Consider the following 55,176-nt stretch of genomic DNA (forward strand, 5'->3'; position numbering starts at 1 on the left):
ACGCTGGACCCGGCCATCGCGCGCACCCTGGAGCCGCGCGCGGCCGCCCCGGCGCGGCGCCTGCGCACCATCCGCACCCTGACGGAGGCGGGTATTCCCGTGGGTGTGAGCATCGCGCCCATCATCCCTTTCGTGACGGAGCCGGAAATCGAGCAGCTGCTCGAAGCCGTGCGCGACGCGGGCGCCATCCACGCCCATTACGTGGTGCTGCGCCTGCCGTGGGAAGTGAGCCCCTTGTTCCAGCAATGGCTGGAAGCGCACTTTCCGGAGCGTGCCCAGCGCGTGATGAACCGGGTGCGCGAAATGCGTGGCGGCAAGGATTACGACAGCGCGTTCGGCGCGCGCATGCGCGGCGAGGGCGTGTGGGCTGACCTCATCCGCCAGCGCTTTGAAAAGGCCGTGCACCGGCTGGGGCTGCACGGCAAGGGCGGCCGCTTCAAGCAGCTCGATTGCACGCAATTCCGCCGGCCGCTGGTGGTGCCGCCGCTGGGTGCAAAAGTAAAAAAAGGCAATGCGGGGCAGCTGGATTTGTTTTAAGTTAAACCGGCGTCACCGCTGATGCCGCAGGGCTGCGCTCATGGGCAGCAATGCGGGCGAGGCAGGCCTGCGGCTGGGAGGAGTGCCGTCGCTTGCCAGAAGTGGCGCGCCGCCGTCCGGAAACGCGGAGGCAGAGGCTAGACTCAGGCTACCTCAGGCTACCTCAGGCGCCGGAGGGCGCCGGAGGGCGTTGCGGCGCTATCGTGGGCATTATCCTGTGCTTGCATCTGCGCCAGATGTTGCTCAATGGAAAAGACATGCGGATCGCTCTTGCCCAGTTCGCGCAGGGCGCTGGCCAGGTGCAGCAGGTACTCGCTGTTCGGACCGCTGGGGCCATTTGATCGGGCGATCTGGCGCGCGATATCGAGTTCCGATGCGGCGCCGAGGAAGGCGGCGTTTTCCTCGTTGGCGATGTACACCAGGCCTTCGACCTTGCTGCCATCGTCGAAGGTGATGTCGGTGGCCAGGCGCAGGTAGCCGTTTTTTTCGCGGTGGTCGAGGTGGGCGAAGACTTCGGGCGTGATCAGATACGCCATGCCGTCGCACACGGCGCCCGCCTGCGGCACGATGGTGGCGACCCGGCCCGGCGCCATGGGCGTGCCCCGGTGGTCGTGCGAACCTTGCCAGAAGCGCCGCGTCCAGCCTTCGATGCTGGCGGGGCGCCGTTCGATATAGGGGAAGTCCGCCTTGTAGATCAGCGAGCCATAGCCGAACAGCCAGACCTGCTCATGGCCGTCGAATTTGTTCATGCGCTGGTTGATGGCGATGATGGCGGCGTCGGTGGCAGACAGGGCGTGCTGGTCAGGCTGGGTCATGGTGCAAGTGGATAAGGGGCGATGCGCCATTATAAAGGGGCGCCGGCCGGGCCGCCGGCCGACAGCGCCTCGCGGGCCGTGCCGCCGCCCGCTCCCACGTTCCACTCGTGCGTCTCGACAAAGCGGAACAGGAATGCCATGAAGCTTTCGGCGGCCGGCGACAGCGAACGCCCCGTCTTCGTGTAGACGAAAAAGCGCCGCGTCAGTTCCGGCTCGTGCAGGGTGCGCATGTGCAATTTGTAGAGTTTGACCATCGGCTCCGCGTACGGCAGGCAGACCGTGATGCCGAGGTTGGCGCTGACCATGGCCAGCGCCGTCGTCATGAAGGTCACTTCGTTATAGGGATTGAGCGACAGTTCGCGGAACGCGCCGTGCATGTCGCGCAGCAAACGCTCTGTGAACTGGCCCTGCAGCGAAATGAACGGGTAGTCGCCCACGTCGGCCCAGGTCACGCGCTCTTTCTGCTGCAGCGGATGCTGCTCGGGGAAGACCAGTACGAAGGGCATCTCGAACAGCACTTGCGCGGCGATTTCCGCCGTCGGATCGCGCTCGGGGCCGATGCCGAAATCGACTTCGCCGCTGAAGACGCGCGCCGACACGTTTTCCACGGGGCAGTCGACGAGGCGCAGCTGCACGTCCGGGTGCGCCTGGCGGTAGGCGGCGATCACTTCCGGCAGCAGGGTGCACGCCATCATCTGCGGCGCGGCGATGCGCACCAGGCCCGTCTTCAGGGCCTTGCGCTGGGCGATGCCGGCCATGGCGCCGTCGAGGTCCTCGATCATCTTTTCAAACAGCGGATACAGTTCGCGGCCGATTTCCGACAGCTGCGTCTTGCGCGTGCTGCGCTCGACCACGCGCACGCCCAGCACGCTTTCCAGTTCCTTGATCAAGCCGCTCAAGGCCGATTGCGTCACGTGCAGATATTCGGCGGCCAGGGTAAAGCTGCCGGTCTTGGCCAGCGCCACGAAGGCGCGCATCTGTCGCAGGCTGGGACTCATAAGATAATCCGATAAATCGATGGTTAAAAATTGTTTGTATGATAGCTGTAACTCGATTCTAATGGTGAAAAGCTGAAAAACCCGCCATCCATCGGAGACAGACATTATGAAGATCAAGCAAATCCACCACGTCGCCTACCGCTGCATCGACGCGAAGAAAACCGTCGAGTGGTACGTCAAGCATTTGAACATGAATTTCGTCCTCGCCATCGCCGAAGACCTGGTGCCGTCGACCAAGGCGCCGGACCCGTACATGCACGTCTTCCTCGACGCGGGCCAGGGCAATGTGCTGGCCTTTTTTGAACTGCCGACGCAGCCGCCGATGGACCGCGACCGCAATACCCCGGCCTGGGTGCAGCACCTGGCGCTGGAAGTGGGCAGCATGGAGGAACTGCTGGCCGCCAAGGAGCGCCTGGTAGCCGCCGGCATCGAGGTGCTGGGCCCGGTGAACCACGCCATCTTCCAGTCGATCTATTTCTTCGACCCCAACGGCCACCGCCTGGAACTGGCGGCCAACGTGGGCACGCCCGAGATGATGGCCAAACTGGACGCCGTCAAATGGGAAATGCTGGAAGAATGGTCGCAGACGCGCCGCGCGCCGAAGCACGCCGCCTGGATGCACGCGCCGGCCGAAGCCTGAGCGCCGCCCACGGCATCCATCTGAACACTACGCCTAACAAGGAACACACTCCATGAAACTCGCAACCCTGAAAAACGGCAGCCGCGACGGCGCCCTGATCCTCGTCAGCCGCGACCTGCGCCAGTACCAGCGCGTGGCCGCCATCGCTCCCACCCTGCAGGCGGCGCTCGACAACTGGGACGCTGTGGCGCCCAAGCTCGAAACCGCCTACGCGGCCCTGAACGCGGGCCAGGCGCCGGACGCGCAGCCGTTTGATGCCAATCTGTGCCACTCGCCGCTGCCGCGCGCCTACCAGTGGGCCGACGGTTCGGCCTACATCAACCACGTGGAACTGGTGCGCAAGGCGCGCAACGCGGAAGTGCCGGCCTCGTTCTACACGGACCCGCTGATGTACCAGGGCGGCTCCGACAGCTTTATCGGCCCGCGCGACCCCATCTTCGCCCTGTCGGAAGAGTGGGGCATCGACCTGGAAGCGGAAGTGGCGGTGATCACGGGCGATGTGGCCATGGGCGCCGGCGTGGACGACGCGGCGAAAGCGATCCGGCTGGTGATGCTGGTCAACGACGTCTCCTTGCGCAACCTGATCCCGGGCGAACTGGCCAAGGGCTTCGGTTTCTTCCAGTCGAAGGCGGCCAGCGCGTTTTCGCCCGTCGCCGTCACGCCCGACGAACTGGGTGCCGACTGGGCGGACAGCAAATTGCACCTGCCGCTGCTGGTGGACTTGAACGACAAACCGTTCGGTAAACCAAATGCGGGCGAAGACATGACCTTCAATTTTGCGCAGCTCGTCGCCCATGCGGCGAAGACACGCGAACTGGGCGCCGGCAGCATCGTCGGCTCGGGCACCGTGTCGAACAAGCAGGGCAACCTGTTCGGCTCCAGCATCGAAAACGGCGGCGTCGGTTACTGCTGCCTGGCCGAAGTGCGCATGTATGAAACCATCGAACACGGCGCGCCCAAGACGGCGTACCTGAAGTTCGGCGACACGGTGCGCATCGAGATGCGCGACGCGGCGGGCGCCAGCATCTTCGGCAGCATCGAGCAAACCGTGGCCCTGTACGCCGGCCGCGCCTGAGGGGAGGGCGCCCCATGAAGCTGTACACCTATTTCCGCAGTTCGGCCGCCTACCGCGTGCGCATTGCCTTGAATTTGAAGGGTATCGCCTACGACAGCATCCCCGTGCACCTGCTGCAGGACGGCGGCCAGCAGCTGCTGCCGGCCTACCGCGCCGTCAACCCGTCGGCCCTGGTGCCGGCGCTCGACGACGAGGGCGCCATCCTGACGCAGTCGCTGGCCATGCTCGCATACCTCGACGAGACGCGGCCAGCGGTGCCGCTGCTGCCGGCGGATGCGCTGGGACGCGCCCGCGTGCGCGCGCTGGCGCTGGCGATTGCCTGCGACGCCCATCCGTTGACGAATCTGCGCGTCCTGAAATACCTGAAAAACACGCTGGGGCTGTCGGACGAGGCCAAGCAGGAATGGTACCGCCACTGGATGGCCGAGGGATTGGCAGCCGTGGAAGCGCTGCTGGCGCAGGGCGACCCGGCCGGAGCTGGCCTGTTCTGTCATGGCGACAGCCCGACGATGGCCGATTGCTGCCTGGTGCCGCAAGTGTTCAATGCGCAGCGCTTTGCCATCGACCTGGCGCCGTACCCGCGCGTGGCGCGCATCCATGCGCATTGCGCCGGCTTGCCGGCGTTTGCCGCCGCACATCCGTCGCAGCAGCCTGACGCCGAGTAAGTTTGAGCCGCATCAAACGTAAGCCGCCCCGGCCAGCATGCAGGCCGGGGCTTTTTTATGCGGAATTGATTTTGCGCAGTCAATGCCTGCTTGCCGGTAGGCTACAATTTGCGTTTGCCCAAATATTTTACTGACGCGCCATGACCGCAACAACCGTTCCTGCCAGCATCGCCGATGCCCTGTCCCTGGCGCATGCTTCCTGGCGTCCCGTCCTGCTGCGCGGCTTGCACGCCGTGATGGCGGCCGATCCCGCCTACCTGCCGGCGCTGGCCGCCGACGATTACCTGCCCACGCAGGGCCGGCTGTTCGCCGCCTTTGCCCTGCCGCTGGCGCAGGTGCGCTACGTGCTGGTGGGCGAGGGGCCGTATCCGCGTGCCGACAGCGCCACGGGCGTGTGCTTCATGGATGGCGCCGTCGGCAGCCTGTGGTCGGCGACGGGCCTGTCGAAACCCGTCAACCGCGCCACCTCCTTGCGCAATTTCATGAAGATGCTGCTGGTGGCCGATGGCCAGCTGCAGGCTGGCGACACCTCGGGCGTCGCCATGGCGCCCGTGGCGGCCGCCGCGCTGCAAACCGGCAGCGGCGTGATCCAGACCCTGCCCGACTTGCAGCGCAAGATGACGGAGCAGGGTTTCTTGCTGCTCAACGCGGCGCTGGTATTCCGTGCCCACGTGCCGCCCGTGCAGGATGCGCGCGGCTGGCTGCCTTTCCTGCAGGTGGTGCTGGAAGCGCTGGCGCAACAGGGCGGGGCGGCCTTGCCGCAACTGGTGCTGTGGGGCAAGATTGCCGAGCTCATCAAACGCTTGCCGGTGGCCGCAGCCTTGCCGCAGGTGACGGCGGAACATCCGTATAATCTGTCCTTTATCGGCAACAGCGACATGCAGGCCCTGTTTGGCCCGATGCAGCTGTTGCGTGCTTGAGCTTGAATCATCGCCTGTCTGGCGGAAGTGCGGGGAATATGCAAATCAGTAACGTGGAAGAATTGAAGGCGTGGATCGCGGCGGGCGGCGAGCCCGACTATCTGTATTTCTGGGGCCACACGCCGGCGCAGCCGCAGGTGCCCGACAAAAGCTGCTTCAGTCAGTGGTTTCCGTCGCCGTTCAGCCTGGCTGGCGTGACGTATGCCACGGCCGAGCACTACATGATGGCGCAAAAGGCGGCCCTGTTCGGCGACACGGCCGTGCAGGCGCGCATCGTGGCGGCCGAACGGCCGTCGGAAGTGAAGAAGCTGGGGCGCGAAGTGGCCAATTTTGACGCCAGGGTATGGGAGGCGGCGCGCGCGGGCATCGTCTTCGATGGCAACTTCGCCAAGTTCTCGCAAAAAGCCGCGCTGCGCAAGTTCTTGCTGGGCACGGGCGAGCGCGTCATCGTCGAAGCCAGTCCCGTCGACCGCATCTGGGGCGTGGGCCTGGCGTCGGACAATCCACGCATCGGCGATCCGGCCCGCTGGGACGGCTTGAACCTGCTGGGGTTTGAGTTAATGAAAGTACGTAGCGCTCTGCGTGCCTGAGCAGTATTGTTGTTTTCCTGATGCCGCCGCGCCTGGCGCGGCCGGCCATGCCCCTTCCCGCCCTGTGGTCATCGAGGGGCGCTCTGACAAACCCCGCCGAATTTGTTATACTTGACTAAATCATTCAACTACTCGGGGTTTGAGGAGTTGAAAAACCGCAATATTTTAAACCAGTTGACCAGAGGATGTATGCGTCTGACTACAAAAGGCCGTTTTGCCGTGACAGCGATGATCGATCTTGCCCTGCGCCAGGGCAAGGGACCGGTCACCTTGTCCGGCATCAGCCAGCGCCAGTCGATTTCCCTGTCCTACCTGGAGCAGCTGTTCGGCAAGCTGCGCCGGCATGAGATCGTCGAATCGATCCGCGGTCCGGGCGGCGGCTACAGCCTGGCGCGCCGTGCCGACAAGGTGACGGTGGCCGACATCATCATCGCCGTCGACGAGCCGCTCGATGCCACGCAGTGCGGCGGCAAGGAACATTGCCACGGCGCCGACGCGGCCACGGGCGCGCGCTGCATGACGCATGAATTGTGGTCCACGCTCAATGAAAAAATGGTCGATTATCTGGATTCTGTGTCCTTGCAGGACCTGGTCGACCAGCAGAGACAAAAGATTGCCGAACAAAGCGTGATGGTGATGCACCGTAACCACGCCGCCCTCGGTTGAACATAACAAAATACCAAGTTGCTGATTGCAGGAGTTATTGATGAACGCCCCAGAAAAAAACGTAGGCCAAGTGCACTTTGAAACCGCACCGCATTTCCCGATCTACATGGATTACTCGGCCACCACGCCGATCGATCCACGCGTCGCCGACAAGATGATTCCCTACCTGCGCGAGCAGTTCGGCAATCCGGCATCGCGCAGCCACATGTATGGCTGGACGGCGGAAAAAGCCGTGGAAGAGGCACGCGGCCACGTGGCGGCCCTGGTGAACGCCGATCCGCGCGAAATCATCTGGACGTCCGGCGCGACGGAAAGCAACAACCTGGCCATCAAGGGCGCGGCACAGTTCTACAAGACCAAGGGCAAGCACATCATCACCGTCAAGACCGAGCACAAATCGGTGCTCGACACGGTGCGCGAACTGGAACGCATCGGCTTCGAAGCGACCTACCTGGAACCGCAGGACAACGGCCTGATCACCGTCGAGCAGCTGGCCGCGGCTGTGCGCCCGGATACCATCCTCGTGTCGGTGATGCTGGTGAACAACGAAATCGGCGTGATCCAGCCGATCGACGAGATCGGCGTGTTCTGCCGTTCGAAAGGCATCATCTTCCATTGCGACGCCGCGCAAGCGACGGGCAAGGTTGTCATCGACCTGCAAAAGACCAAGGTCGACCTGATGACCTTCACGGCACATAAAACCTACGGCCCGAAAGGCGTGGGCGCCCTGTACGTCTGCCGCAAGCCGCGCGTGCGCCTGGAAGCGCAGATGCACGGCGGCGGCCATGAGCGCGGCCTGCGCTCGGGCACCTTGCCGACGCACCAGATCGTCGGCATGGGCGAAAGCTTCCGCATCGCCAAGGAAGAGATGGACAGCGAAATCGGCCGCATCAAGGCCTTGCGCGACCGCCTGGCCAAGGGCCTGCAAGAGATCGAAGAAGTCTACATCAACGGCGACATGGACCACCGCGTGCCGCACAACCTGAACGTCAGCTTCAACTACGTCGAAGGCGAGTCGCTGATCATGGCGATCAAGGATATCGCCGTGTCGTCCGGTTCGGCCTGCACCTCGGCCAGCCTGGAGCCATCGTACGTGCTGCGCGCCCTGGGCCGCAGCGACGAACTGGCGCACAGCTCGATCCGCTTCACCATCGGCCGTTTCTCGACCGAGGAAGACATCGACTTCGCCGTGAACCTGCTGAAATCGAAAGTACACAAGCTGCGCGAACTGTCGCCGCTGTGGGACATGTTTAAAGATGGCATTGACATCAATTCCATCCAATGGGCAGCCCACTAACCAACACCGTGGCCCCTGTTGACGGGGCCGGCAAGAATATTAAAGGAGCATCAAAATGGCTTACTCGGACAAAGTACTCGATCACTACGAAAACCCGCGCAACGTGGGCGCTTTCGACAAGGGTGATGAAACCATCGGCACCGGCATGGTGGGCGCGCCCGCCTGCGGCGACGTGATGAAACTGCAGATCAAGGTCGGCGCCGATGGCCTGATCGAAGACGCGAAATTCAAGACCTATGGCTGCGGTTCGGCCATCGCGTCGAGCTCGCTGGTAACGGAATGGGTCAAGGGCAAGACCCTGGACCAGGCGCTGGCCATCAAGAACACGCAGATCGCCGAAGAACTGGCCCTGCCGCCAGTGAAGATCCACTGCTCCATCCTGGCGGAAGACGCCATCAAGGCGGCGGTATTGGATTATCAAACGCGTCACCCGGCAGCAGCTTAATCGTTGGTAGCCCGCCCCAGCCGCAAGGCCGGGGCAGTTACGGAGAAATACATGATCACACTGACCGAAAAAGCGGCGAAACACATCAACCGTTATATCGAACGGCGCGGCAAGGGCATGGGCCTGCGCTTCGGCGTGCGCACCACGGGCTGCTCGGGCCTGGCCTACAAGCTCGAATATGTCGATGAGGCGGCGGCCGAAGACAGCGTCTTCGAATCGCACGGCGTGAAAGTCTTCGTCGACCCGAAAAGCTTGCCTTACATCGACGGCACGGAACTCGATTTCGCGCGCGAAGGCTTGAACGAAGGCTTCAAGTTCCACAATCCGAACGAAAAAGACGCCTGCGGCTGCGGCGAGTCCTTCAGGATTTAAACAGCTGGCAAGACCCCGGTCGGTGCGCTGTACCCATCGATTGCGGTACAGCGACCACTGACAATTATGCAAAACCACTTCGAATTATTCCAGTTGCCGGCGCAGTTCGGGCTCGACATGAGCGCGCTGGACGCGGCCTACCGCGACGTGCAGGGCAAGGTCCACCCGGACCGTTTCATCAACGCCAGCAGCGCTGAAAAGCGCGTGGCGATGCAATGGGCCACGCGCGCCAATGAAGCCTACCAAACCCTGAAAAGCCCGCAAAAGCGCGCGCAATACCTGTGCGAACTCAATGGCGTCGATCTGCAGACGGAATCGAACACGGCCATGCCCGTCAGCTTCCTGATGCAGCAGATGGAATGGCGCGAGGAACTGGGCGATGCGCGCGCGGGCAAGGATGCCGACGCGCTCGACTCCCTGGACCGCCAGCTGCGCGGCGAACGCAAGGCACTGCTGGCCCAGGTGGCCGCCCAGCTGGACGCCGCCGACTACGTGAATGCGGCGCAAAGCGTGCGCGCCCTGATGTTCCTCGACAAATTCGGCGAGGAAGTGCGTTTTGCATACGAGGCGCTGGAAGCCTGACTGACCAAGCGCCAGTCCGGCGCGCGTCTTATAATGCGCGACAGGCATCAGCTGCATCACGCAAAAAATTAATCGAGGCACGAATACAATGGCACTTCTGCAAATTTCCGAACCAGGCATGTCGACCGCGCCGCACCAGCACCGCCTGGCCGTCGGCATCGATCTTGGCACCACCAATTCCCTGGTCGCGACCGTGCGCAACAGCATTCCCGAGGTGCTCAACGACGAAGAAGGGCACTCCCTGCTGCCCTCCGTCGTGCGCTACCTGCCGAACGGCCACGCCAACATCGGCTACAAGGCCCTGTCCGCGCAAACCACCGACCCGAAGAACACCATCGTCTCCGTCAAGCGCTTCATGGGCCGCGGCCTGGCCGACATCGCCTACGCGGAAAACCTGCCGTACGATTTCCAGGATACGCCTGGCATGGTGCAGCTGAAAACCGTGGCCGGCGTGAAAAGCCCCGTCGAAGTGTCGGCGCAAATCCTCGCCACCTTGCGCCAGCGCGCGGAAGACTCGCTGGGCGACGACCTGGTGGGCGCCGTGATCACCGTGCCCGCCTACTTTGACGATGCGCAGCGCCAGGCGACGAAAGATGCGGCGCAATTGGCCGGCATCAATGTGCTTCGCCTGCTGAGCGAGCCGACGGCTGCCGCCATCGCGTATGGCCTCGACAACGCCTCCGAAGGCGTGTACGCCGTGTACGACCTGGGCGGCGGCACTTTCGATATCTCGATCCTGAAGCTGAGCAAGGGTGTGTTTGAAGTGCTGTCCACGGGCGGCGACTCGGCCCTGGGCGGCGACGATTTCGACCGCCGCCTGTTCTGCTGGATCAGCGAGCAGGCCAAGCTGGCGCCGCTGTCGGACGAAGACACGGCCATCCTGATGGTGAAAGCGCGCGAAATCAAGGAAATGCTGTCGACCAAGCCGGAAACGATGATCGACGCGGCCCTGAACTCGGGCGAAGAGATCCACCTGCGCATCACGGCCGCGGACTTTGCCGCCATGACGCAGCACCTGGTGGCCAAGACCATGAACGCCATCAAGAAAGCCCTGCGCGACGCGAACGTGGATGCGGACGACGTCGACGGCGTGGTGATGGTGGGCGGCGCCACGCGCATGCCGCACGTGCAGCGCGCCGTCAGCGAATTCTTCCACACGACGCCGCACGCAAATATCGACCCCGATAAAGTGGTGGCGCTGGGCGCGGCCATCCAGGCGAACTTGCTGGCCGGCAACCGTGCCGCCGGCGACGACTGGCTGTTGCTGGACGTCATTCCGCTGTCGCTCGGTATCGAAACCATGGGCGGTCTGGTGGAAAAGATCATCCCGCGCAATTCGACGATCCCGTGCGCCAGAGCCCAGGAATTCACGACATTTAAAGATGGCCAGACGGCGCTGGCCGTGCACGTGCTGCAGGGCGAGCGCGAACTGGTCAGCGATTGCCGTTCCCTGGCGCGTTTTGAATTGCGCGGCATTCCGCCGATGGTGGCGGGCGCCGCGCGCATCCGCATCACCTATCAGGTCGATGCGGACGGCTTGCTGTCCGTCTCGGCGCGCGAATTGCGCTCGGGCGTGGAAGCGTCGATCAGCGTCAAGCCGGCCTACGGCCTGGGCGACGACGACATCGCCCGCATGCTGCAGGATTCGTACACGTCGGCCGACACCGACATGGTGGCGCGCGCGCTGCGCGAAGAGCAGGTGGAAGCGGAACGCATCCTGCTGGCCACGCAGTCGGCGCTGGACGAGGACGGCGGCTTGCTGGACGACACCGAGCGCGTGGCTGTCGATGGCTTGATGACCAAGGTGCGCGACGCCATCGTGCAGTCGCAAAGCGGCGCCATCGACCACCAGGCCTTGAAGCTGGCGATCGAAGCACTGGCCGACGGCACCGAGGATTTCGCCTCGCGCCGCATGGACCGCAGCGTGCGCACGGCATTGACCGGCAAAACGCTGGACCAGGTCGTATAAAACCAATTGAACAGCGTGCCGCCGATATGGCGGCCGCGCTCCGAATGACAGACTGAAAGAAGAAACCATGCCACAAATCGTTATCCTGCCGCACGCCAAGCTTTGCCCGGACGGCGCCGTCATCGAAGCACCAAGCGGCAAGTCCATTTGCGACATCCTGCTGGAAAACGACATCGACATCGAGCATGCCTGCGAAAAATCGTGCGCCTGCACCACCTGCCACGTGCTGGTGCGCGAAGGCATCGAATCGCTGAACGAAGCGACGGAACTGGAAGAAGATATGCTGGACAAGGCCTGGGGCCTGGAAGCCGTGTCGCGCCTGTCGTGCCAGTCCATCGTGGCCGAGGCCGACCTCGTCGTCGAAATCCCGAAATACACGATCAACCAGGTCAGCGAAGGCAGTCACTAACATGAAATGGTCCGACATACACGCGATCGCCGAGGCTTTGTTCGACGAGCATCCGGACATCGATCCGCTGACCGTGCGTTTCACCGACCTGCACAACTGGGTGGTGGAACTGGACGGCTTCGACGATGACCACACGCGCGGCGGCGAAAAAGTGCTCGAAGCGATACAGATGGCGTGGATCGATGAAGCGCGCTAAGGGCGCGGCACCCGCCGCCACCGCAGCCGCCGCGCCGAAAGACGTCATCACGGCCGCCAGCAACATGCCCGAGATCAAGGATGGCCAGTCGGTCGCCTTGCTGCAGGAATTGCACATCCTGACGCGCGACGGCAAGATGAACCAGGACAGCCGCCGCAAGCTCAAGCAGGTGTACCACCTGACGCAGTTCATCGAGCCGCTGCTGCGCGAAGTGCAGCTCGACCACCCCGGCGTGTCCTTGGTCGACCACGGCGCCGGCAAGTCGTATCTGGGTTTCATCCTGTACGATCTGTTCTTCAAGAACGGCAACGACGGTTCGCATATCTACGGCATCGAGACGCGCGAAGAGCTGGTGCAGCGCTCGCAAGAGCTGGCGAAGAAATTCAAGTTTCCCGGCATGTCGTTTCTGCCCCTGTCCGTGGCCGAATCGACGGAGTCGAACTTGCTGCCGCAGCAGATCGACATCGTCACGGCCTTGCACGCGTGCAACACGGCCACCGATGACGCTATCCACTTCGCCCTGAAGAAAAAGGCGAAGTTCATGGTGCTGGTGCCGTGCTGCCAGGCCGAAGTCGCTTCCGTCCTGAAGAAGAACAAGGGCAAGAGCCTGGGCAAGAACGTCTTGACGGAATTGTGGCGCCACCCGCTGCACACGCGCGAGTTCGGCAGCCAGATCACCAACGTGCTGCGCTGTTTGCAGCTGGAAGCGCATGGCTACCAGGTCAGCGTGACGGAACTGGTGGGCTGGGAGCATTCGATGAAGAATGAACTGATCATCGCCAGCTACAAAAACCTGCCGCGCCAGCGCCCCACCGAGCGCCTGCAGGAAGTGCTGCAGACCCTGGGCCTGGAAGAGATGGGTCACCGCTTCTTTGCCGAGGAATTGGCCAAGGCGCAAGCCTGATTGTTGGCTTACGCGGCAAGCCGCTAAGCCAACCTACCAAATCAGTCACGGCCGCGCAGCCCGGGTAGGTCGGGTAGGTCGGATTAGCGCAGCGTAATCCGACAATCACCAGCGTAATCCGACAATCACCAGCGTAATCCGGCAATCACCAGCGCAATCAGCAAAAAGGGGGAGGAGCGGGTCGGTTACAATACCGGCTTTCTCCTCCTCTTGCTTTTTGCGCCTCCCCATGACCACACCTATTGAAATGCCCACCGTCCGCCTGGCCAAGCGCCTGTCCGAAGACGTGCCCTGTTCGCGCCGCGAGGCCGAGCTGTATATCGAGGGCGGCTGGGTGACGGTCGATGGCGTGCTGGTGGAAGAGTCGGGCGCGCGCGTGGCCGACAACCAGACCGTGGTGCTGCTGCCGAACGCCACGCTGGAAGAAATGCCGCCCGTGACGATCCTGCTGCACAAGCCGGCCGGCATCAATGGCGGCGTCGGCAGCGAAGGCAAGCCTGCCCTGAGCTGTTTGCGTCCCGAAGAGATTTTTACGCCGGAAAACGTGGCGCCCAGCTCCATCACGCGTTTCCTCAAGCGCCATTTGATCGGCCTGACCATCACCAATCCGCTCGACACCATGGCGTCCGGCCTGCTGGTGTTCACGCAGGATTTCCGCGTCGCCCGCAAGCTGGTCGATGAAGCGAAAACGGTGGAGCAGGAATTCATCGTGGAAGTGTCGGGCACTATCGCTGAGAATGGCCTGGCGCTGCTCAATCACGGCTTGCCCTTCAATGGCAAGCCTTTGCCGCCGATCAAGGTCAGCTGGCAGAACGAGACGCGCCTGCGCTTCGCCCTGAAAAACGTGCAGCCGGGCCAGATCGCCCACATGTGCAAGATGGTGGGACTGGACGTCGTCGCCATGAAGCGCTTGCGCATCGGCCGCATCCCGATGGGCGCCATGCCGTCAGGTCAGTGGCGCTATCTGCAGGGTTACGAGAGGTTCTAAAGCTGCGGTGCCACGATGGCGTGGTTTTCCGCAAAGCTTTTCCATAGCCGTTCGGCAATATTCAAGGCGATGGTATCGGCCTTTTCCTGCAGGGCCGGGTTGCCCATGCTCTCGGTCGTGGCGAAGAACAGGGTCAGCCAGCGGCGGAACATGCACGGCGTCAGGTTTTCCATATTCGCGTGCTGGGCCAGCGGCTTGCCGTGGTAGCGCATGGTGCCGCGCAGCAAGCCTGACCAGAAATCGACCAATGTTGCCAAGTGGGCATCCCAATCCTTGACCTCGGCGGCAAAGATGGGGCCCAGCATGGCGTCGTCGCGCGCGGCCGCATAAAAGGTGTGGACGAGATGCTTGACGTCGTCTTCGCTGCAGACTTCCTCGCGATAGGGGGCGAAGCGTGTGTGGGGGAGGGGGGCGGTATTCTTCATGGCATGCCATGATCGCAGAGCCCCCGTGGCGCTTCAATGACCCAGGTCAAGCCGCATAAAACTCAGGCGGCGACTTTCTTCGACTTTTTCGCGGGTGCCGGCAATTGCACGATCTGCGTGCCCGCCAGCTTGTCGTGCAGGAATTGCCCGTTGCCGGTGAACAGGGCCGTGGCCGACCAGGCCAGGATGCCCACGCCGATGGCGCCCAGCGCTGTCCAGTGCTGCAGGTCGAAGGCATACGCCGCCACGAGCGCTGGCAGCAGCCACATCCATGACAGGATGTAGCGGTACGCGGCCACGCGCAGCGGCACGTGGGCGTGGCCCGGCAGCACGACTTTCAGGCGCCACGTCTTCATGGCCAGGGTTTGCCCTTCGCGGCTCCATTGATGGATGAAATACGCGCCCATGACGAGGAAGGCCAGGCATTGGCGCATGTGTTCCGTCATGGGCGTATGCGCGCCCTGCACGGCCAGTTCAAACAGCAGGAAGGGCAAAAACAGCACGGCCAGGGCCAGCAGCGACTCGTACACCATGGAAATCAGGCGGCGCTTGATCGTGGGATGGGAAGTGATGCTGGCGGCGGGCGTGCTATTTGACATTGGTCGGCAGTGGGGCAGGCGTAACAGGTGGCGTGACAGGCACGGCGGCGGGAGCCGTGGCAGGATCCGTGAGCGGCACGGCCGCCGCTGGCGCAGCGGCTGGCGGCAGGACGGGCGCGGCGGCAGGCGCTGCCGGCGTGGCGGGCGGCACGATCACGGGCGGCTTGCTCGTGGTCGAATTGATCGCTGGCACCTTGCCCAGCGGTTTTTTCGGCACGAGTTCCGTCGCCAGCTTTTTCTTTTGATCTTCCGGCAATTGCTGGTATTGCTCCCATTGCGCGGTTTTTTGACCCGGATCAATCTTCTTCGTGCGCGTGTAGTTTTCGCGCACGAGGCGGCGCTGTTCCGGCGTCAGCTTGATCCATTCGCGCATGCGTTCATGCACGCGGATTTGCTCGTCCGCCGTCATCGAGGCAAAACGGCTGGCGATATCGAGCCATTTCTGCTTGCGCAGCGGTTCCAGCTTGTTCCATTCGCCCGCCAGCGGCTGCAGGGCTTCCTGCTGCGCGCGCGACAGCTTGTTCCACGATGGATTCTCGCTGGCCTTGGGCGGCGTGCCGCCCTTGCCGGCTGTGCGGGGCGAACCGGGCTTGATGGCTGAGGCCGGGGCCACCACGGGCGCTGGCGCCACGGGAGGCGCGGCGGGCACGGGATGTTGCTGCGCGCCTACCCAGGCGGCGCCCGCCAGGGCGCAGGCGCCCAGGCCGATGCCGCCGGCCAGCCAGCCTTTGCGTACGCTCGTGCCTGCCATTTATTGCTCGCGTTTCGTCAGGTAGGCGTTGAAGCCATGGTCCATGTACGCAGACAGCGGCAATTCGTCCGACAGAACGGCGGCATCGATTTCTGCCAGTTCGGCAATATGTTGTTCCTGCTCAAACTGATAGATGCCCACCAGGCCGCCGACGAGCAGCAGCAGGGGGATGATGACGCTCATGCGGCCCAGCCACGACAGCGGCTCGACGAACAGGCTGCTGGCGACGCCGGCGAACACGTTCTGGCGCACGGCAACGGCGGCGGGCGCGTCCGCCTTCTTGCGCGACAGGGCCAGCTTGCGTGCCGCTGCCAGGCGATCGGTGGTCGATGCGGGCAGGTCGTCGAGTTTTTCGTTCAGTGCATGGCGCACTTTGTAAGCGAAATTGAGATCGTCGGTGTTCATAATTTAATTCCCTTGGCTTTCAGCGATTCGGCGAGCGTGTGGGTAGCTCTAGAGCAATGTGTTTTCACGCTACCTTCGGAGCAACCCATCGCTTCCGCTGTTTCAGCCACATCCATGTCCTGCCAATAACGCATGAGGAAGGCTTCGCGTTGACGTGAGGGCAGTTTTTGTACCTCTGCATCAATCAAATCAAGGATTTGCGCGCGTTCGACCTGGTCGGCCGACGATTCGGCGGCGCTGGAGCCCTGTTCCGATTCATAGGTGTCAAGTATATCAAAATCTTCATGTTCGTCGCCCGAGGGCTTCATGCCGGAAAACAGGCTGACCCAGGTGTTGCGAACTTTTTCACGGCGGAAATAATCAAGGATGGTGTTCTGCAAGATGCGCTGGAACAGCATCGGCAGCTCGGCGGCCGGCTTGTCGCCGTATTTCTCGGCCAGCTTGATCATGGCGTCCTGCACGATGTCGAGGGCCGATTCTTCCTTGCGGACCGCGTAGGCGGCCTGCTTGAAAGCGCGCCGCTCGACATTTTCTAGAAAGTCGGATAATTCTTTGTCTGTTGCCATGCGGTATGGGATCTTAGCGGCTGCGGGGTGCGGTGGGCGAAATGGGGGCGGGTATGCTTTTTGCAACCCCGTGCATGCTAGCAAAAAATGTGCGTTTCCGCAGGGTTTTTGCACGTTGTGCGAGCAAAAATGCAGCGAGGCCGACATTTTCCTTGACCATCATGGTGCAACGCGATAACGTATGGGACGCTTTGAACACCCCAAAGCCCTATGGTCAGGTCGCGACCGGCACACAAGGCCAGCAGCGGCAAGACGCGCTTTCATTTGTAGGCAGTTTGTTCTAACCCGCGCCACAAGCGCGAGCGGTTCGTACAGGCGCCACAGAAACTCCGGCCAAACGAGTTGCGTTAAGCGTTGTTTTGTAAGGTATCTATGGGTGCCCAAAGAAATTGCGTGACCGCATGAAAAGGGAAGCAGGAGCACTGTTGCGTTAGGCGTACCTCGTCAGGAAAGAACATCCGATCAATCTCCAATGGACCTTGAAAGGAATGTTTCATGAATACCGAAGCAGCAGCAGGACCAATTACGGGCGCAGAAATTGTCGTGCGCTGTCTGGCTGAAGAGGGCGTCGAGCACGTCTTTGGATATCCGGGCGGAGCCGTACTCTACATCTACGACGCCATCTTCCAGCAAAACAAATTCCAGCATATCCTGGTACGCCACGAGCAGGCCGCGATCCACGCCGCCGATGCCTATTCGCGCAGCTCGAACAAAGTCGGTGTCGCCATCGTCACGTCCGGTCCGGGCGTCACGAATGCCGTCACGGGCCTGTCGACCGCGTACATGGACTCGATTCCCATGGTGGTGATCTCCGGCCAGGTGCCGAGCCACGCCATCGGCCAGGATGCGTTCCAGGAATGCGACACGGTCGGCATCACGCGCCCCGTCGTCAAGCACAACTTCCTCGTCAAGGACGTCAAGGACCTGGCAGCGACGATCAAGAAAGCCTTCTTTATCGCCCGTACCGGCCGTCCGGGACCCGTGCTGGTCGATATCCCCAAGGATATCAGCATGCACAAATGCCATTTCGACTATCCGAAGGAAGTCGAGATGCGTTCCTACCGTCCCGTCGACAAGGGCCACTCGGGTCAGATCCGCAAGGCCGTGCAGCTGTTGCTGCAAGCCGAACGCCCGATGATCTACACGGGCGGCGGCGTCATCCTGGCAAATGCCTCGGCCGAGCTGAACAAGCTGGTCGACCGCCTGGGTTTCCCGTGCACCAACACCTTGATGGGCCTGGGCGGCTACCGCGCCTCGAGCGAGCAGTATGTCGGCATGCCCGGCATGCACGGCACCTATGAAGCGAACATGGCGATGCAGAACTGCGACGTGCTGATCGCCATCGGCGCCCGTTTCGATGACCGCGTGATCGGCAACCCGAAACATTTCGCCTCGCATCCGCGCAAGATCATCCACGTGGACATCGATCCATCGTCGATTTCCAAGCGCGTCAAGGTCGATATCCCCATCGTCGGCAACGTCAAGGACGTGCTGATCGAGTTCCTCGCGCAACTCGACGCGGCCGAAGCCAAGCCGAACGTCAATGCCTTGAGCAACTGGTGGAAGCAGATCGCCGAATGGCGTGGCCGCGAATGCCTGAAATACCCGACTTCCGACCTGGTCATCAAGCCGCAATCGGTGGTGGAAAAAGTGTTCCAGATCACCAAGGGCGACGCCTTCATCACGTCCGACGTGGGCCAGCACCAGATGTGGGCCGCGCAATACTATGGCTTCGACAAGCCGCGCCGCTGGATCAATTCCGGCGGCCTGGGCACCATGGGTGTCGGCTTGCCGTACGCCATGGGCGTGCAGATGGCCAATCCGGACGCCACCGTTGCTTGTATTACCGGCGAAGGTTCGATCCAGATGTGCATCCAGGAACTTGCCACGTGCAAGCAGTATCACCTGACGCCGAAGATCATCATGCTCAACAACCGTTTCCTCGGCATGGTGCGCCAGTGGCAGGAAATCGATTACGGTTCGCGCTATTCCGAGTCGTACATGGATTCGCTGCCCGACTTCGAAAGGCTGGCGGAAGCGTATGGCCACGTGGGCATGAAAATTGAAAAACCGGGCGACGTCGATGGCGCGCTGAAAGAGGCGTTTGGCATGAAAGACAGGCTGGTATTCATGAACTTCATTACCGACCAGTCCGAAAACGTGTGGCCCATGGTGAAAGCCGGCAAAGGCCTGTCCGAAATGATGCTCGGTTCGGAGGATCTCTAATATGCGCCACATTATTTCTGTCTTGCTGGAAAACGAAGCGGGCGCCCTGTCGCGCGTGGTGGGCCTGTTCTCGGCACGCGGCTACAACATCGAAACACTGACCGTGGCGCCGACGGAAGACTCGACCCTGTCGCGCATGACCATCGTCACCAGCGGTTCGGACGACATCATCGAGCAGATCACCAAGCACCTGAATCGTCTGATTGAAGTGGTGAAGGTGGTGGACCTGACCGAAGGCCAGCATATCGAACGCGAGCTGATGCTGATCAAGGTTCGTGCCGTGGGCAAGGAGCGCGAGGAAATGAAGCGCACCGCCGATATCTTCCGTGGCCGCATCATCGATGTCACCGAAAAGACGTACACGATCGAACTGACCGGCAACAAGGTCAAGCTCGACGCGTTCATCGATTCGATCGACCGCGCCGCCATTCTGGAAACCGTCCGTACGGGTGGTTCCGGCATCGGCCGCGGCGAACGCATCCTCAAAGTATAAAAATATAAGCAGCACTACGCGGCCCTGGGGCCGCATTTAAAACAACAACGCATCATCAAATGATAGGAAATACCATGAAAGTTTTTTACGACAAAGACGCTGACCTCTCCTTGATCAAAGGCAAAAACGTTGCCATCATCGGCTACGGTTCGCAAGGCCATGCACACGCGCAAAACCTGAACGATTCGGGCGTCAATGTCACCGTCGGCCTGCGCAAGGGCGGCGCTTCGTGGACCAAGGTCGAACAAGCTGGCTTGAAAGTAGCGGAAGTCAACGACGCCGTGAAAGCGGCCGACGTCATCATGATCCTGTTGCCAGATGAAAACATCGCCCAGGTCTACAACGAAAACATCGCGCCATTCGCCAAGCAGGGCGCCGTGCTGGCCTTCGCCCACGGCTTCAACGTGCATTACGGCCAGGTCGTGCCACGCGCCGACCTGGACGTGATCATGGTCGCGCCGAAAGCGCCGGGCCACACCGTGCGCGCCACCTACACCCAGGGTGGCGGCGTGCCCCACCTGATCGCCGTGTACCAGGACAAATCGGGCATCGCCCGCGATATCGCCCTGTCGTACGCCTCGGCCAACGGCGGCGGCCGTGCCGGCATCATCGAAACGAACTTCCGCGAAGAAACCGAAACGGATCTGTTCGGTGAACAGGCCGTGCTGTGCGGCGGCGCCGTGGAACTGATCAAGGCCGGTTTCGAAACCTTGACGGAAGCGGGTTACGCGCCTGAAATGGCGTACTTCGAGTGCTTGCACGAACTGAAGCTGATCGTCGACCTGATCTATGAAGGCGGCATCGCCAACATGAATTACTCGATCTCGAATAACGCCGAATACGGCGAATACGTGACCGGCCCTAAAGTCGTCACCTCGGCCACCAAGGATGCGATGCGTCAATGCCTGAAAGATATTCAAACGGGCGAATACGCGAAGAGCTTCATCCTGGAAAACAAGGCAGGCGCACCGACCCTGATCTCGCGCCGCCGCCTGACGTCCGAGCACCAGATCGAAGAAGTGGGCGCGAAACTGCGCGCCATGATGCCTTGGATCGCCAAGAACAAGATGGTTGACCAGTCGAAGAACTAAGCAGCAATCGTTCCTCACACGAAGCCGGCGCAAGCCGGCTTTTTTTTGCGCGGGCGTTTGGCCGCCAACATCCGTTACAATCAGGCCCATTCAACCATAGCGTCAGCACCATGCTCGTTTTTTCTAAAGTTTTTGTCGGGAATCTTCATGTGGTCAAGCGCCCCGTCTCGGTTGCCATCAGCTGCTGGTTTCTGGTCCTCGGCTCGCTGTCAGCGCTGGTGTCTGCTTACCTTGGCCGCAACGATCCCGCCATGCAGGCGTGGATGACGGACGGCGTGATTCCCGCGGAAGTGCAATACGCGATTTTGCTCCTCAGTCAGGGCCTTACCCTGGTGACAGCGCTGGCCATGCTGCAAAGGCAGCGTGGCGCGCGCACCGTGTATCTGGTATGGGGCGTGATCGACATTGCGTTCTGTCTGGCGACCTTGCCGCTGAAGATGAACGTCTTGCCTGGCGCGCTCACGTTCGCCGTCATCTGCGCCTTCCTGTACAGTCCGAAATCGAATGCCTGGTTTTCGCCGCGCAAGGCGGCCAATGATGCCTGCATGACGCCAGCCTGAGCACGGTTGATTTCGTGCACACGCTGTTGGCGCGTTTGCTTTACAATCCCGCCCTTCCTTTGCAGTTTCACATGGACTGCATCTGTTTCGGTATCTGCCGACCGCAACGCGCATCACCGCTTTTGTAGCACGCCAGGCGCTAGTTTTTTAGCCGCTTGCGCAACCAGAAAGACCTCCATGACTGACCGTATCACCGCCACGGGGCCCTCGCAGGCTGCTGTTGACTCTTCCATTCCCATCCTGGCCTTGCTGGCCCTGGCCATGACGGCGTTTCTCGCCCTCCTGTCGGAAACCTTGCCGGCCGGCTTGCTGCCGCAGATTGCCCGCGACCTGAATATTTCCGAAGTCATGACGGGCCAGCTTGTGACCGTGTACGCCATCGGTTCCATCCTGACGGCGATCCCCCTGACGGCGCTGACCAGCACCTGGCGCCGGCGCAATGTCCTGTTGCTGGCCATCATCGGCTTCCTGATCTTCAATACGGCGACGGCCCTGGCGCCCAGCTACATCGTCGCCCTGGTCGCGCGCTTCGTCACGGGCATGGCCGCCGGCCTGGCCTGGGGCTTGATGGCCGGCTACGCGCGCCGCATGGTGTCCGTCGAGCAGCAGGGCAGGGCGATGGCCATCGCCATGATCGGCACGCCGCTGGCCCTGTCGCTGGGCGTGCCGCTGGGCACCCTGATGGGTGGCGTGCTGGGCTGGCGCAGCATCTTCGGCATCATGTCCGGCCTGGCCGTGGTGCTGGTCGCGTGGGTGTTGCTGGTCGTGCCCGATTATCCGGGGCAAAAGAACGGCGAACGTCTGTCGATCCGCCAGGTGTTCATGACGCCGGGCGTGCGGCCGATTCTGGCGGTGATCGTCGCCTGGATGCTGGCGCATAACATTCTCTATACCTATATCGCGCCGTTCCTGGCGCCGTCCGGCTTGCGCCCCCGCGTCGACCTGGTGCTGCTCGTGTATGGCGTGGGCTCCTTGGCCGGCATCTGGCTGGTCAGCCAGCTGATCGACCGCTGGCTGCGCCCGCTCGTGCTGGGCTGCATCGCCGCCTTTGCCCTCGTGATGGTGGCGCTGGGCCTGGCGATGGACTCGCCCGCCGTGATCTATGTCAGCATGGCCATCTGGGGCATCACCTTTGGCGGCGCCGGCACCCTGCTGCAGACGGCGTCGGCCGACGCGGCCGGCGACGGCATGGATGTGGCGCAAGCGATGGTGGCGACCATCTGGAACGTGGCCATCGCGGGCGGCGGCCTGGCGGGCGGCATGCTGCTCGACGGCTATGGCGCGGCATCGTTCCCGTGGGCCATGCTGGCCTTGCTGCTGGTGGCCTTGACCATCGCCTGGTGCGCGCACCGCCACAGTTTCAAGCCGGGCCGGCGCAGCGGCGGCGCGGTGCTGGGTCACTAACACATTGTTATTTTGAATAACAGTGTGTTGAGATGTGAGCAGATGTGACTGGCAGACGCATTTTGTGACGATTTGTTAATTTGCGCCACGGGAATGAATGAGGCGTTAGAATCTACACAGTTTGACAAGTTTCTCAAGAGAAATGGGGTAGCGCAGAGCGCGCCCCATCGCTCCTTGTCAGCCACATTAACTACCTAGGAGTACCCCATGACCGTGATGAAATCCGTCCTTGTTGCCGCCGCAGCCACCGTTGCCCTGAGCGCGCAAGCCCAATCTTTGCCGACTTCCGGCACCCTGGTGGTCGTACCCGCATTTGGCGAAGTCAAGCATGTCAATGACCAGGTGGTCGCTACCCTGGCCGTCGAAGAACAGGACAAGGACAAGGCTGCCGCTGCGTCGAGAGTCAACCAGAAGATGAACAAGGGTATCGCCATCGTCAAGCAGGCCGACCCGTCGGCGGCACTGAAATCGTACGGCTACTACACCTACCCCGTGTATCCGGAAGAGCGTCCATTGCCGGCTGGCGCCGTGGCCAAGCCGCGCCTGCCAACGGCCTGGCGCGTGGGCCAATACCTGGAAGTGACGACGGCCAATCTGGCGTCCCTGCCAAAAACCGTGTCGGCGGCGCAAGGCGTGCTGACCCTGAACGGCTTGAATTTCGGCCTGAAGCCGGAAACCATCCGCTTGCTGGACGACCAGCGTATCGCCGCCACCTATAAAAACCTGAACGAGCGCGTGGCTGCCATCGCCAAGGCCATGGGCCGCAACGTCTCGGACGCCGTGCTCGATACGGTCGACTTCGAAGGTTCGGGCAACTACGCCACGGAAAGCCGTCCTGCCGCCGCGCCGATGATGATGCGCAGCGCCAAGATGGCCGAAGACAGCACCGTCGCCGAACCGAGCTTCGAGCCGGGCGAAACGACGCTCGACATGCGCGTCGTCGGCAAGGTCAAGTTCAAGTAAGCTGAAGTAAGCTGAAGTAAGCTGATCAATGCGGCGGGAAAATTTCCGCGTCAGCATGTTTTAAAAATCATGGGGCTGTTGGCCCCATGGTCGTTTTTGCCCCATTATTTTCCTGGAGAAACACCATGACCGTCATGAAATCGCTGCTGGCCGCAGCCGCCGCTACCGTTGCTCTGGGCGCCCAAGCCCAGGCCTTGCCCACTTCCGGCACCCTCGTGGTGGTGCCCGCCAATGGCGAAGTGGTGCACGCGAACGACCAGGTGACCGTCACCCTGGCCATCGAAGAGCAGGACAAGGACAAGGCCGCCGCCGCCTCGCGCGTGAACCAGAAGATGAACCAGGGCACGGCCATCGTCAAGAAAGCCGATCCGCAAGCCGTGCTGAAGACCCAGGGCTATTACACGTATGCCGTGTACCCGGAAACGGCGCCCTTGCCGCCGGGCGTCGCCGCCAAGCCTAGAGTACCAACGGGCTGGAGAGTGGGGCAATACCTGCAGGTGACGACGACCAACCTGGCCGCCTTGCCGAAAACCGTTTCCGCAGCGCAAGGTGTGTTGACCCTGAACCGCCTGAACTTCGGCCTGGCGCCCGCCACCGTGCGCAAGCTCGACGACCAGCGCATCGCCGCCGCCTACAAGAACCTCAACGAGCGCGTGGCCGCCATCGCCGGCGCCATGGGCCGCAACGTCAATGACGCCGTGATCGACACCATCGATTTCGAAGGTTCGGGCAACTATACGCAGCGCGCGAACGTGGCAGGCGCGCGCGCCATGAGCGCCGATTCCATGGGCTACGGCGGCAGCCAGGTGGCCGAACCGAGCTTTGAACCGGGCGAAACGACCCTCAACATGGGCCTGGTGGCCAAGGTCAAGTTCAAATAAGGCTAGTATTGGTGTCAATATAGCCGGCTTGACGCCGCCGCGCTTTTCTTTGGCGGCGGCTCCTCTATAATGACAACATCGGCAGGCGCATGCCCTGACAGTCATGCGCCTGCCATCTGGCACCGATTCCCCCGCAGTACACAAGATATGGAACAACATGGCAAACTTCCCCCGTCGTAGAGGCAAGAACGGCACCCCCGCAGCATCCAAAGCGTCCCGCTTCAGCAAATTCGTGCGCCAGCCGGTGACCGATGGCACTGGCAAGAAAACCCTGCGCCGCCGCGGCATCTATCTGTTGCCGAACGCCTTCACGACGGCAGCCCTGTTTTGCGGCTTCTACGCCATCGTCATGGCCATGAACCAGAAATTCGAACACGCGGCCTGGGCCATCTTCATCGCCATGATCCTCGACGGCCTCGATGGCCGCATCGCGCGCCTGACGAATACGCAGAGCGAATTCGGCGCCCAGTACGACAGCCTGTCCGACATGGTGTCGTTCGGCGCCGCGCCGGCGCTGGTGATCTACGAATGGTCGCTGCGCGGCATGGGTAAACTGGGCTGGCTGGCCGCATTCGTGTATTGCGCCGGCGCCGCCCTGCGCCTGGCCCGCTTCAACACGAACATCGCCGTGGTCGACAAGCGCTTCTTCCAGGGCTTGCCCAGCCCGGCGGCCGCGGCCATGGTGGCCGGTTTCATCCTGCTGATGAACGACCTGGAATTTGCCGGCAACCAGCTGGCCTGGGTGTCGTGGACGATCGCCCTGTTTTCCGGACTGACCATGGTCACCAACGTGCCGTTCTACAGTTTCAAGGATGTGAATTTCCGCAAGTCCGTGCCCTTCATCGTGGTATTCCTGCTGGCATTGTTCTTCGCGCTCATTTCCATCGATCCGCCGAAAGTGCTGTTCCCGATTTTCGTCGTCTATGGCCTGTCCGGCTACGCCGTGTTTTTCTGGCGCATGGCGAAGGGCAAGCCCGTCAGCATCATCCAGACCGACCCCGAGCATTAATACGGCGAGTCGGTAGCGTCGCCAGTCTTCAGCCAGCCAGGAGCAGCCATGAACACCAGCAACCGACTCATCATTTTTGACACCACCTTGCGCGACGGCGAGCAATCGCCGGGCGCCTCCATGACGCGCGAGGAAAAGCTGCGCATCGCCAAGCAGCTCGAGCGCATGAAGGTCGACGTGATCGAAGCGGGCTTCGCCGCCGCCTCGCAGGGCGACTTCGAGTCGATACGGGCGATTGCCGGCGCCGTGCGCGAATCGACCATCTGTTCGCTGTCGCGCGCCAACGACCGCGACATCGCCCGCGCCGCCGAAGCGCTGGCGCCCGCCGAGCGCAAGCGCATCCACACGTTTATCGCCACATCGCCCCTGCACATGCAGATGAAGCTGCGCATGACGCCCGAGGAAGTCCTGCTGCAGGCGCAGAACGCCGTGCGCTACGCGCGCCAGTTCACGGACGACATCGAATTCAGCCCCGAAGACGGCAGCCGCTCGGACGAGGATTTCCTCTGCCGCGTGCTCGAAGCCGTGATCGCCGAGGGCGCCACCACCATCAATTTCCCCGATACGGTGGGCTACGCCGTGCCTGAAATCTTCGGCAATACCATCAAGCGCTTGCGCGAACGCATACCGAACTCCGATAAAGCCATCTGGTCCGTCCATTGCCATAACGACCTGGGCCTGGCTGTGGCCAATTCGCTGGCCGGCGTCATGATCGGCGGCGCGCGGCAGATCGAATGCACGGTCAATGGCCTCGGTGAGCGGGCCGGCAATACGGCGCTGGAAGAAGTGGTGATGGCGCTGCGCACGCGCGCCGCCTATTACAACCTGACGGTGGGCATCGATACGACGCAAATCGTGGCCGCCTCGAAAATGGTGTCGCAAATTACGGGCTTTGCCGTGCAGCCGAACAAGGCCGTCGTCGGCGCGAACGCCTTTGCGCACGCGTCCGGCATCCACCAGGATGGCATTTTAAAGGCGCGCGAGACGTATGAAATCATGCGCGCCGAAGACGTGGGCTGGACGGCCAACAAGATCGTCCTCGGCAAACTGTCGGGCCGCAATGCCTTCAAGCAGCGCCTGCACGAGCTGGGCATCGCGCTCGAATCCGAGGCGGAAGTCAACGCCGCCTTCCTGCGCTTCAAGGAGCTGGCCGACCGCAAATCCGAGATTTTCGACGAAGACATCATGGCCCTCGTCAGCGAGGAGCAGCAGGCGCAGGAGAGTGAGCACTACCGTTTCATCTCCCTGGCCCAGCAGTCGACCACGGGCGCCGTGCCCCATGCGCGCGTGGAATTTCTCGTCGGCGGCGAACAGCGCAGCTGCGAGGGCAAGGGCGACGGCCCTGTCGACGCGACCGTCAACGCCATCGAAAGCGCGGCCGCCAGCGGTGCCGAACTGGTCTTGTTCTCCGTCAATGCCATCAGCACGGGCACGCAGTCGCAGGGCGAAGTCACGATGCGCCTGTCGCGCGACGGGCGCATCGTCAACGGCGTGGGTGCCGACCCCGACATCATCGTCGCGTCGGCCAAGGCGTATTTGTCGGCGCTGAATAAATTACACGCGAAAGACGAGCGCATCGACCCGCAGCCGTAAGCCGGGGTCAGACCCGCCGGGTCTGACCCCAGAATTTGCATTTGGGATAGGCGCTAGTCTTGGTGCAAGACGCTCGTCACCAGAAAAAGCGCCGCTCTTCCTTGGCCGGATCGGGCCCGTTCATCATCATGCGCACGATGCCGTCGTGGTCGAAGTGCACGTGCATCATGGAATCCCACACGCCCGATTCCTTGTAGCGGTAGGACCAGACGTAGAGCTTGGGCAGCGGCAGATACGATGTTTCCGTCGGGCGGCCCAGGGTGTGCAGCACGTCTTGCTGCGTCGACACGCCTACCTTGATGCGGGCAAAGCCCGGCGTGTCGAGCACCTGTTCGTAGGAAATCAACTTGTCGTCGGGGCCGAAGCGGGCCATATACGTGTACTGGCCGTACGGCCCCGTCGCGTATTCGAGTTCGGGCCCCGTGGACAACTGGTAGATATTCGTCGGACGGCCGAGGCGTGCTTCCACGGCGGTGCGCGGCTCGCCCGGCTGCGGTGGCGGGGCGTTCCAGCTGGCGCAGCCGGCCAGCACGGCAAACAGCAGTGGTGTTGCTAATTTGAGCAGTTTTTTCATGTTGGACCTCCTGAAATGCAGGAAAATCCTATCATGCACCGAGAAAAGCCCGCACGGCAGGATACAGGCGGGCATTTTTCCGATATACTTGCGCGTCTGGTTGGAAGCCTAGGCCAGTATTTTAATAATCGTAGTTCACGGTGGATAGGGTTCAGACTCTGTGCACCGCATGTGAAAGGTTTATCATGACAGTAGAAAACATCAACAAAGCCGCTATCATCGCGGACAACGCACGTGGTCAAAACGACACCGGCTCCCCTGAAGTGCAAGTTGCACTGCTGACAGCTCGCATCAACGAACTGAACGGCCACTTCAAAGCCCACTCGAAAGATCACCACTCCCGCCGCGGCCTGATCATGATGGTCAACCGTCGTAAGAGCCTGTTGTCCTACCTGAAGGCTAAAGACGCTACCCGTTATCGCGACCTGATCGCTAAACTTGGTCTGCGCAAGTAATTTTTGCCGTACAAGGTTTATACAGAAATGCCTGCGCCAGTTCGCTGACGCGGGCATTTTGTCATTTGAATTCCGGATTTATGTCGAGAAGTACAGTATTCTCTACCGATATCATGTTTTAAAAGTAAAGTAGCAAAGGTGGTAACAAGTAAAGGCAGCATTTTTACGCCGCCTGTGGTGAGGTGAACGACAGCCCCTGAAAATCTGTCGGCAATTAGAAAAGGGATACCCCATGTTTAACAAAGTTACGAAAACCTTCCAGTACGGTCAACATCAAGTGACCCTGGAAACCGGCGAAATCGCGCGTCAGGCATCCGGCGCAGTGCTGGTGTCGATCGAAGATACCGTCGTTCTGGCAACGGTGGTGGCACGCAAAGATGCCAAGCCAGGCCAGGATTTCTTCCCTTTGACGGTTGATTATGTCGAAAAAACCTATGCTGCCGGTAAAATTCCGGGTGGTTTTTTCAAGCGCGAAGGCCGTCCTTCCGAAAAAGAAACACTGACATCGCGTCTGATCGACCGTCCTATCCGTCCGCTGTTCCCGGAAGGCTACCTGAATGAAGTGCAAGTCATCATTCACGTGCTGTCGGTCAACCCTGAAATCGATCCGGACATCGCCGCCATGATCGGCGCATCGGCCGCCCTGTGCGTGTCTGGCGTGCCTTTCAACGGTCCTATCGGCGCCGCGCGCGTCGGTTACGCCAACGGCCAGTACATCCTGAACCCGACCGTCCAGCAACTGAAAACGTCGGAAATGGACCTGGTTGTCGCCGGTACCGAAACGGCCGTGCTGATGGTCGAATCGGAAGCGAAACAGCTGTCCGAAGAAATCATGCTGGGCGCCGTGGTCTTCGGCCACGACCAGATGAAAGTCGTCATCGACGCGATTCACGACCTGGTGCGTGACGGCGGCAAGCCGGAAGTGGAATGGGCGCCTGCGCCGAAAAACGAAGCACTGATCGCCCGCGTCGCGCATTTCGCCAACGCCAAGATCAATGATGCGTATCAAACCAAGGACAAGCAAGAGCGTACGGCCAAGCTGAAAGCAGCGACGTCGGAAGTGCTGGCCGACCTGTCGGCTGAAGCGGCTGCTGCCGGCGGCGCGTCGATCGACAGCGCTGAAGTGAACAACATCCTGTTCGACATCGAAGCCAAGATCGTGCGTACGCAGATCCTGGACGGCGAGCCACGCATCGACGGCCGCGACACGCGCACCGTGCGTCCGATCTCGATCCGCACCAGCGTGTTGCCACGCACCCACGGTTCGGCGCTGTTTACGCGCGGCGAAACGCAGGCGCTGGTCGTGGCAACGTTGGGCACCGCCCGCGACAGCCAGAAGATCGATGCGCTGATGGGCGAGTTCACCGATTCGTTCATGCTGCATTACAACATGCCTCCGTTCGCCACCGGCGAAACGGGCCGTGTCGGTACGCCAAAACGCCGCGAAATCGGCCACGGCCGCCTGGCCAAGCGCGCGCTGATCGCCGCTCTGCCAGCAGCCGAAGAGTTCAGCTACTCGGTGCGCCTGGTGTCGGAAATCACGGAATCGAACGGTTCCTCGTCGATGGCATCGGTGTGCGGCGGCTGCCTGGCACTGATGGACGCCGGCGTGCCGATGAAAGAACACGTGGCCGGTATCGCCATGGGCCTGATCAAGGAAGGCGGCAAGTTTGCCGTGCTGTCCGACATCCTGGGCGACGAAGATCACCTGGGCGACATGGACTTCAAGGTAGCCGGTACCCGCAACGGTATCACGGCACTGCAGATGGACATCAAGATCATGGGCATCACCAAGGAAATCATGCAAGTGGCGCTGGCGCAAGCCAAGGAAGGCCGCGAGCACATCCTGGGTGAAATGCAAAAAGCCATGCCGCACGTCAAAACCGAACTGTCCGATTTCGCACCGCGTCTGATCACCATCAAGATCAACCCGGAAAAAATCCGTGACGTGATCGGCAAGGGCGGCGCCGTGATCCGCGCGCTGACCGAAGAGACGGGCACCCAGATCGACATCAGCGACGAAGGCGTGGTCACCATCGCTTCCGTCGATGCTGCCGCCGGCCAGGAAGCCAAGCGCCGCATCGAAGAACTGACGGCCTCCGTCGAAGTGGGCAAGACCTACGAAGGCACCGTGCTGAAACTGCTGGACTTCGGCGCCATCGTGCAAGTCATGCCAGGCAAGGACGGCTTGCTGCACATCTCGCAGATCGCCAACGAGCGCGTCAACGCCGTGGCCGACTACCTGAAAGAAGGCCAGCTGGTCCGCGTCAAAGTGCTGGAAACGGACGACCGCGGCCGCCTGAAGCTGTCGATGAAAGCTGCCGAAGGCAACGAAGCGCCAGCCGCTTAATTTCCTTCGGGTTCGCCTGAATGCGGCCTCGGCCGCATGCTCAACAACCGCCAGCGCGCAAGCCCTGGCGGTTTTTTTATGCGCGGCGTTTGCGCTGTATCGAAGGTGTATGCCGACGCGTGCACCGGCATTGATCCAGCGCGTATCGGCCGCTGCCGCGCCTTGTAGATTCGAAGTGGGATTTTCCCTCGAACGAGTCTTCCAAGGAGATGCAGCATGCGCACATTCTGCGGGCTGGCCGCCGCCTTTCTGCTTGCCGTCGCGCCCGGCGCCTGGGCGCAGCTGGACAACGCACCCACGCCGGTGCCGCTGCCCATCCCCATCGCCGCCGCGTCTGGGGCCATGCCGGCGCAAGACCTCGACGCCTTGCGCGCCGTGCATGCGCGCGAAATCAATGACCTCAGCACCTTCAGGACGGCGGGCTTGCCGCGTGAGGCTATCGACTCCTATCTCGATAGCGGACCAGGGCAGCAATTTTTGCGCGAACTGCGCGCCGCCGATCCTGCCGCCTCGGCCGACACCCTCTATGCGCGGGCCGTCGAGCAGCTCGCGTCCGGCAGCACCTTGCCGGACCTGCAGCCCATGGCTGCCGCGCTGGTAAAAATCGTGCCGCATGGCCAGAATGTGTCGCCGTATTCGCCATACTTCACCACCAGCGCGCAGTTGCAGCTGGCCTCGGGCCGCTGCGCCACCCTGGCCGACTGCTTCGGCTTGCCCTTGAAGAGCGAGGCGCCGCTGTATGATGTGTATCAGATCATGCCCAAGGGCACCGTCAACGTGTTCGTCAGCCAGGTCGCGCCGACGGAAGAGTTGGGCGGGCTGGTGCGGCGCAAGGGCGGGGCGCAGCAGTATTTGCTCCCCAACCGCAGCTTGTGGTCGGCCCCCGTGCTGATCGGCACGATCAAGAATTGAGGAGAGAAGATGGATCAGCAGCGTTTGCAAGCCCATGCCGCCGAATTGGAGCAGTTGCTGGCGCGCCTGGCGAGCGCCGACGGCGAAGTGGCCGACCTGCGCAGCGCGCTCGAGCCGCTGCTGGCCCTGGCGGGCAGCGGTGCCTTGAGCGCACCGCTGCCGTGGGGCGATATCCCCGGCGGGCGCTATTTTACGGAGGGCGGCTTGCGCCGGTACCCTGAGCTGGAACAGGCATTTGCCCGCTTCCGCATCGAAGCGACGGGCGGCGATTCGCCGGCTCTGCGCAAGCTGCGCGGCGAGATATAGTTAGTATTTTATTATCGGGTGCTTAATATAAGGTATCAATTGTTGTTTATGGGTAATCGAGAGTCGGTATTGCTTGACGACAAAATCTTATTCCCTGACCATGGCGCATCCCTCCCGATTTTCTCTTTTTTATTGGATGCACCATGTTGTCCTCCCTTAAGGCGCGGCTGATCGCCATTGCCGTTTCAATCGTCGTGCTGGCCATGCTGGCCGTCGCCATCGCCAATTTCTTCACGACGCGCGCAAGTACCCTGGCCGCGCTCGACACGCAGATGCTGCAGTTGTCGCACAGCCATGCGCAAGCCATCGCCGAATGGCTGCGTTCCAAGCAAGCCGTCGTGGGCTCGCTCAAGCAGGGCGCCACGGCGGCCGATCCCTTGCCGGCGCTGAAGGCGGCCGAGCAGGCAGGCACGTTCGACATGGCGTATATCGGCTTTGCCGACAAGCACGCCGTCTTTTCGCAGGAGCGCAAGCGCGCCGCCGACTACGATCCCACGGCACGGCCCTGGTACAAGCTGGCGTCCGAAGTGGGCGGCCCCATCATCACGGCGCCGTATATCGGCGCCAGCACGGGCAAGCTGGTGGTGACGTTTGCCGAGCCGCTGGGCGGCAAGGGCAGCGTGACGGGCGTGATGGCGGCCGATGTGATGATGGATGCTGTCGTGCAAAACGTCGCCTCGATCAAGCCGACGGCATCCAGCTACGCCTTCCTTGTCGACGGCGGCGGCAAGATCATCGCCCACCCGGACGGCAAGCTGACCCTGAAGCCGCTGGCCGAACTGGACCCGGGCCTGAGCGCGCAGGCGCTGGCCGATATCGAAAAGAGCGGCGACGGCGCCGCCATCCGCCTGGGCGACCGTAACGGCATCTTGCATGTGAGTAAAGTGCCAGGCAGCGACTGGCTGCTGGCCACCGTGCTGGACCGGGCGGAAGCCACGCAAGCCTTGAGTTCCATGCTGCGCGCCTCGGCCCTGACGGCGCTGCTGGTGCTGGCCCTGGCCGCCACGGTACTGAGCGTGCTGGTGGCGCGCGCCTTGCGCCGCCTGGGCCTGGTGCGCGACGCCATGGAAGCGATCGCCACGGGCGACGGCGACCTGACCAGCCGCCTCGACGCGGAAGGTTCGGACGAGCTGGCGCAGATCGCCAAGGCCTTTAATTTGTTCGTCGAAAAGATCGCCACCGTGCTGGTACAGATCCGCAGCATCAGCACCCTGGTGCGCAGCGAATCGGCCGATATCGCCGCCGGCAATGCCGACCTGTCCTCGCGCACGGAAGCACAGGCGGGCGCGCTGGAGGAAACAGCCAGCTCGATGGATGAGCTGACCTCGACGGTGAAACAGAATGCGGAAAACGCGCATGCGGCCAACGAACTGGCCGTGTCCGCCTCGGAAGTGGCGGCCAAGGGCGGCCGCGTGGTGCAGCAGGTGGTGGGCACCATGGCCGGCATCCAGGAAAGCTCGCGCAAGATCGTCGACATCATCGGCGTGATCGACGGCATCGCCTTCCAGACGAATATCCTGGCCCTGAACGCGGCCGTCGAGGCGGCACGCGCGGGCGAGCAGGGCAGGGGCTTTGCCGTGGTCGCGTCCGAAGTGCGCAACCTGGCGCAACGCTCCGCTGGCGCGGCGAAGGAAATCAAGGAATTGATCGGCGATTCGGTGGAGAAGGTCGATGCGGGCGGCCGCCTCGTCAATGAAGCGGGCCAGACCATGGATCAGGTGGTGGCCTCGGTGCAGCAACTGACGACCATCATGAGCGAGATCACGGTGGCCAGCCGCGAACAGAGCGCCGGCATCGGCGAGATCAATACGGCCGTCACGCACATGGACACCATGACGCAGCAAAACGCTGCCCTCGTCGAGCAAGCGGCGGCCGCCGCGGAAAGCCTGCAGGAACAGGCCGTGGACCTGGCGCAAGCCGTCGGTATGTTCCGCCTGGGCGATGCTGGCCCTGCTGCGGCATCCGCACCGGTGGCGCGCCTCAAGGCGAAGCCAGCCGCGCCAGCGCCGCGCGCGCCGGCCCGTGCGCTGTCGCCGGCCAAGCCCGTCAAGGCGGCCAAGTCCGGCGCAGACGAGTGGGAAGAGTTTTAAGCTGCAAGCGCAGCGATCTGCGCGTTCATCCGCGTTTTTGTCAGGCTAGCCTGCCAAAAGCGCAGTTCGTCGCAATCGGCGTGTCTGGCGGGGGCGGTATGGCTATAGTGACACCATACCGCAAGCCCACTGCCAGACACCCGAGGAGAACAACATGAACGTCGCTAAAAACATGGAAATCATCGCCGTTGCCGCCGCCATCGTGCTCGGCGCCGGCTGCTACGCCATCGCTCCGGCCGCCCCGGCCCTGCAAGTGGCCAGTTCCACGGCCACCGTGGCTGCGCCAGCAAACAAGGCTGCCATGCAAGTGGTGATCGTCAAGGCCAGGCGCCTGAACGCGGCCGAAAAAGCCCGTTTCGCATAATTGATTGCCAGTCATTTTCCGCGCTGCTAGAGTGCAAGGCGCGATGCAATGCCGGCCGCCCGACGCGGGCGCCGCAAGACATAAAAACAAGATACCGAGGATGCACTACATGAAAAAGATACTGCAACTGGCGCTGCTGTTCCTGGCGACACTGGGCCTGGTGCGCGGCGTGGCCGCCGAGACCCGCTTGCTGGAAATGCGCAACGTCGACGCCCGCGTGGTGCGGGTCAAGCTCGACGGCGTGATGGAGGTGCGCATCCGCCAGGGCAACGTGCCTTCGCTGAGCATCACGGCCGACAAGCGCTACATCGCCGATGTCAGCACGGCGCAAAGCGGCGACACCCTGCACATCGAAACGGAAGTGCGCGGCTTCAAGCTCGGCCCTTCGTCGATCCGCGCCGACCTGGTCTTGCCGAACCTGCGCGAACTGAGTTCCGAAGGTTTCGGCAGCACCGACATCACGGGTTTCAAGGGCGAGGAGCTGACCTTGTCGCTGGAAGGGGCGGGCAGCATCAAGCTGGTGGGCGACTACCGCAAGCTCAATGCCAGCCTGGGCGGCGTGGGCAGCATGCAGCTGTGGATCGGCAACAATGAGCGCGCCGAGCTGGACTTGCAGGGCGCCGGTTCCGTGGTGCTGGGCGGACGCGGACGCCTGCTGAAAGCGAGCCTGGGCGGCCTGGGCAGCCTGAACGCGCAGCAGTTCGAAGTCGATGCCGTCAACCTGGAATTGAGCGGCCTGGGTAATGCTACGGTGAATGCCCATACGAATGCCAAGCTGAACCTGAGCGGACTCGGTTCGGTGGTGGTGTACGGCAAACCGGCCAATCGCGATGTCAGCGTCGAGGGCCTGGGCAAAGTTAGCTGGAAGTAAAAGCATCCTGCCGCAGGCCTTCTGCAGGACAAGAATAAGTTGTCAGACCACATCCCATTCCGATGAAAAAACTGATCATTACATTACTCATGCTGTTGACGATACAGCTACCCGCGCGGGCCGGCTTCGCCGAAGGCGCCAGCGCCTACAACAACAAGAATTACGCGCTGGCTTACAAGGAAATATTGCCCCTTGCTAAGACCGGCAATGCCGATGCCCAGCATTTGCTGGGTTTGATGTATTACATGGGGCGGGGCTTGCCGCAGGATTACAAGCAAGCCATGTTCTGGCACCGCAAGGCGGCCGAGCAGGGCAAGGCCGATGCCCAGTACGTGGTGGGCGCCATGTATTACACGGGCAACGCCGTGCTGCAGGATCACAAGCAGGCTGTCGGCTGGTTCCGCAAGGCCGCCGAGCAGAACCATGCCGAGGCGCAGCAGGTGCTGGGCCTGATGTACCGCTATCACATGGGTGGCGTGCAGCAGGACAATGTCATCGCCTACATGCTGTGGAACCTGGCGGCGGCGAATGGCAACGCGAATGCGGCCGACCAGCGCGCCGCCGTGGTGCGCAAGATGACGCATGAGCAGGTCGAGGAAGGGCAGGCCCTGTCGGCCCAATGGAAGCCGGGCACGCCCTTGCCGCGCCAGTCGAAAACGGGCGGTGGCTGAGAGGTCATGTGGCGGCCTGCAAGGGTGGACGGCTTGGCGTACAATCGCCGTTTTCCCTTGAAAGAGTCCCGCCATGCGTGCAGTTGCCATCAGCCAGCCAGGTCCCGCCGACGTTTTGCAGATCGCCGAACGTCCCACGCCGCAATATAAGGCGGGCGAACTGTTGATCAAGGTGCATGCGGCCGGCATCAACCGCCCCGACGTGCTGCAGCGCCTGGGCAAGTATGCGCCGCCTGCGGGCGCCTCCGACTTGCCGGGCCTGGAAGTGGCGGGCGAAGTCGTCGATGGCGATTTCAGCAACACGGCATTCAAGAAGGGCGACCTCGTCTGCGCGCTGGTGCAGGGCGGCGGCTATGCCGAATACTGCGCCGCACCCGCCGGCCAGTGCCTGCCCTTGCCGAAAGGCTTGACGGCGCTGGAAGGCGCGTCCCTGCCGGAAAACTTCTTTACCGTCTGGAGCAATGTGTTCGACCGCTGCGCGCTGGCCGATGGCGAAACGTTATTGGTGCAGGGCGGCACGTCCGGCATCGGCGTGACGGCCATTCAATTGGCAGCCGCGCTCGGCCACCGCGTGTTCGCCACGGCGGGCAGCGACGAGAAGGCGCGCGCCTGCGAGGCGCTGGGCGCCGAACGCGGTATCAATTACCGCACGGAGGATTTCGTCGCCGTCGTCAAGGAATTGACCGATGGCAAAGGTGTCGACGTCATCCTCGACATGGTGGGCGGCGACTACCTGCCGCGCGAAATCGATAGCCTGGCCGATGATGGCCGCATCGGCCTGATCGCCGTGCAGGGCGGCACCAAGGCGGAACTGGACCTGGGCGCCTTGCTGCGCCGCCGCCTGACGGTGACAGGCTCCACCTTGCGCCCCCGTTCCGTCGCCTTCAAGGCGGCCATCGCGCACCACCTGCGCACGACCGTCTGGCCGCTGATCGAGGCGGGCAAGATCAAGCCCGTGATCTATCAAACTTTCCCGTTGGAAAAGGCCAACGAGGCGCATGCCTTGATGGAAGCGAGCACGCACGTGGGCAAGATCATGTTGCAAGTTGCCTGAAACGGGGCACTGCCTGTTTGACCGGCATCGGTGCCGGAGTTAGAATGACGGGTTATTAAGAATTTAGGCTACTATGCGTCGCAAACTCGTCGTCGGAAATTGGAAAATGAACGGCAGTCGCACCTCGAACGCGGTGTTATTGTCTGAAATAGTTGCTGGCCTGGCTGCTTCTGGCGCCGCCAGCGCCGTCTGTGTGCCTGCGCCGTATCTGGCGCAGTGCCAGGCGCAATTGGCAGGCACGGCGCTGGGCTGGGGCGCGCAGGATGTGTCCGCGCACGCCAGCGGCGCCTACACGGGCGAAATCTCGGCCGCCATGCTGCAGGATTTCGGTTGCGGCTATGTGGTGATCGGGCATTCCGAGCGCCGCGCCTACCATGGCGAGAGCGATGCGCAGGTGGCGGCCAAGACGGTTGCAGCGCTGGCGGCAGGCATCACGCCTATCGTCTGCATCGGCGAGACGCTGGCGCAGCGCGAAGCGGGCCAGACCGACGCGGTCGTGGCGCAGCAGCTGGGTGCCGTGCTGGCGGCCATTTCCGCCGACGACGTGGCAAAGCTGGTGCTGGCCTACGAGCCGGTCTGGGCCATCGGCACGGGCAAGACGGCCACGCCGCAGATGGCGCAGGACGTGCATCAGGTATTGCGCGCCCAGCTGGCAGAAAAGAATGCGGTAGCGGCCGCCGGCGTGCAGATCCTGTACGGCGGCAGCATGAAGCCGGAGAACGCAAAAGAATTGATGGCGATGCCGGATATCGATGGCGGTCTGATCGGTGGAGCAGCATTGAAGGCGGCGGATTTCCTGGCGATTATTCACGCCGCCGATTGAATTAATTTAAACTAAGAATGGAATTGCAATGAACATGATGTTCAATCTGGTAGTGGTAGTACAGGTTATTTCGGCATTGTCGATTATCGCGCTGGTGTTGCTGCAGCACGGCAAGGGCGCCGACATGGGTGCCGCCTTCGGCTCGGGCGCCTCGGGCAGCCTGTTCGGTGCGACGGGTTCGTCGAACTTCATGTCGAAATCGACGGGCGTTGCCGCCGCGATCTTTTTCGGCGCCACGCTGGCACTGTCGCTGATGGCCAATCAGCGCGCCACCACGGTGGGCGGCGGCGTGATGGACAAAGTCGTCAAGCCAGTGCCGGTCACCGGCGCGGGCGCGATCCCGACGACGGTACCTGCGGCAGCCCCGGCGGCCAGCGCTCCAGCGGCGGCGGCACCGGTTGCCAGCACCCCGGCAGGCGCGATTCCGAAGTAATTCTGTAGCAACTCGATACCTCATCGAGAGTAATTCTCATTACGGGCAGATTATTGCTCAATGTTTCAGCAGTGCGGCAGGAAAAAATCGTGACGCGCTGGAAGATGTAAAAATTTATCGTTTTTATCTGTGTTTTGATGCATTTGTGCATTAACTTTAGCAGCAAAGCAGAGTAGAATACGGGCCTTACCGCCGACGTGGTGAAATTGGTAGACACGCTATCTTGAGGGGGTAGTGGCGCAAGCTGTACGAGTTCGAGTCTCGTCGTCGGCACCAGAAATCAGAAGCCAGCAACGGCGCACGAGCCATGGCTCGTACAAAGTTGCTGGCTTTTTTTACGAGGATGTGTCGTTCGATCCTGGTCTTAGCTTTGATTGGGGTCGTGCGTTAGATACGCTGCAAATGATCGCAGCGTCCTCATTTAACCGATCGTTCAATATAAGCTTATCAATCGTGAACCTCGAAAATTACTTCCCCGTCCTGCTGTTCATTATTATCGGCCTCGGTGTCGGTATCGCTCCCCAGCTCCTGGGGCGCCTGTTAGGTCCTAACAAGCCTGACGCAGCAAAACTCTCCCCGTACGAATGTGGTTTTGAAGCATTCGAAGACGCGCGCATGAAATTCGATGTGCGCTACTATCTGGTCGCAATCCTGTTTATTTTGTTCGATCTGGAAACGGCATTCTTTTTCCCATGGGGCGTTGCAATGCGCGACCTGGGCTGGGCCGGTTTCGTCACGATGATGGTGTTCATCGCTGAATTCGTGGTCGGATTTTGGTACATTTGGAAGAAAGGTGCCCTTGACTGGGAATAAGCCATGGCTATTGAAGGCGTATTAAGCGAAGGTTTCATCACCACCTCGGCCGACAAGCTGATCAACTGGGCGCGCACCGGGTCTATGTTCCCGATGACGTTCGGTCTGGCCTGCTGTGCGGTCGAAATGATGCATGTGGGCGCAGCCCGCTACGATATGGACCGTTTCGGCGTCGTGTTTCGTCCGTCGCCGCGTCAGTCCGACGTCATGATCGTTGCCGGCACCCTGTGCAACAAGATGGCGCCGGCCCTGCGCAAGGTCTACGACCAGATGGCAGAGCCACGCTGGGTCATCTCGATGGGTTCCTGCGCCAATGGCGGCGGGTACTACCATTACTCCTATTCCGTGGTGCGCGGTTGCGACCGCATCGTGCCCGTCGACGTGTATGTGCCTGGCTGTCCGCCGACCGCTGAAGCCTTGCTGTACGGCATCATGCAGTTGCAGAACAAGATCAAGCGTACCAGCACGATCGCACGCTAACCGGGCCGCTTCAGATTATGACAACACATTTAGAAGTATTGCAAAACGCCCTCGGCACTGCCCTGGGCGATCGCGTTAGCACGACGGTTGCGCTGGGCGAAGTCACCTTGCAGGTCAAGGCCGAGGACTACCTGGCCGTGATGCAGACCTTGCGCGATGACCCGAGCCTGCATTTCGAGCAATTGCTCGACCTGTGCGGCGTCGACTACTCGACCTATGGCGACGGCAGCTGGGACGGCCTGCGTTTCGCGGCCGTTTCGCACTTGCTGTCGGTCAAGCACAACTGGCGCGTGCGCGTGCGCGTGTTCGCGCCCGACGACGACATGCCGCTGCTGCCCTCCGTGGTCGGCATCTGGCGCGCCGTCAACTGGTACGAGCGCGAAGCGTTCGACCTGCTGGGCATCCTCTTCGAAGGCCACAACGACTTGCGCCGCCTGCTGACCGACTACGGTTTCATCGGCCATCCGTTCCGCAAGGATTTCCCCGTCTCCGGCTATGTCGAGATGCGTTACGATCCGGAACAAAAGCGCGTGATTTACCAGCCCGTGACGATCGAGCCGCGGGAAAACGTGCCGCGCGTGATCCGCGAAGAACATTACGGGATGAAATAATGGCTGAGATTAAGAACTACACCCTGAACTTTGGGCCACAGCATCCGGCCGCGCACGGTGTGCTGCGCCTGGTGCTGGAGATGGATGGCGAAGTCATCCAGCGTGCCGACCCGCATATCGGCCTGCTGCACCGCGCCACCGAAAAGCTGGCCGAACAGAAGACCTACCTGCAATCCGTGCCGTACATGGACCGTCTCGACTATGTGTCGATGATGTGCAATGAACATGCGTACGTGATGGCCATCGAAAAGATGCTGGGTCTGGAAGTGCCGCTGCGCGCGCAATACATCCGCGTCATGTTCGACGAGATGACGCGCATCCTGAATCACCTGATGTGGCTCGGCACCCACGCGCTGGACGTTGGCGCCATGGGCCCGTTCCTGTACTGCTTCCGCGACCGCGAAGACTTGTTCGACGCCTACGAGGCAGTGTCGGGCGCGCGCATGCACGCGGCCTACTACCGCCCGGGCGGCGTGTACCGCGACCTGCCGGACGCGATGCCGCAGCACAAGGCGTCGATCATCCGCAACGCCAAGGCCATCGGCAAGCTCAACGAAAACCGCCAGGGTTCGCTGCTGGACTTCATCGAAGACTTCGCGCGCCGCTTCCCGAACTCGGTGGACGAGTACGAAACCCTGCTGACCGACAACCGTATCTGGAAACAGCGTACCGTCGGCATCGGCGTGGTCTCGCCGGAAGATGCGCTGGCCATGGGCTTTACGGGCGCCATGTTGCGCGGCTCGGGCGTGCAGTGGGATTTGCGCAAGAAACAGCCGTACGAAGTGTACGACCTGATGGATTTCGACATTCCTATCGGCACCAACGGCGATTGCTACGACCGCTACCTGGTCCGCGTGGAAGAGCTGCGCCAGTCGAACCGCATCATCAAGCAATGCGTGGAGTGGCTGCGCAACAATGAAGGTCCTGTCATGACCAGCAACCGCAAGGTGGCGCCTCCGGGCCGCGTCGACATGAAGACCAACATGGAATCGCTGATTCACCACTTCAAGCTGTTCACGGAAGGTTTCCACGTGCCGCCAGGCGAGGCCTACAGCGCCGTGGAGCATCCGAAGGGCGAGTTCGGCGTGTACCTGGTGTCCGATGGCGCCAACAAGCCGTACCGCATGAAACTGCGCGCGCCAGACTACGCCCACTTGCAGTCGCTCGACGAGATGGCGCGTGGGCACATGCTTGCCGACGCCGTGACCATCATCGGGACGCAAGATATCGTGTTCGGCAGTATTGACCGCTAAGAGGCAAAAAGTATGTTGTTATCAGAGCAATGCTATAAGAAAATTGACCGCGAGCTGGCCAAGTACCCGGCCGACCAGCGTCAGTCGGCCGTCATGGCCGCGCTGGCCCATGCCCAGGATGAACTGGGCTGGCTGGCGCCGGAAACCATGAAGGAACTGGCCGATTACATCGGCATGCCGGCGATCGCCGTGCAGGAAGTGGCCACGTTCTACAATATGTACAACGTGAAACCCGTGGGCAAGCACAAGATCACCGTGTGCACCAACCTGCCATGCGCCCTGTCGGGCGGCGTGCGCGCTGCAGAGTACCTGAAGCAGAAACTCGGTATCGATTTCCGCGAAACCACCGCAGATGGCCAGTTCACCCTGGTTGAGGGCGAGTGCATGGGTGCTTGCGGCGATGCGCCGGTCTTGCTGGTCAGTAATAAAACCATGTGCAGCTGGATGTCGAACGAGAAAATCGACGCCATGCTGGAGGAACTCAAGAAATGACGTCACTCCACAACCGCCATATCGATCCATTGATCCTGAAGGATCTGGATGGCAAGAACTGGCATTTGCAAGATTATGTGAACCGCGGCGGCTATTCGGCCCTGCGGCGTATCCTGGAAGAGAAAATCACGCCGGAACAGATCATCGCCGACCTCAAGGCCTCGTCCTTGCGCGGCCGTGGCGGCGCGGGTTTCCCTACCGGCTTGAAGTGGAGCTTCATGCCGCGCCAGTTCCCGGGTCAGAAATACCTCGTCTGCAATACAGATGAAGGCGAACCGGGCACTTTCAAGGACCGCGACATCATTCGTTACAATCCCCATGCCCTGATCGAAGGCATGGCCATTGGCGCTTATGCGATGGGCATCACCGTCGGTTATAACTATATCCACGGTGAAATCTTCCAGGAATACCTGCGTTTCGAAGAAGCGCTGGAAGAGGCGCGCGCCGCCGGTTTCCTGGGCGACAAGATCATGGGCAGCGAGTTCTCGTTCCAGTTGCATGCGCACCATGGTTATGGCGCCTACATCTGCGGCGAAGAAACGGCCCTGCTCGAATCGCTGGAAGGCAAGAAAGGCCAGCCGCGCTTCAAGCCGCCTTTCCCCGCCTCGTTCGGCCTGTACGGCAAGCCGACGACGATCAACAACACGGAAACCTTCGCGGCCGTGCCATTCGTGCTGAACATCGGCCCAGAGAAATACCTGGCGATGGGCAAGCCGAACAATGGCGGTTCGAAGATCTTCTCGATCTCGGGCGACGTGGAAAAACCGGGCAACTACGAAGTACCGCTCGGCACCCCGTTTGCGACCCTGCTGGAACTGGCAGGCGGCATGCGCGGTGGCAAAAAGATCAAGGCCGTGATTCCTGGCGGCTCGTCCGCGCCGGTGATCCGCGGCGACATCATGATGCAGACCGACCTGGACTATGACTCGATCGCGAAAGCCGGTTCGATGTTGGGTTCGGGCGCCGTCATCGTGATGGACGAAACACGCTGCATGGTGAAGGCGCTGGAACGCCTGTCCTACTTCTACTTTGAAGAATCGTGCGGCCAGTGTACGCCTTGCCGTGAAGGCACAGGCTGGATGTACCGCATGGTGCACCGCATCGAGCAGGGGCAGGGTCGTCCAGACGACCTGGACATGCTCAACTCGATCGCCGACAACATCCAGGGCCGCACCATTTGCGCGCTGGGCGATGCGGCTGCCATGCCGGTACGGGCCTTCATTAAGAATTTCCGTGAAGAATTTGAATATCATATCGAGCACAAGCATTGCTTAGTGCCCGCATATATCTAAGCTGCGTCAGGTAACGATCACCATGGTTGAAATCGAAATAGACGGCAAAAAAGTCGAAGTCCCTGCTGGTAGCATGGTGATGGACGCCGCCAACAAATTGGGAACCTACATTCCGCACTTCTGCTATCACAAGAAATTGTCGATCGCAGCGAACTGCCGCATGTGCCTGGTCGAAGTGGAAAAGGCGCCCAAGCCTTTGCCCGCTTGCGCGACCCCGGTCAGTGCCGGCATGATCGTGCGCTCCGCCAGCGATAAAGCTGTGCAGGCGCAAAAGTCGGTCATGGAATTCTTGCTGATTAACCACCCGCTCGATTGCCCTATCTGCGATCAGGGCGGCGAATGCCAGTTGCAAGACTTGGCCGTCGGTTACGGCAAGAGCGAATCGCGCTACAAGGAAGACAAGCGCGTCGTCACGCCGAAGGAAGCCGGTCCGCTGGTCTCCATGCAAGAGATGTCGCGCTGCATCCAGTGCACCCGCTGCGTGCGCTTTGGCCAGGAAGTGGCCGGCGTGATGGAGCTGGGTATGATCGGCCGCGGCGAACACTCGGAAATCGTGTCGTTTGTCGGCCAGACGGTCGACTCCGAACTGTCAGGCAATATGATCGACCTGTGCCCGGTCGGCGCACTGACCTCGAAGCCGTTCCGCTACAGCGCCCGTACGTGGGAACTGTCGCGCCGCAAATCGGTCAGCCCGCATGACGGCCTCGGCTCGAACCTGATCGTGCAAGTGAAAGCTGGCAAGGTCAAGCGCGTACTGCCGCTGGAAAACGAAGCCGTCAACGAGTGCTGGATCTCGGACAAGGACCGTTTCTCGTACGAAGCGCTGGACAGCGCCGAACGCCTGACATCCCCGATGCTGAAACAAGGCAACGAGTGGAAAGAAGTCGATTGGCAGACCGCGCTGGAATACGTGGCGCACGGTTTGAAAAATATCAAGCACGAGCATGGCGCTGACGCCATCGCCGCGCTGGCCACCCCGCATTCGACCGTCGAAGAGCTGGTCCTGCTGCAAAAAGTCGTCCACGGCCTCGGTTCCGAGCACGTCGACTTCCGCCTGCGCCAGACCGACTTCGCGCTGGACGCCAGCGTGAAACCATGGCTGGGCATGCCGATCAACGAATTTGGCCAGATCAAGCGCGCCTTCGTCATCGGTTCGTTCCTGCGCAAGGATCACCCATTGCTGGCCACGCGTTTGCGCGCGTCCGTCAAGGGCGGCGCCAAGCTGTCGATCCTGCACGCCTCCGACGATGATCAACTGATCACCATCGCCAACAAGATGATCGTCGCGCCAAGCGATTGGCTGGCGGCCTTGTCGGAAGTGGTCGTCGCTGTTGCTAAAGCGAAAGAAATCACCGCGCCAGCCGGTTTTGAAGCAGTTGTTGCTTCGGACGTGGCCGTCGCCATCGCCGCCAGCCTGATGGCCGGCGACCACGGCGCCGTGCTGCTGGGTAACGCGGCAACGCAACACCCGCAAGCGTCGCAACTGCATGCTGCCGCGCAATGGATCGCCGAACAGACGGGCGCCAAGCTCGGTTACCTGACGGAAGCGGCCAACACGGTAGGCGCGCACCTGGTCGCCAAGCCGCGCGCCAACGTGCAAGCCGCCTTTGCTGCTCCGAAAAAAGCCTACGTGCTGCTGCACGCCGAGCCGGAACTCGATGCCGCCAATCCGCAAGCGGCCCGCGCCGCCCTCGATGGCGCCGACATGGTCGTGGCGATGTCTGCTTTCAAGCACGGCATGGATTACGCCGACGTGCTGCTGCCGATTTCCCCGTTCGCTGAAACCTCGGGCACCTTCGTCAACTGCGAAGGCCGCGCGCAAAGCTTCAACGGCACCGTCAAGCCGCTGGCGGAAACCCGTCCAGCCTGGAAAGTGCTGCGCGTCCTGGGCAACATCCTGGGCCTGGCCGGTTTCGACTACGACACCTCGGAAGCGATCCGCGACGAAGCGTTCGGCGCCGGCGTGACCGATCTGTCGGCACAGCTGAACAATATCGCCAAGAACGCACCGGAAGCGGCAAGCTACGCACCGGCTTCGCCAGCGCTGCAACGCATCGCCGACGTGCCGATCTACTTCGCCGACGCGCTGGTCCGCCGTTCCGAACCGCTGCTGCGCACGGTCGACGGCGCCGCGCCGCAAGCCCATCTGTCGCCGGCATTGGCCGAGAAGCTGGGCATCAAGGCGGGCGACAAGGTCAAAGTGGCGCAAGGCTCCGGCAGCGCCATCCTGGTGGCGGCACTTCATGCCGGCCTGCCAGCCAATGTGGTCAAAGTGTCGGCGGCGCATGCCTCGACGGCCAGCCTGGGCGGCATGTTCGGTGACATCACAGTTGAAACAGCAGAGGGGAAAATCTGATGGCTCTGCCTGAATTTGTAAACGTCATCAACAGCAGCGGCCAGGATCTGCTGGGTGGCTCGTGGCCGTTCTTCTGGACCCTGATCAAGATCCTGTGCGTGCTGTTGCCGCTGATGGGCCTGGTTGCCTACCTGACCTTGTGGGAACGCAAGCTGATCGGCTGGATCCAGATCCGCGTCGGCCCGAACCGCGTCGGCCCCTTGGGCTTGCTGCAGCCGATCGCCGATGCGCTGAAACTCTTGTTCAAAGAGATCATCATCCCGTCCAAGGCCGCCAAAGGCCTGTTCGTGATCGGCCCGATCATGACCATCATGCCGGCCCTGGCCGCCTGGTCGGTCGTGCCCTTCGGTCCGCAAGCCGTGCTGGCCAATGTCAACGCCGGCTTGCTGATGCTGCTGGCGATTACCTCGATGGAAGTCTACGGCATCATCATCGCCGGCTGGGCCTCGAACTCGAAGTACTCGTTCATGGGCGCCATGCGCGCTTCGGCACAGATGATTTCGTATGAAATCCCGATGGGCTTCGTGATGGTCATCGTGCTGATGGTCTCGGGCAGCCTGAACTTCATCGACATCGTCGGTGGCCAGCAGATCGGCTTCTTCGCCGACAAGGGCGTCAATTTCATGTCGTGGAACTGGCTGCCGCTGCTGCCGATGTTCGTCATCTACCTGGTGTCGGGCCTGGCTGAAGCCAACCGTCACCCGTTCGACGTCGTCGAAGGCGAGTCGGAAATCGTGGCCGGCCACATGGTCGAGTACTCGGGCATGGCCTACGCCATGTTCATGCTGGCCGAATACGCCAACATGATCCTGATCGGCGCCCTGGCTTCGATCATGTTCCTCGGTGGCTGGTCCGCACCATTTGCTTTCCTGGAGTTCTGGGGTGGTTTCGGCGGCTTCTTCTGGCTGTTCGCCAAGACCTTCTTCATCGTGTCGGTGTTCATCTGGGTACGCGGTACGTTCCCACGCTACCGTTATGACCAGATCATGCGCCTCGGCTGGAAAGTGTTTATCCCGTTGACGCTGGTCTACCTGGTCTTCGTCGCTGCCTGGATGCAGACATCCTGGAATATTTGGAAGTAAGAGAGTGCATACGAATGGATAAGGTAAAAGATTTCTTCAGCAGCCTCTTGTTAGGCGAGCTGATCAAGGGCATGGCGCTGACAGGCAAGTACATGTTTTCGCGCAAGATCACGGTGCAATTCCCGGAAGAGAAGACACCGATCTCGCCGCGTTTCCGTGGCTTGCACGCGCTGCGCCGCTACCCGAACGGCGAGGAACGTTGCATCGCCTGCAAACTGTGCGAAGCGGTTTGCCCGGCGATGGCCATCACGATCGAATCGGAACAGCGTGACGACGGTTCGCGCCGTACCACGCGTTACGATATCGACTTGACCAAGTGCATCTTCTGCGGTTTCTGCGAAGAGTCCTGCCCGGTCGATTCGATCGTCGAGACGCAAATCCTGGAATACCACGGCGAGAAACGCGGGGATTTGTATTACACGAAAGAGATGTTGCTGGCCGTGGGTGATCGTTATGAAAATGACATCGCCGCTGCGCGCGCCGCCGACGCACCTTATCGCTGATGGATGCGCCGCAGCCCCAAAGCTGCGGCGCGCCCCTCGTTCATCTGTACGTCTATTGGGTTTTTTATGGACTTTAAAACAATTTTGTTTTACGCCTTCGCGCTGATCTTGATTCTGGCAGCGACGCGCGTCATCACGGCCCGTAATCCGGTCCACGCAGTACTGTTTTTGGTACTGTCCTTCTTCTCCGCGGCCGGCATCTGGATGCTGCTGCAAGCTGAATTCCTGGCCATCGTGCTGGTATTGGTGTATGTCGGCGCCGTGATGGTGCTGTTCCTGTTCGTGGTCATGATGCTCGATATCAATATCGACCGCATGCGCGAAGGCTTCTGGGGCTACTTGCCACTGTCGGTGACGGTGGGCGTGATCATCGTGCTGGAAATGGCCGCCGTCCTGTGGCACGGTTTCCGCAACTTTGCGCCTAGCGTCGCACCGGTGAACGTCAACCTGGGCGGCACCAAGGAACTGGGCCTGCTGATCTACACGAAATACGTGTTCGCCTTCGAGATCGCCGCCGTCGTGCTGCTGGTGGCCATCGTTGCCGCAGTCGCACTGACCCTGCGCAAACGCAAGGACACCAAGCATTTTGCTCCAGGCGATGCCGTGCGCGTCAAGCGCAACGACCGCCTGAAGATCATCAAGATGGACGCGGTCGTCGAGCGTCCTGCGGCTGAGCCGGAAGTTAAGGAGGCACCATGACATTATCGCTCACACATTTTCTGGTCCTGGGCGCGATCCTGTTCGCAATCTCGATCGTCGGTATTTTCCTGAACCGCAAGAACATCATCGTATTGCTGATGGCAATCGAATTGATGCTGCTGGCGGTGAATATGAATTTCATCGCGTTCTCCCATTTCATGGGCGACGCGGCCGGTCAGATCTTCGTTTTCTTCATCCTGACGGTTGCCGCCGCTGAGTCGGCTATCGGTCTGGCTATTCTGGTGGTGATGTTCCGTAATCTGGATACCATCAACGTCGAAGACCTGGACAGCCTCAAAGGCTGATGTTTTTCAGACTCGATCTCTCGAATAATAACGATTAAGGTTCATCATGGCGGGGCAACTCCTCAACCCTAACCTCCTTCTTGCCGTACCGCTGGCGCCGCTGGCCGGTGCCGCGATTGCAGGCTTGCTTGGCACCCAGTTCCTGGGTAATTTGGTCGGACGCAAGACGTCGCATACCGCGACGATCCTGGGCGTACTGATTGCGTTCATCCTGTCCGTGCAGACACTGCTGGCAGTGATGGATGGCGCGACATTCAATGGCACGATCTATAACTGGATGACGATCGGCACCCTGAAGATGGAAGTGGGCTTCCAGATCGATTCGCTGTCGGCGATGATGATGTGCGTGGTCACCTTCGTCTCCCTGATGGTGCATATCTACACGATCGGCTACATGAAGGACGACGAAGGCTACAACCGCTTCTTCGCCTACATCTCGCTGTTCACGTTCTCGATGCTGATGCTGGTCATGGCCAACAACTTCCTGCAGCTGTTCTTCGGTTGGGAAGCCGTGGGCCTGGTCTCCTACCTCTTGATCGGTTTCTGGTACCAGCGTCCGACGGCCATCGTGGCCAACATGAAGGCTTTCCTCGTCAACCGCGTGGGCGACTTCGGCTTTATCCTGGGCATCGGCCTGCTGCTGGCATTCGCCGGCACCATGAACTACCAGGAAGTGTTCGCCAAGAAAGACGAACTGGCGCTGCTGACGATGCCGGGCACCGACTGGGCCCTGCTGACCGTCGCCTGCATCTGCCTGTTCATCGGCGCGATGGGCAAGTCGGCGCAGTTCCCGCTGCACGTGTGGCTGCCTGACTCGATGGAAGGTCCTACCCCGATCTCGGCACTGATCCACGCCGCGACGATGGTGACGGCCGGTATCTTCATGGTCTCGCGCATGTCGCCGCTGTTCGAACTGTCCGACACGGCACTGTCCTTCATCCTGGTGATCGGTTCCATCACGGCGCTGTTCATGGGCTTCCTGGGCATCATCCAGAACGACATCAAGCGCGTCGTCGCTTACTCGACCCTGTCGCAGCTCGGTTACATGACCGTGGCGCTCGGTTCGTCCGCGTACTCCGTGGCCGTGTTCCACCTGATGACGCACGCATTCTTCAAGGCACTGCTGTTCCTGGGCGCCGGTTCCGTCATCATCGGCATGCACCATGACCAGGACATCCGCAACATGGGCGGCCTGCGCAAGTACATGCCGATCACGTGGATCACTTCCCTGGTCGGTTCGCTGGCCCTGATCGGCACGCCGCTGTTCTCCGGTTTCTACTCGAAAGACAGCATCATCGAAGCCGTCGAAGCGACGCACATCTGGGGCGCTGGCTTTGCCCAGTTCGCCGTGCTGGCTGGCGTGTTCGTCACCGCCTTCTACTCGTTCCGCATGTATTTCCTCGTCTTCCACGGCAAGGAACGTTTCGGCCAGGCGCATGCGCGCGGTCATGACGACCACCACGCGCCTGCTGCGAAGCATGATGCCCACGCACATGACGACCACCATGAAGAAGACGAAGACGACCACGCGCACCACGGTCTGGAACCTGGCCAGAAGCCGCATGAGTCCCCGTTCGTCGTGTGGTTCCCGCTGGTGATGCTGGCGATCCCTTCCTTGATCATCGGTTACCTGACGATCGGCCCGATGCTGCATGGCGATTTCTTCAAGGGCGTGATTTTTGTGGGCGAAAACCATCCAGCAATGGAAGAGTTGTCGCATGAATTCCACGGCGCGATGGCGATGGCGATCCACGGCCTGTCGACGGCACCGTTCTGGCTGGCATTGTCCGGCGTGGTGGCAGCCTACTACTGCTACATGGTCAATCCGCGCGTACCGGCCTGGTTCTTTGCCAAGTTCCACGCGATCCACACCCTGCTGGACAACAAGTACTACATGGACAAGTTCAATGAAGTCGTGTTCGCCGGCGGTGCCCGCTTGCTGGGTAATGGCCTGTGGAACTTCGGTGACAAGAAGCTGATCGACGGTTTCGTCGTCAATGGCAGCGCCAAGGTTGTCGCCTGGCTGTCCTCGCTGTCGCGAGTGTTGCAGACCGGCTACATCTATCACTATGCATTCGTGATGATCCTGGGCGTGCTGGGCTTCCTGATCTATTTCCTGCCATTCTGGCCCGCTAAGTAAGCTGACCTGATAAAAGAATACTGAGAACCATGATGCAGTCTACGATTTCTACACTACCTCCTTACCTGAGTCTGTCGATCTGGGTGCCGATCATTTGCGGCGTCCTGATCCTGGCTCTTGGCCGTGACAGCAAAGCGGGCTTTACCCGCTGGCTGTCGCTGGCTGGCGCCGTGCTCAGCATGCTGTGCACCTTGCCGCTGATCCAGCATTTCGACAACGCCGCGCACGGCATGCAATTCGTCGAAAAAGCGCCGTGGATAGCAACCTTCAATATCTGGTACTCGCTGGGTATCGACGGCCTGTCGCTGTGGTTCGTGCCACTGACGGCCTTCATCACGGTCATCGTCGTCATTTCGGCTTGGCAAGTGATCGAGAAGCGCATCGCCCAGTACATGGGCTCGTTTTTGATCCTGTCGGGCCTGATGATCGGCGTGTTCTGCGCGCTGGACGGCTTGCTGTTCTACTTCTTCTTTGAAGCAACCCTGATCCCGATGTTCATCATCATCGGTATCTGGGGCGGCTCGAACCGCGTGTACGCGTCGTTCAAGTTCTTCCTGTACACCTTCTTCGGTTCGCTGCTGACCCTGGTTGCCATCATCTACCTGCGCAATGTGACGGGTACCTTCGACATCCTGGCCTGGCATGTGTTCAAGCTGACGATGAACGAGCAGATCTTCATCTTCCTGGCCTTCCTGATGGCGTTTGCCGTCAAGGTGCCGATGTTCCCGGTCCACACGTGGTTGCCGGACGTCCACGTGGAAGCGCCGACGGGCGGTTCCGCCGTGCTGGCCGCCATCATGCTGAAACTGGGCGCCTACGGCTTCCTGCGTTTTTCGCTGCCGATCACGCCGGACGCCAGCCACTACCTGTCGGGCTTCATGATCGCCTTGTCGCTGATCGCCGTCATCTACATCGGTCTGGTTGCCCTGGTGCAAACCGACATGAAAAAACTGGTCGCCTATTCGTCGATCGCGCACATGGGTTTCGTCACCCTGGGCTTCTTCATGTTCAACGACATTTCGGTGCAGGGCGGTATCGTGCAGATGGTTTCGCACGGCTTCATCTCCGGCGCGATGTTCCTGTGCATCGGCGTGCTGTATGACCGCATGCATACCCGCAACATCGCCGACTACGGCGGCGTCGTGAACCGCATGCCGAAATTTGCCGCCTTCTTCGTGCTGTTTTCGATGGCCAACTGCGGTCTGCCAGCGACGTCCGGCTTCGTCGGCGAGTTCATGGTGATCCTGGGCGCAGTGCAATACAACTTCTGGATCGGTCTGCTGGCTGCAACGGCACTGATCTGGGGCGCGGCGTACTCGCTGTGGATGGCCAAGCGCGTGGTGTTCGGCAAGATCAAGAACAAGCACGTGGCCGAATTGACCGACATCAACAAACGTGAATTCTTCATGCTTGCTGTGCTGGCCATCGCCGTGCTCGTGATGGGTCTGTACCCAGCCCCGTTCACCGACACGATGCAAACTTCGGTTGCCGACCTGCTGCAGCATGTCGCCATCAGCAAGTTGCCTTAAATAGAAGACCGATAACATGACTAATGCACCTAATCTGGTACCGCTGTACGCGGAAATCTTTCTGCTGATCGCCACGTCGGCGCTCTTGCTGATCGATATGTTCTTGCCTGCGGCGAAGCGTTCGATCACGTATGCGCTGTCGCTGCTGACCCTGGCCGGCTGCGCCTTGCTGACCGTGGGCGACTTCAACGCGGGCACCACTGTCTACACGTTCCACAATATGTTCGTGTCGGACCCGATGTCGCAGCTGCTGAAACTGTTCTCGTACGGCGCCGTGGCGCTGACCCTGATCTACTCGCGTGCCTATGCCACCGACCGCAGCATGCTGTCGGGCAACCTGGGCGGCGAATTCTACGTGCTGGCCCTGTTTGCACTGCTGGGCCAGATGATCATGATCTCGGCCAACAACTTCCTGATCATCTACCTGGGTCTGGAACTGATGTCGCTGTCGCTGTACGCACTGATCGCTCTGCGCCGTGACAATGCCAAGGCCACGGAAGCGGCCATGAAATACTTCATCCTGGGCGCACTGGCTTCCGGTTTCATGTTGTACGGTATCTCGATGCTGTACGGCGCATCCGGCACGCTGGACCTGGGCGAATTGCGCGTAGCGCTGGAAAACGGCAAGACCAACGGCACCATCATGGTCTTCGGCCTGGTGTTCCTCGTTGCTGGCCTGGCCTTCAAACTGGGCGTCGTGCCATTCCACATGTGGGTGCCTGACGTGTATCAAGGTTCGCCGACGGCCGTGACCCTGCTGCTGGGCGCGGCGCCGAAACTGGCCGCTTTCGCCATCACCCTGCGCTTGCTGGCCGAAGGCTTGCTGCCGATGGCGCATGACTGGCAGCAGATGCTGCTGGTGCTGGCCGTGATGTCGCTGGCCATCGGTAACTTCACCGCCATCGCGCAAACGAATTTGAAGCGCATGTTGGCGTACTCGACCATCGCGCAAATGGGCTTCGTCCTGCTGGGCTTGCTGTCCGGTACCGTCGACGCGCCGAACAACACGCTGAACGCGGCTGGCGCAGCCACCGCCTATGGCGCCTCGATGTATTACGTCATCACCTACGTGTTTACCACCCTGGGTACGTTTGGCGTGATCATGTTGTTGGCACGTAATGGTTTCGAAGCTGAAGAACTGGCCGACTTCAAGGGCCTGGGCAAACGCAGCCCGATCTTCGCCCTGGTGATGACCCTGTTCATGTTCTCGCTGGCCGGCGTGCCGCCGCTGATGGGCTTCATGGCCAAGTACTCGGTGCTCGCTTCGGTATTGGCGACGGGCCAGCTGTGGCTGACCATCGCCGCCGTGCTGTTCTCGCTGATCGGCGCCTTCTACTACCTGCGCGTCGTGAAAATGATGTGGTTCGACGAGCCGACCGACAGCAATGCGCTCGTCGTGCATGGCGACATGCGCGTCGTGCTGGCACTGAACGGCGTGTTCGTTCTGGCCCTCGGTGTGATGCCTAACAGCATCCTGGCTGCCTGCGCGACCGCCATCACCAAGACCCTGGCGTCCTGATCGATGGATGTCACCGCCTCGAGCTGGCTGGTGATCGCCCTGGGCATCCTGGGCGCCAACCTGCCTTTCCTGAACGAGAAACTGTTTGCCGCCGTGCCGCTGAAAAAGGCGGCGCAAGCGGAGCAGGGCTGGCGCAAGCCACTGGCGCTGCGCCTGCTGGAGATGGTGATTCTGTACTTCATCGTCGGCGCCGTGGCGTTCGCGCTGGAAGCGCGCATCGGCAACGGTTTCCCGCAGACGTGGGAGTTCTACGCCATCACGGGATGCCTGTTCCTGGTGCTGGCTTTCCCAGGTTTCGTGACTCGTTATCTGCGTAAACGCCGCTAGGCACCATCCTCCGAAAGCGGCGCCTCTGGCGCCGTTTTTTATTGAATAAGGAATTCCATGGATACGAATCTGATTGAAACCAAGGTCGACGGCGAGCTCGTCTACCAGGGCGGCTTCCTGCGCGTGCAGCGCGACCGCGTTGCACTGCCGGACGGCAAGATTACGGCGCGCGAATTCGTGCTGCATCCGGGCGCCGTCGTCATCCTGCCGCTGCTCGACGACGGCACGGTGCTGATGGAACGCCAGTACCGCTATCCGCTGGACCGGGTCTTCATCGAATTTCCTGCTGGTAAAATCGATGCGGGCGAGTCGCACCTGGCCTGCGCCCAGCGCGAACTGCTGGAAGAGACGGGCTACACGGCCAGCGACTGGCAATTCGTGTCCACCATCCACAACGCCATCGCCTATTCCGACGAACACCTGGAACTGTTTTTGGCGCGGGGACTCTTGGCCGGCGAACGCCAGCTCGACGAGGGCGAATTCCTGGAAACGTTTACGGCCACCGTGCCGCAGCTGCTCGACTGGGTCAGGGATGGCACGATCACGGACGTGAAGACCGTCATCGGCATCTTCTGGCTCGACAAGATTACCAGTGGCGCCTGGCAGCCGGCCTGATTCCGCACATGCGCGCGGCTCTCCTCCTGCTGCTGGCCGGCGGCGCCTTGGACGCGCAGGCGGCAGCGCGCACGCCGTTCCAGGTGCGCTGCGAAGACACGATCAGCAAGACGGTGTCCGTGCTGACGGCGCAGCAGAACGGATACAGCATCGACACGCATCTGCCGTACAAGGCGCTGACGGTGATGAAGGGCACGGCGCGCGCGAACACCTGGGTGCTGGGCCTGACGAAGACGGATTCGCGCGTGGCCATCGCGCTGGCCGGTCCCATGCTGCAAGACCCGGCCAGCGGCTATGAATGCGTGGCGCCGCAGATTACCGTGAGCCTGACATATGCGCCCGTAGTGATCTATATCGGCCGCGAATTTGCCCCCGGCACGTGCGCGTATGATGAGATACTCGCGCACGAGCTGCGGCACATGAAAACCTATATGGAACACTTGCCGCGCGTGGAAAAGACCGTGCGCGCCGCGCTGGCCAGACGCTTCGAGGCGCGGCCCCTGTACGCGCCCAGCGGCACGGCCAAGGCGGCGCTGGCGCGCGAAATCGACACGGGCTGGTTGCCCTACATTAAGGCGGAAATGCGCAAGGTGGAAACCTTGCAGGCCGCCATCGATTCGCCGCAAGAATATGCGCGCCTGGGCAAGGCGTGCAAGGGCGAAATCCAGAACATCCTGTCGGGCAAGACAGCGCCCGCCAACTAGACAAGGAATGGCATGACCGCAGCATCGAACACCGTCCGTTATTTTGCCTTGATCCCCGCCGCCGGCGTGGGTGCGCGCATGGAAGCGGGCAGTCCCAAGCAATATCTACCGATCGCCGGCAAGCCCATGCTGCGCCACGCGCTCGACGCCTTTCTCGCCAGCCCCCTGATCGCGCACACCTATGTCGTCGTCAGTGCCGAGGATAGCCAGATCGACGCCGTCGTGCCGGAGCAGGGCGTGGGGCATGGCGTCACCGTGCTGCGCTGCGGCGGCGCCACGCGCATGGACAGCATCCTGAACGGGCTGCAAGCCTTGCACGGCAGCATCGATGCCCATGACCAGGTGCTGGTGCACGACGCGGCCCGGCCCGGTCTGACGCCGGCGCTGATCGAAAAGCTGATCATGGAAGTGGGCGACCACCCGGCCGGCGGCTTGCTGGCCTTGCCCGTGGTCGATACCGTCAAGCGGGCCGGCCCCGCCCATGTGTCGGCGCAGACGGTGCCGCGCGATCATCTTTGG

62 protein-coding genes and 1 tRNA gene (2 of these 63 cut by a window edge) are annotated in these 55,176 nt (G+C 61.4%); 55 read left to right on the forward strand and 8 right to left on the reverse strand.

Annotated elements, in window-relative coordinates; translation table 11 throughout:
• Positions 1 to 537, forward strand: partial view of a PA0069 family radical SAM protein gene (locus tag IGS60_RS14165; RefSeq protein ID WP_230505333.1) — the end only. It extends 606 nt beyond the left edge of the window; 537 of the gene's 1,143 nt are visible here — the last part of the coding sequence; its start codon lies off the left edge, out of view; the stop codon is at positions 535 to 537.
• Positions 538 to 695: 158 nt separating this feature from the next.
• Here IGS60_RS14165 and IGS60_RS14170 read toward each other — a convergent pair whose 3' ends face one another.
• Both IGS60_RS14170 and IGS60_RS14175 read right to left on the reverse strand, forming a co-directional pair.
• Positions 696 to 1,352 carry a gamma-glutamylcyclotransferase gene (locus tag IGS60_RS14170; RefSeq protein ID WP_230505089.1) on the reverse strand — a complete coding sequence of 219 codons (657 nt, stop codon included), beginning with the start codon at positions 1,350 to 1,352 and terminating at the stop codon, positions 696 to 698.
• 29 nt (positions 1,353 to 1,381) lie between these two features.
• Positions 1,382 to 2,350 carry a LysR family transcriptional regulator gene (locus IGS60_RS14175; protein ID WP_230505091.1) on the reverse strand — a complete coding sequence of 323 codons (969 nt, stop codon included), beginning with the start codon at positions 2,348 to 2,350 and terminating at the stop codon, positions 1,382 to 1,384.
• 106 nt (positions 2,351 to 2,456) lie between these two features.
• On the opposite strand from IGS60_RS14175, the gene IGS60_RS14180 reads away from it, so the two are divergent.
• From IGS60_RS14180 to IGS60_RS14250, 15 genes are all read left to right on the forward strand, one after another.
• Positions 2,457 to 2,990: a VOC family protein gene (locus tag IGS60_RS14180; RefSeq protein ID WP_070224143.1), complete on the forward strand. Its 534-nt coding sequence runs from the start codon at positions 2,457 to 2,459 to the stop codon at positions 2,988 to 2,990.
• Positions 2,991 to 3,042: 52 nt separating this feature from the next.
• Positions 3,043 to 4,065: a fumarylacetoacetate hydrolase family protein gene (locus tag IGS60_RS14185; protein ID WP_230505093.1), complete on the forward strand. Its 1,023-nt coding sequence runs from the start codon at positions 3,043 to 3,045 to the stop codon at positions 4,063 to 4,065.
• A 14-nt stretch (positions 4,066 to 4,079) separates the two neighbouring features.
• Positions 4,080 to 4,730 (forward strand): maleylacetoacetate isomerase, encoded by a 651-nt coding sequence (maiA, locus tag IGS60_RS14190; RefSeq protein WP_230505095.1) that lies wholly within the window; start codon positions 4,080 to 4,082, stop codon positions 4,728 to 4,730.
• Between the two features lie 140 nt (positions 4,731 to 4,870).
• Positions 4,871 to 5,650: a uracil-DNA glycosylase gene (locus tag IGS60_RS14195; protein WP_230505097.1), complete on the forward strand. Its 780-nt coding sequence runs from the start codon at positions 4,871 to 4,873 to the stop codon at positions 5,648 to 5,650.
• Between the two features lie 38 nt (positions 5,651 to 5,688).
• Positions 5,689 to 6,240 carry an NADAR family protein gene (locus tag IGS60_RS14200; RefSeq protein ID WP_230505099.1) on the forward strand — a complete coding sequence of 184 codons (552 nt, stop codon included), beginning with the start codon at positions 5,689 to 5,691 and terminating at the stop codon, positions 6,238 to 6,240.
• Positions 6,241 to 6,429: 189 nt separating this feature from the next.
• The gene (iscR, locus tag IGS60_RS14205) at positions 6,430 to 6,906 is read left to right on the forward strand and encodes a Fe-S cluster assembly transcriptional regulator IscR (protein ID WP_034779566.1); all 477 of its coding nucleotides are present in this window, start codon (positions 6,430 to 6,432) and stop codon (positions 6,904 to 6,906) included.
• Positions 6,907 to 6,976: 70 nt separating this feature from the next.
• Positions 6,977 to 8,203 (forward strand): IscS subfamily cysteine desulfurase, encoded by a 1,227-nt coding sequence (locus tag IGS60_RS14210; protein ID WP_275528016.1) that lies wholly within the window; start codon positions 6,977 to 6,979, stop codon positions 8,201 to 8,203.
• 55 nt (positions 8,204 to 8,258) lie between these two features.
• Positions 8,259 to 8,648 carry a Fe-S cluster assembly scaffold IscU gene (gene iscU, locus IGS60_RS14215; RefSeq protein ID WP_034779562.1) on the forward strand — a complete coding sequence of 130 codons (390 nt, stop codon included), beginning with the start codon at positions 8,259 to 8,261 and terminating at the stop codon, positions 8,646 to 8,648.
• Between the two features lie 51 nt (positions 8,649 to 8,699).
• Positions 8,700 to 9,020 (forward strand): iron-sulfur cluster assembly protein IscA, encoded by a 321-nt coding sequence (gene iscA, locus IGS60_RS14220; RefSeq protein WP_034750079.1) that lies wholly within the window; start codon positions 8,700 to 8,702, stop codon positions 9,018 to 9,020.
• A gap of 66 nt (positions 9,021 to 9,086) precedes the next feature.
• Positions 9,087 to 9,602, forward strand: a complete 516-nt coding sequence (gene hscB, locus IGS60_RS14225) for a Fe-S protein assembly co-chaperone HscB (protein WP_230505100.1) — start codon at positions 9,087 to 9,089, stop codon at positions 9,600 to 9,602.
• An 88-nt stretch (positions 9,603 to 9,690) separates the two neighbouring features.
• Positions 9,691 to 11,571, forward strand: coding sequence for a Fe-S protein assembly chaperone HscA (gene hscA / locus IGS60_RS14230; protein WP_230505102.1), 1,881 nt, complete (start codon positions 9,691 to 9,693; stop codon positions 11,569 to 11,571).
• 67 nt (positions 11,572 to 11,638) lie between these two features.
• Positions 11,639 to 11,980, forward strand: coding sequence for an ISC system 2Fe-2S type ferredoxin (gene fdx / locus IGS60_RS14235; RefSeq protein ID WP_070311300.1), 342 nt, complete (start codon positions 11,639 to 11,641; stop codon positions 11,978 to 11,980).
• Between the two features lies 1 nt (position 11,981).
• Positions 11,982 to 12,176 (forward strand): Fe-S cluster assembly protein IscX, encoded by a 195-nt coding sequence (gene iscX / locus IGS60_RS14240; RefSeq protein ID WP_070224134.1) that lies wholly within the window; start codon positions 11,982 to 11,984, stop codon positions 12,174 to 12,176.
• Positions 12,177 to 12,240: 64 nt separating this feature from the next.
• Positions 12,241 to 13,080 carry an SAM-dependent methyltransferase gene (locus IGS60_RS14245; protein WP_139142954.1) on the forward strand — a complete coding sequence of 280 codons (840 nt, stop codon included), beginning with the start codon at positions 12,241 to 12,243 and terminating at the stop codon, positions 13,078 to 13,080.
• Positions 13,081 to 13,309: 229 nt separating this feature from the next.
• Positions 13,310 to 14,068 (forward strand): rRNA pseudouridine synthase, encoded by a 759-nt coding sequence (locus IGS60_RS14250; protein ID WP_230505104.1) that lies wholly within the window; start codon positions 13,310 to 13,312, stop codon positions 14,066 to 14,068.
• Here IGS60_RS14250 and IGS60_RS14255 read toward each other — a convergent pair.
• The 5 genes from IGS60_RS14255 to IGS60_RS14275 form a co-directional block, all read right to left on the reverse strand.
• Positions 14,065 to 14,493 carry a group III truncated hemoglobin gene (locus tag IGS60_RS14255; RefSeq protein WP_099410978.1) on the reverse strand — a complete coding sequence of 143 codons (429 nt, stop codon included), beginning with the start codon at positions 14,491 to 14,493 and terminating at the stop codon, positions 14,065 to 14,067. The two genes, IGS60_RS14250 and IGS60_RS14255, sit on opposite strands and share 4 nt — an antisense overlap.
• A 62-nt stretch (positions 14,494 to 14,555) precedes the next feature.
• Positions 14,556 to 15,092 carry an RDD family protein gene (locus tag IGS60_RS14260; protein ID WP_230505106.1) on the reverse strand — a complete coding sequence of 179 codons (537 nt, stop codon included), beginning with the start codon at positions 15,090 to 15,092 and terminating at the stop codon, positions 14,556 to 14,558.
• A complete protein-coding gene (locus IGS60_RS14265; RefSeq protein WP_230505107.1) occupies positions 15,082 to 15,843 on the reverse strand; it encodes a DUF3106 domain-containing protein in 762 nt (253 codons plus the stop codon). The genes IGS60_RS14260 and IGS60_RS14265 overlap by 11 nt, the downstream gene beginning before the upstream one ends.
• Positions 15,844 to 16,248: a DUF3619 family protein gene (locus IGS60_RS14270; protein ID WP_230505109.1), complete on the reverse strand. Its 405-nt coding sequence runs from the start codon at positions 16,246 to 16,248 to the stop codon at positions 15,844 to 15,846.
• Positions 16,245 to 16,814 (reverse strand): RNA polymerase sigma factor, encoded by a 570-nt coding sequence (locus IGS60_RS14275; protein ID WP_034779551.1) that lies wholly within the window; start codon positions 16,812 to 16,814, stop codon positions 16,245 to 16,247. The genes IGS60_RS14270 and IGS60_RS14275 overlap by 4 nt, the downstream gene beginning before the upstream one ends.
• 495 nt (positions 16,815 to 17,309) lie before the next feature.
• Between IGS60_RS14275 and IGS60_RS14280 the strand changes: the two genes are divergently transcribed.
• The 9 genes from IGS60_RS14280 to IGS60_RS14320 all read left to right on the forward strand — a co-directional run bounded on the left by IGS60_RS14280 (position 17,310) and on the right by IGS60_RS14320 (position 27,034).
• Positions 17,310 to 19,040: an acetolactate synthase 3 catalytic subunit gene (locus tag IGS60_RS14280; protein WP_071650268.1), complete on the forward strand. Its 1,731-nt coding sequence runs from the start codon at positions 17,310 to 17,312 to the stop codon at positions 19,038 to 19,040.
• Between the two features lies 1 nt (position 19,041).
• Positions 19,042 to 19,533: an acetolactate synthase small subunit gene (ilvN, locus tag IGS60_RS14285; RefSeq protein WP_010399754.1), complete on the forward strand. Its 492-nt coding sequence runs from the start codon at positions 19,042 to 19,044 to the stop codon at positions 19,531 to 19,533.
• A 74-nt stretch (positions 19,534 to 19,607) separates the two neighbouring features.
• Positions 19,608 to 20,624 (forward strand): ketol-acid reductoisomerase, encoded by a 1,017-nt coding sequence (gene ilvC, locus IGS60_RS14290; RefSeq protein WP_034750044.1) that lies wholly within the window; start codon positions 19,608 to 19,610, stop codon positions 20,622 to 20,624.
• A gap of 149 nt (positions 20,625 to 20,773) precedes the next feature.
• Complete coding sequence (locus IGS60_RS14295; RefSeq protein WP_230505111.1) at positions 20,774 to 21,184, forward strand: hypothetical protein; 411 nt, start codon at positions 20,774 to 20,776, stop codon at positions 21,182 to 21,184.
• A gap of 177 nt (positions 21,185 to 21,361) precedes the next feature.
• Entirely contained in the window at positions 21,362 to 22,588 is a 1,227-nt protein-coding gene (locus IGS60_RS14300) for an MFS transporter (protein ID WP_230505113.1), read from the forward strand.
• Positions 22,589 to 22,795: 207 nt separating this feature from the next.
• The gene (locus tag IGS60_RS14305) at positions 22,796 to 23,551 is read left to right on the forward strand and encodes an SIMPL domain-containing protein (protein ID WP_086136411.1); all 756 of its coding nucleotides are present in this window, start codon (positions 22,796 to 22,798) and stop codon (positions 23,549 to 23,551) included.
• A 125-nt stretch (positions 23,552 to 23,676) separates the two neighbouring features.
• On the forward strand, positions 23,677 to 24,432 hold the full coding sequence (locus IGS60_RS14310; protein WP_230505114.1) for an SIMPL domain-containing protein: 756 nt from the start codon (positions 23,677 to 23,679) through the stop codon (positions 24,430 to 24,432).
• 157 nt (positions 24,433 to 24,589) lie between these two features.
• Positions 24,590 to 25,441 carry a CDP-diacylglycerol--serine O-phosphatidyltransferase gene (gene pssA / locus IGS60_RS14315; RefSeq protein WP_070224123.1) on the forward strand — a complete coding sequence of 284 codons (852 nt, stop codon included), beginning with the start codon at positions 24,590 to 24,592 and terminating at the stop codon, positions 25,439 to 25,441.
• Between the two features lie 48 nt (positions 25,442 to 25,489).
• Positions 25,490 to 27,034, forward strand: coding sequence for a 2-isopropylmalate synthase (locus tag IGS60_RS14320; RefSeq protein ID WP_230505116.1), 1,545 nt, complete (start codon positions 25,490 to 25,492; stop codon positions 27,032 to 27,034).
• A gap of 76 nt (positions 27,035 to 27,110) precedes the next feature.
• Here the strand turns inward: IGS60_RS14320 and bamE are convergent, their stop codons facing one another.
• Positions 27,111 to 27,608: an outer membrane protein assembly factor BamE gene (gene bamE / locus IGS60_RS14325; protein ID WP_230505119.1), complete on the reverse strand. Its 498-nt coding sequence runs from the start codon at positions 27,606 to 27,608 to the stop codon at positions 27,111 to 27,113.
• Positions 27,609 to 27,793: 185 nt separating this feature from the next.
• Between bamE and rpsO the strand changes: the two genes are divergently transcribed.
• The 30 genes from rpsO to ispD all read left to right on the forward strand — a co-directional run.
• Positions 27,794 to 28,063 (forward strand): 30S ribosomal protein S15, encoded by a 270-nt coding sequence (gene rpsO / locus IGS60_RS14330; protein WP_010399743.1) that lies wholly within the window; start codon positions 27,794 to 27,796, stop codon positions 28,061 to 28,063.
• Between the two features lie 232 nt (positions 28,064 to 28,295).
• On the forward strand, positions 28,296 to 30,413 hold the full coding sequence (pnp, locus tag IGS60_RS14335; protein ID WP_121670072.1) for a polyribonucleotide nucleotidyltransferase: 2,118 nt from the start codon (positions 28,296 to 28,298) through the stop codon (positions 30,411 to 30,413).
• A gap of 216 nt (positions 30,414 to 30,629) precedes the next feature.
• The gene (locus tag IGS60_RS14340) at positions 30,630 to 31,325 is read left to right on the forward strand and encodes a hypothetical protein (RefSeq protein ID WP_230505121.1); all 696 of its coding nucleotides are present in this window, start codon (positions 30,630 to 30,632) and stop codon (positions 31,323 to 31,325) included.
• 9 nt (positions 31,326 to 31,334) lie between these two features.
• The gene (locus IGS60_RS14345; protein WP_070224118.1) at positions 31,335 to 31,631 is read left to right on the forward strand and encodes a hypothetical protein; all 297 of its coding nucleotides are present in this window, start codon (positions 31,335 to 31,337) and stop codon (positions 31,629 to 31,631) included.
• 143 nt (positions 31,632 to 31,774) lie between these two features.
• Positions 31,775 to 33,721, forward strand: a complete 1,947-nt coding sequence (locus IGS60_RS14350) for a methyl-accepting chemotaxis protein (RefSeq protein ID WP_230505123.1) — start codon at positions 31,775 to 31,777, stop codon at positions 33,719 to 33,721.
• Between the two features lie 154 nt (positions 33,722 to 33,875).
• A complete protein-coding gene (locus IGS60_RS14355) occupies positions 33,876 to 34,085 on the forward strand; it encodes a hypothetical protein (RefSeq protein WP_230505125.1) in 210 nt (69 codons plus the stop codon).
• Positions 34,086 to 34,194: 109 nt separating this feature from the next.
• Positions 34,195 to 34,956 (forward strand): DUF2807 domain-containing protein, encoded by a 762-nt coding sequence (locus IGS60_RS14360; protein WP_070224115.1) that lies wholly within the window; start codon positions 34,195 to 34,197, stop codon positions 34,954 to 34,956.
• Positions 34,957 to 35,018: 62 nt separating this feature from the next.
• A complete protein-coding gene (locus tag IGS60_RS14365; RefSeq protein WP_070288760.1) occupies positions 35,019 to 35,627 on the forward strand; it encodes a tetratricopeptide repeat protein in 609 nt (202 codons plus the stop codon).
• Positions 35,628 to 35,700: 73 nt separating this feature from the next.
• Positions 35,701 to 36,681: an NAD(P)H-quinone oxidoreductase gene (locus IGS60_RS14370; RefSeq protein ID WP_230505127.1), complete on the forward strand. Its 981-nt coding sequence runs from the start codon at positions 35,701 to 35,703 to the stop codon at positions 36,679 to 36,681.
• Positions 36,682 to 36,754: 73 nt separating this feature from the next.
• Positions 36,755 to 37,504: a triose-phosphate isomerase gene (tpiA, locus tag IGS60_RS14375; RefSeq protein WP_230505129.1), complete on the forward strand. Its 750-nt coding sequence runs from the start codon at positions 36,755 to 36,757 to the stop codon at positions 37,502 to 37,504.
• 28 nt (positions 37,505 to 37,532) lie between these two features.
• Entirely contained in the window at positions 37,533 to 37,937 is a 405-nt protein-coding gene (secG, locus tag IGS60_RS14380) for a preprotein translocase subunit SecG (RefSeq protein ID WP_034749996.1), read from the forward strand.
• Between the two features lie 191 nt (positions 37,938 to 38,128).
• Positions 38,129 to 38,213, forward strand: a tRNA-Leu gene (locus IGS60_RS14385).
• A gap of 177 nt (positions 38,214 to 38,390) precedes the next feature.
• Entirely contained in the window at positions 38,391 to 38,750 is a 360-nt protein-coding gene (locus tag IGS60_RS14390; protein WP_010399734.1) for an NADH-quinone oxidoreductase subunit A, read from the forward strand.
• 3 nt (positions 38,751 to 38,753) lie between these two features.
• Complete coding sequence (locus IGS60_RS14395) at positions 38,754 to 39,230, forward strand: NADH-quinone oxidoreductase subunit B family protein (protein ID WP_010399733.1); 477 nt, start codon at positions 38,754 to 38,756, stop codon at positions 39,228 to 39,230.
• Positions 39,231 to 39,247: 17 nt separating this feature from the next.
• Positions 39,248 to 39,841 carry an NADH-quinone oxidoreductase subunit C gene (locus IGS60_RS14400; protein ID WP_070224111.1) on the forward strand — a complete coding sequence of 198 codons (594 nt, stop codon included), beginning with the start codon at positions 39,248 to 39,250 and terminating at the stop codon, positions 39,839 to 39,841.
• Positions 39,841 to 41,094, forward strand: a complete 1,254-nt coding sequence (locus tag IGS60_RS14405; RefSeq protein ID WP_034749992.1) for an NADH-quinone oxidoreductase subunit D — start codon at positions 39,841 to 39,843, stop codon at positions 41,092 to 41,094. Before IGS60_RS14400 ends, IGS60_RS14405 begins: the two co-directional genes overlap by 1 nt.
• Before the next feature lie 12 nt (positions 41,095 to 41,106).
• A complete protein-coding gene (nuoE, locus tag IGS60_RS14410) occupies positions 41,107 to 41,586 on the forward strand; it encodes an NADH-quinone oxidoreductase subunit NuoE (protein ID WP_035820520.1) in 480 nt (159 codons plus the stop codon).
• Positions 41,583 to 42,878 carry an NADH-quinone oxidoreductase subunit NuoF gene (gene nuoF / locus IGS60_RS14415; RefSeq protein ID WP_010399729.1) on the forward strand — a complete coding sequence of 432 codons (1,296 nt, stop codon included), beginning with the start codon at positions 41,583 to 41,585 and terminating at the stop codon, positions 42,876 to 42,878. Before nuoE ends, nuoF begins: the two co-directional genes overlap by 4 nt.
• 22 nt (positions 42,879 to 42,900) lie before the next feature.
• Positions 42,901 to 45,234: an NADH-quinone oxidoreductase subunit NuoG gene (gene nuoG / locus IGS60_RS14420; RefSeq protein WP_230505131.1), complete on the forward strand. Its 2,334-nt coding sequence runs from the start codon at positions 42,901 to 42,903 to the stop codon at positions 45,232 to 45,234.
• On the forward strand, positions 45,234 to 46,316 hold the full coding sequence (nuoH, locus tag IGS60_RS14425) for an NADH-quinone oxidoreductase subunit NuoH (RefSeq protein ID WP_070224109.1): 1,083 nt from the start codon (positions 45,234 to 45,236) through the stop codon (positions 46,314 to 46,316). The genes nuoG and nuoH overlap by 1 nt, the downstream gene beginning before the upstream one ends.
• Before the next feature lie 14 nt (positions 46,317 to 46,330).
• A complete protein-coding gene (gene nuoI / locus IGS60_RS14430) occupies positions 46,331 to 46,819 on the forward strand; it encodes an NADH-quinone oxidoreductase subunit NuoI (protein ID WP_010399726.1) in 489 nt (162 codons plus the stop codon).
• A gap of 66 nt (positions 46,820 to 46,885) precedes the next feature.
• Positions 46,886 to 47,518 carry an NADH-quinone oxidoreductase subunit J gene (locus IGS60_RS14435; protein WP_070224108.1) on the forward strand — a complete coding sequence of 211 codons (633 nt, stop codon included), beginning with the start codon at positions 46,886 to 46,888 and terminating at the stop codon, positions 47,516 to 47,518.
• The gene (gene nuoK / locus IGS60_RS14440; protein WP_010399724.1) at positions 47,515 to 47,823 is read left to right on the forward strand and encodes an NADH-quinone oxidoreductase subunit NuoK; all 309 of its coding nucleotides are present in this window, start codon (positions 47,515 to 47,517) and stop codon (positions 47,821 to 47,823) included. The genes IGS60_RS14435 and nuoK overlap by 4 nt, the downstream gene beginning before the upstream one ends.
• A gap of 46 nt (positions 47,824 to 47,869) precedes the next feature.
• Positions 47,870 to 49,963, forward strand: a complete 2,094-nt coding sequence (nuoL, locus tag IGS60_RS14445) for an NADH-quinone oxidoreductase subunit L (protein WP_230505133.1) — start codon at positions 47,870 to 47,872, stop codon at positions 49,961 to 49,963.
• A 29-nt stretch (positions 49,964 to 49,992) separates the two neighbouring features.
• Positions 49,993 to 51,492, forward strand: coding sequence for an NADH-quinone oxidoreductase subunit M (locus IGS60_RS14450; RefSeq protein ID WP_230505135.1), 1,500 nt, complete (start codon positions 49,993 to 49,995; stop codon positions 51,490 to 51,492).
• 16 nt (positions 51,493 to 51,508) lie between these two features.
• Positions 51,509 to 53,011 (forward strand): NADH-quinone oxidoreductase subunit NuoN, encoded by a 1,503-nt coding sequence (gene nuoN, locus IGS60_RS14455; RefSeq protein WP_070224105.1) that lies wholly within the window; start codon positions 51,509 to 51,511, stop codon positions 53,009 to 53,011.
• Between the two features lie 3 nt (positions 53,012 to 53,014).
• Complete coding sequence (locus tag IGS60_RS14460) at positions 53,015 to 53,338, forward strand: DUF2818 family protein (RefSeq protein ID WP_070288753.1); 324 nt, start codon at positions 53,015 to 53,017, stop codon at positions 53,336 to 53,338.
• Between the two features lie 57 nt (positions 53,339 to 53,395).
• A complete protein-coding gene (locus tag IGS60_RS14465; protein WP_230505137.1) occupies positions 53,396 to 53,953 on the forward strand; it encodes an NUDIX domain-containing protein in 558 nt (185 codons plus the stop codon).
• A gap of 8 nt (positions 53,954 to 53,961) precedes the next feature.
• The gene (locus IGS60_RS14470; protein ID WP_070311359.1) at positions 53,962 to 54,657 is read left to right on the forward strand and encodes a hypothetical protein; all 696 of its coding nucleotides are present in this window, start codon (positions 53,962 to 53,964) and stop codon (positions 54,655 to 54,657) included.
• Between the two features lie 12 nt (positions 54,658 to 54,669).
• A protein-coding gene (gene ispD, locus IGS60_RS14475) for a 2-C-methyl-D-erythritol 4-phosphate cytidylyltransferase (RefSeq protein WP_230505139.1) crosses the window boundary here: on the forward strand, positions 54,670 to 55,176 show its 5' portion. 207 nt of this gene lie beyond the right edge of the window; only the first 507 of its 714 coding nucleotides appear in the window; its start codon is at positions 54,670 to 54,672; its stop codon lies beyond the right edge, outside the window.

Source organism: Janthinobacterium sp. FW305-128, from assembly GCF_020858135.1.
GTDB lineage: Bacteria > Pseudomonadota > Gammaproteobacteria > Burkholderiales > Burkholderiaceae_D > Janthinobacterium.

Coding starts and splice junctions, on each gene's coding strand:
- IGS60_RS14170 (WP_230505089.1), bottom strand. CDS start 1,352: ATGACCCAGCCTGACCAGCACGCCCTGTCTGCCACCGACGCCGCCATC.
- IGS60_RS14175 (WP_230505091.1), bottom strand. CDS start 2,350: ATGAGTCCCAGCCTGCGACAGATGCGCGCCTTCGTGGCGCTGGCCAAG.
- IGS60_RS14180 (WP_070224143.1), top strand. CDS start 2,457: ATGAAGATCAAGCAAATCCACCACGTCGCCTACCGCTGCATCGACGCG.
- IGS60_RS14185 (WP_230505093.1), top strand. CDS start 3,043: ATGAAACTCGCAACCCTGAAAAACGGCAGCCGCGACGGCGCCCTGATC.
- maiA (WP_230505095.1), top strand. CDS start 4,080: ATGAAGCTGTACACCTATTTCCGCAGTTCGGCCGCCTACCGCGTGCGC.
- IGS60_RS14195 (WP_230505097.1), top strand. CDS start 4,871: ATGACCGCAACAACCGTTCCTGCCAGCATCGCCGATGCCCTGTCCCTG.
- IGS60_RS14200 (WP_230505099.1), top strand. CDS start 5,689: ATGCAAATCAGTAACGTGGAAGAATTGAAGGCGTGGATCGCGGCGGGC.
- iscR (WP_034779566.1), top strand. CDS start 6,430: ATGCGTCTGACTACAAAAGGCCGTTTTGCCGTGACAGCGATGATCGAT.
- iscU (WP_034779562.1), top strand. CDS start 8,259: ATGGCTTACTCGGACAAAGTACTCGATCACTACGAAAACCCGCGCAAC.
- iscA (WP_034750079.1), top strand. CDS start 8,700: ATGATCACACTGACCGAAAAAGCGGCGAAACACATCAACCGTTATATC.
- hscB (WP_230505100.1), top strand. CDS start 9,087: ATGCAAAACCACTTCGAATTATTCCAGTTGCCGGCGCAGTTCGGGCTC.
- hscA (WP_230505102.1), top strand. CDS start 9,691: ATGGCACTTCTGCAAATTTCCGAACCAGGCATGTCGACCGCGCCGCAC.
- fdx (WP_070311300.1), top strand. CDS start 11,639: ATGCCACAAATCGTTATCCTGCCGCACGCCAAGCTTTGCCCGGACGGC.
- iscX (WP_070224134.1), top strand. CDS start 11,982: ATGAAATGGTCCGACATACACGCGATCGCCGAGGCTTTGTTCGACGAG.
- IGS60_RS14245 (WP_139142954.1), top strand. CDS start 12,241: ATGCCCGAGATCAAGGATGGCCAGTCGGTCGCCTTGCTGCAGGAATTG.
- IGS60_RS14250 (WP_230505104.1), top strand. CDS start 13,310: ATGACCACACCTATTGAAATGCCCACCGTCCGCCTGGCCAAGCGCCTG.
- IGS60_RS14255 (WP_099410978.1), bottom strand. CDS start 14,493: ATGAAGAATACCGCCCCCCTCCCCCACACACGCTTCGCCCCCTATCGC.
- IGS60_RS14260 (WP_230505106.1), bottom strand. CDS start 15,092: ATGTCAAATAGCACGCCCGCCGCCAGCATCACTTCCCATCCCACGATC.
- IGS60_RS14265 (WP_230505107.1), bottom strand. CDS start 15,843: ATGGCAGGCACGAGCGTACGCAAAGGCTGGCTGGCCGGCGGCATCGGC.
- IGS60_RS14270 (WP_230505109.1), bottom strand. CDS start 16,248: ATGAACACCGACGATCTCAATTTCGCTTACAAAGTGCGCCATGCACTG.
- IGS60_RS14275 (WP_034779551.1), bottom strand. CDS start 16,814: ATGGCAACAGACAAAGAATTATCCGACTTTCTAGAAAATGTCGAGCGG.
- IGS60_RS14280 (WP_071650268.1), top strand. CDS start 17,310: ATGAATACCGAAGCAGCAGCAGGACCAATTACGGGCGCAGAAATTGTC.
- ilvN (WP_010399754.1), top strand. CDS start 19,042: ATGCGCCACATTATTTCTGTCTTGCTGGAAAACGAAGCGGGCGCCCTG.
- ilvC (WP_034750044.1), top strand. CDS start 19,608: ATGAAAGTTTTTTACGACAAAGACGCTGACCTCTCCTTGATCAAAGGC.
- IGS60_RS14300 (WP_230505113.1), top strand. CDS start 21,362: ATGACTGACCGTATCACCGCCACGGGGCCCTCGCAGGCTGCTGTTGAC.
- IGS60_RS14305 (WP_086136411.1), top strand. CDS start 22,796: ATGACCGTGATGAAATCCGTCCTTGTTGCCGCCGCAGCCACCGTTGCC.
- IGS60_RS14310 (WP_230505114.1), top strand. CDS start 23,677: ATGACCGTCATGAAATCGCTGCTGGCCGCAGCCGCCGCTACCGTTGCT.
- pssA (WP_070224123.1), top strand. CDS start 24,590: ATGGCAAACTTCCCCCGTCGTAGAGGCAAGAACGGCACCCCCGCAGCA.
- IGS60_RS14320 (WP_230505116.1), top strand. CDS start 25,490: ATGAACACCAGCAACCGACTCATCATTTTTGACACCACCTTGCGCGAC.
- bamE (WP_230505119.1), bottom strand. CDS start 27,608: ATGAAAAAACTGCTCAAATTAGCAACACCACTGCTGTTTGCCGTGCTG.
- rpsO (WP_010399743.1), top strand. CDS start 27,794: ATGACAGTAGAAAACATCAACAAAGCCGCTATCATCGCGGACAACGCA.
- pnp (WP_121670072.1), top strand. CDS start 28,296: ATGTTTAACAAAGTTACGAAAACCTTCCAGTACGGTCAACATCAAGTG.
- IGS60_RS14340 (WP_230505121.1), top strand. CDS start 30,630: ATGCGCACATTCTGCGGGCTGGCCGCCGCCTTTCTGCTTGCCGTCGCG.
- IGS60_RS14345 (WP_070224118.1), top strand. CDS start 31,335: ATGGATCAGCAGCGTTTGCAAGCCCATGCCGCCGAATTGGAGCAGTTG.
- IGS60_RS14350 (WP_230505123.1), top strand. CDS start 31,775: ATGTTGTCCTCCCTTAAGGCGCGGCTGATCGCCATTGCCGTTTCAATC.
- IGS60_RS14355 (WP_230505125.1), top strand. CDS start 33,876: ATGAACGTCGCTAAAAACATGGAAATCATCGCCGTTGCCGCCGCCATC.
- IGS60_RS14360 (WP_070224115.1), top strand. CDS start 34,195: ATGAAAAAGATACTGCAACTGGCGCTGCTGTTCCTGGCGACACTGGGC.
- IGS60_RS14365 (WP_070288760.1), top strand. CDS start 35,019: ATGAAAAAACTGATCATTACATTACTCATGCTGTTGACGATACAGCTA.
- IGS60_RS14370 (WP_230505127.1), top strand. CDS start 35,701: ATGCGTGCAGTTGCCATCAGCCAGCCAGGTCCCGCCGACGTTTTGCAG.
- tpiA (WP_230505129.1), top strand. CDS start 36,755: ATGCGTCGCAAACTCGTCGTCGGAAATTGGAAAATGAACGGCAGTCGC.
- secG (WP_034749996.1), top strand. CDS start 37,533: ATGAACATGATGTTCAATCTGGTAGTGGTAGTACAGGTTATTTCGGCA.
- IGS60_RS14395 (WP_010399733.1), top strand. CDS start 38,754: ATGGCTATTGAAGGCGTATTAAGCGAAGGTTTCATCACCACCTCGGCC.
- IGS60_RS14400 (WP_070224111.1), top strand. CDS start 39,248: ATGACAACACATTTAGAAGTATTGCAAAACGCCCTCGGCACTGCCCTG.
- IGS60_RS14405 (WP_034749992.1), top strand. CDS start 39,841: ATGGCTGAGATTAAGAACTACACCCTGAACTTTGGGCCACAGCATCCG.
- nuoE (WP_035820520.1), top strand. CDS start 41,107: ATGTTGTTATCAGAGCAATGCTATAAGAAAATTGACCGCGAGCTGGCC.
- nuoF (WP_010399729.1), top strand. CDS start 41,583: ATGACGTCACTCCACAACCGCCATATCGATCCATTGATCCTGAAGGAT.
- nuoG (WP_230505131.1), top strand. CDS start 42,901: ATGGTTGAAATCGAAATAGACGGCAAAAAAGTCGAAGTCCCTGCTGGT.
- nuoH (WP_070224109.1), top strand. CDS start 45,234: ATGGCTCTGCCTGAATTTGTAAACGTCATCAACAGCAGCGGCCAGGAT.
- nuoI (WP_010399726.1), top strand. CDS start 46,331: ATGGATAAGGTAAAAGATTTCTTCAGCAGCCTCTTGTTAGGCGAGCTG.
- IGS60_RS14435 (WP_070224108.1), top strand. CDS start 46,886: ATGGACTTTAAAACAATTTTGTTTTACGCCTTCGCGCTGATCTTGATT.
- nuoK (WP_010399724.1), top strand. CDS start 47,515: ATGACATTATCGCTCACACATTTTCTGGTCCTGGGCGCGATCCTGTTC.
- nuoL (WP_230505133.1), top strand. CDS start 47,870: ATGGCGGGGCAACTCCTCAACCCTAACCTCCTTCTTGCCGTACCGCTG.
- IGS60_RS14450 (WP_230505135.1), top strand. CDS start 49,993: ATGATGCAGTCTACGATTTCTACACTACCTCCTTACCTGAGTCTGTCG.
- nuoN (WP_070224105.1), top strand. CDS start 51,509: ATGACTAATGCACCTAATCTGGTACCGCTGTACGCGGAAATCTTTCTG.
- IGS60_RS14460 (WP_070288753.1), top strand. CDS start 53,015: ATGGATGTCACCGCCTCGAGCTGGCTGGTGATCGCCCTGGGCATCCTG.
- IGS60_RS14465 (WP_230505137.1), top strand. CDS start 53,396: ATGGATACGAATCTGATTGAAACCAAGGTCGACGGCGAGCTCGTCTAC.
- IGS60_RS14470 (WP_070311359.1), top strand. CDS start 53,962: ATGCGCGCGGCTCTCCTCCTGCTGCTGGCCGGCGGCGCCTTGGACGCG.